The 57,671-nt window shown below is 35.7% G+C and carries 53 protein-coding genes and 2 pseudogenes (2 of these 55 cut by a window edge); 39 read left to right on the forward strand and 16 right to left on the reverse strand.

Features of this window, described 5'->3' with window-relative positions; translation table 11 throughout:
- From G6O73_RS12000 to G6O73_RS12015, 4 genes are all read left to right on the forward strand, one after another.
- On the forward strand, positions 1–980 hold the 3' portion of the coding sequence (locus tag G6O73_RS12000) for a TrkH family potassium uptake protein (RefSeq protein ID WP_083478464.1). 403 nt of this gene lie to the left of the window's left edge; the window shows 980 of its 1,383 coding nt (coding positions 404–1,383); its start codon lies beyond the left edge, outside the window; its stop codon occupies positions 978–980.
- Between the two features lie 268 nt (positions 981–1,248).
- A complete protein-coding gene (locus tag G6O73_RS12005) occupies positions 1,249–2,019 on the forward strand; it encodes an AzlC family ABC transporter permease (RefSeq protein ID WP_057885320.1) in 771 nt (256 codons plus the stop codon).
- Positions 2,020–2,021: 2 nt separating this feature from the next.
- On the forward strand, positions 2,022–2,366 hold the full coding sequence (locus G6O73_RS12010) for an AzlD domain-containing protein (RefSeq protein ID WP_057885321.1): 345 nt from the start codon (positions 2,022–2,024) through the stop codon (positions 2,364–2,366).
- 139 nt (positions 2,367–2,505) lie between these two features.
- The gene (locus G6O73_RS12015; RefSeq protein ID WP_057885322.1) at positions 2,506–3,690 is read left to right on the forward strand and encodes an SAM-dependent methyltransferase; all 1,185 of its coding nucleotides are present in this window, start codon (positions 2,506–2,508) and stop codon (positions 3,688–3,690) included.
- Between the two features lie 77 nt (positions 3,691–3,767).
- Here the strand turns inward: G6O73_RS12015 and G6O73_RS12020 are convergent, their stop codons facing one another.
- On the reverse strand, positions 3,768–4,376 hold the full coding sequence (locus tag G6O73_RS12020) for a DedA family protein (RefSeq protein ID WP_057885323.1): 609 nt from the start codon (positions 4,374–4,376) through the stop codon (positions 3,768–3,770).
- 307 nt (positions 4,377–4,683) lie between these two features.
- Between G6O73_RS12020 and G6O73_RS12025 the strand changes: the two genes are divergently transcribed.
- A complete protein-coding gene (locus G6O73_RS12025) occupies positions 4,684–5,505 on the forward strand; it encodes a hypothetical protein (RefSeq protein WP_057885324.1) in 822 nt (273 codons plus the stop codon).
- Positions 5,506–5,576: 71 nt separating this feature from the next.
- Here the strand turns inward: G6O73_RS12025 and G6O73_RS12030 are convergent, their stop codons facing one another.
- The 4 genes from G6O73_RS12030 to G6O73_RS12045 all read right to left on the reverse strand — a co-directional run bounded on the left by G6O73_RS12030 (position 5,577) and on the right by G6O73_RS12045 (position 8,678).
- A complete protein-coding gene (locus G6O73_RS12030) occupies positions 5,577–6,188 on the reverse strand; it encodes a histidine phosphatase family protein (protein ID WP_057885325.1) in 612 nt (203 codons plus the stop codon).
- A 76-nt stretch (positions 6,189–6,264) separates the two neighbouring features.
- Positions 6,265–6,936, reverse strand: coding sequence for a GntR family transcriptional regulator (locus tag G6O73_RS12035; protein ID WP_057885381.1), 672 nt, complete (start codon positions 6,934–6,936; stop codon positions 6,265–6,267).
- A 128-nt stretch (positions 6,937–7,064) separates the two neighbouring features.
- Positions 7,065–8,012 (reverse strand): sugar kinase, encoded by a 948-nt coding sequence (locus tag G6O73_RS12040; protein ID WP_057885326.1) that lies wholly within the window; start codon positions 8,010–8,012, stop codon positions 7,065–7,067.
- Positions 8,013–8,030: 18 nt separating this feature from the next.
- The gene (locus G6O73_RS12045) at positions 8,031–8,678 is read right to left on the reverse strand and encodes a bifunctional 4-hydroxy-2-oxoglutarate aldolase/2-dehydro-3-deoxy-phosphogluconate aldolase (protein WP_057885327.1); all 648 of its coding nucleotides are present in this window, start codon (positions 8,676–8,678) and stop codon (positions 8,031–8,033) included.
- Positions 8,679–8,861: 183 nt separating this feature from the next.
- On the opposite strand from G6O73_RS12045, the gene G6O73_RS12050 reads away from it, so the two are divergent.
- From G6O73_RS12050 to G6O73_RS12135, 18 genes are all read left to right on the forward strand, one after another.
- Positions 8,862–10,502 carry a mannitol dehydrogenase family protein gene (locus G6O73_RS12050; RefSeq protein WP_057885328.1) on the forward strand — a complete coding sequence of 547 codons (1,641 nt, stop codon included), beginning with the start codon at positions 8,862–8,864 and terminating at the stop codon, positions 10,500–10,502.
- A gap of 22 nt (positions 10,503–10,524) precedes the next feature.
- Complete coding sequence (gene uxuA / locus G6O73_RS12055) at positions 10,525–11,601, forward strand: mannonate dehydratase (RefSeq protein ID WP_057885329.1); 1,077 nt, start codon at positions 10,525–10,527, stop codon at positions 11,599–11,601.
- Positions 11,602–11,619: 18 nt separating this feature from the next.
- The gene (gene uxaC / locus G6O73_RS12060; protein WP_057885330.1) at positions 11,620–13,035 is read left to right on the forward strand and encodes a glucuronate isomerase; all 1,416 of its coding nucleotides are present in this window, start codon (positions 11,620–11,622) and stop codon (positions 13,033–13,035) included.
- A gap of 26 nt (positions 13,036–13,061) precedes the next feature.
- On the forward strand, positions 13,062–14,582 hold the full coding sequence (locus G6O73_RS12065) for an MFS transporter (protein WP_057885331.1): 1,521 nt from the start codon (positions 13,062–13,064) through the stop codon (positions 14,580–14,582).
- A gap of 10 nt (positions 14,583–14,592) precedes the next feature.
- Positions 14,593–15,477: an aldose 1-epimerase family protein gene (locus tag G6O73_RS12070; RefSeq protein ID WP_057885332.1), complete on the forward strand. Its 885-nt coding sequence runs from the start codon at positions 14,593–14,595 to the stop codon at positions 15,475–15,477.
- A gap of 21 nt (positions 15,478–15,498) precedes the next feature.
- Positions 15,499–16,467: a sugar kinase gene (locus G6O73_RS12075; RefSeq protein ID WP_057885333.1), complete on the forward strand. Its 969-nt coding sequence runs from the start codon at positions 15,499–15,501 to the stop codon at positions 16,465–16,467.
- Between the two features lie 377 nt (positions 16,468–16,844).
- On the forward strand, positions 16,845–17,795 hold the full coding sequence (locus tag G6O73_RS12080; RefSeq protein ID WP_057885334.1) for a sugar kinase: 951 nt from the start codon (positions 16,845–16,847) through the stop codon (positions 17,793–17,795).
- A 17-nt stretch (positions 17,796–17,812) separates the two neighbouring features.
- Complete coding sequence (locus G6O73_RS12085; protein ID WP_057885382.1) at positions 17,813–18,460, forward strand: bifunctional 4-hydroxy-2-oxoglutarate aldolase/2-dehydro-3-deoxy-phosphogluconate aldolase; 648 nt, start codon at positions 17,813–17,815, stop codon at positions 18,458–18,460.
- A gap of 105 nt (positions 18,461–18,565) precedes the next feature.
- Positions 18,566–19,600, forward strand: a complete 1,035-nt coding sequence (locus tag G6O73_RS12090) for a LacI family DNA-binding transcriptional regulator (RefSeq protein WP_057885335.1) — start codon at positions 18,566–18,568, stop codon at positions 19,598–19,600.
- Between the two features lie 72 nt (positions 19,601–19,672).
- On the forward strand, positions 19,673–21,082 hold the full coding sequence (locus G6O73_RS12095) for a tagaturonate reductase (RefSeq protein ID WP_057885336.1): 1,410 nt from the start codon (positions 19,673–19,675) through the stop codon (positions 21,080–21,082).
- Positions 21,083–21,094: 12 nt separating this feature from the next.
- Positions 21,095–22,600 carry a UxaA family hydrolase gene (locus G6O73_RS12100; protein ID WP_057885337.1) on the forward strand — a complete coding sequence of 502 codons (1,506 nt, stop codon included), beginning with the start codon at positions 21,095–21,097 and terminating at the stop codon, positions 22,598–22,600.
- A 22-nt stretch (positions 22,601–22,622) separates the two neighbouring features.
- On the forward strand, positions 22,623–24,041 hold the full coding sequence (uxaC, locus tag G6O73_RS12105; protein ID WP_057885338.1) for a glucuronate isomerase: 1,419 nt from the start codon (positions 22,623–22,625) through the stop codon (positions 24,039–24,041).
- A gap of 72 nt (positions 24,042–24,113) precedes the next feature.
- Positions 24,114–25,373, forward strand: a complete 1,260-nt coding sequence (locus G6O73_RS12110; RefSeq protein WP_162254590.1) for a hypothetical protein — start codon at positions 24,114–24,116, stop codon at positions 25,371–25,373.
- A complete protein-coding gene (locus G6O73_RS12115) occupies positions 25,360–26,238 on the forward strand; it encodes an aldose 1-epimerase family protein (protein WP_057885340.1) in 879 nt (292 codons plus the stop codon). Before G6O73_RS12110 ends, G6O73_RS12115 begins: the two co-directional genes overlap by 14 nt.
- A 16-nt stretch (positions 26,239–26,254) precedes the next feature.
- Positions 26,255–27,217 (forward strand): sugar kinase, encoded by a 963-nt coding sequence (locus tag G6O73_RS12120; protein WP_057885341.1) that lies wholly within the window; start codon positions 26,255–26,257, stop codon positions 27,215–27,217.
- Between the two features lie 763 nt (positions 27,218–27,980).
- Positions 27,981–28,244, forward strand: a complete 264-nt coding sequence (locus G6O73_RS12125) for a type II toxin-antitoxin system PrlF family antitoxin (RefSeq protein ID WP_057885342.1) — start codon at positions 27,981–27,983, stop codon at positions 28,242–28,244.
- Positions 28,244–28,591: a type II toxin-antitoxin system PemK/MazF family toxin gene (locus G6O73_RS12130; RefSeq protein ID WP_057885343.1), complete on the forward strand. Its 348-nt coding sequence runs from the start codon at positions 28,244–28,246 to the stop codon at positions 28,589–28,591. The genes G6O73_RS12125 and G6O73_RS12130 overlap by 1 nt, the downstream gene beginning before the upstream one ends.
- Before the next feature lie 236 nt (positions 28,592–28,827).
- Positions 28,828–29,991: an IS256 family transposase gene (locus tag G6O73_RS12135; protein ID WP_057885344.1), complete on the forward strand. Its 1,164-nt coding sequence runs from the start codon at positions 28,828–28,830 to the stop codon at positions 29,989–29,991.
- A gap of 109 nt (positions 29,992–30,100) precedes the next feature.
- Here the strand turns inward: G6O73_RS12135 and G6O73_RS12140 are convergent, their stop codons facing one another.
- A complete protein-coding gene (locus tag G6O73_RS12140) occupies positions 30,101–31,579 on the reverse strand; it encodes a glycoside-pentoside-hexuronide (GPH):cation symporter (protein ID WP_083478466.1) in 1,479 nt (492 codons plus the stop codon).
- A gap of 548 nt (positions 31,580–32,127) precedes the next feature.
- Here G6O73_RS12140 and G6O73_RS13100 point away from each other — a divergent pair.
- Together G6O73_RS13100 and metK are read left to right on the forward strand one after the other, a co-directional pair.
- Complete coding sequence (locus G6O73_RS13100) at positions 32,128–32,265, forward strand: helix-turn-helix domain-containing protein (RefSeq protein WP_083478476.1); 138 nt, start codon at positions 32,128–32,130, stop codon at positions 32,263–32,265.
- A complete protein-coding gene (gene metK / locus G6O73_RS12150) occupies positions 32,262–33,416 on the forward strand; it encodes a methionine adenosyltransferase (protein WP_057885345.1) in 1,155 nt (384 codons plus the stop codon). The genes G6O73_RS13100 and metK overlap by 4 nt, the downstream gene beginning before the upstream one ends.
- Positions 33,417–33,536: 120 nt before the next feature.
- Here metK and G6O73_RS13105 read toward each other — a convergent pair whose 3' ends face one another.
- The 7 genes and pseudogenes from G6O73_RS13105 to G6O73_RS12185 all read right to left on the reverse strand — a co-directional run bounded on the left by G6O73_RS13105 (position 33,537) and on the right by G6O73_RS12185 (position 40,212).
- Positions 33,537–33,617 carry a hypothetical protein gene (locus G6O73_RS13105; RefSeq protein WP_157056660.1) on the reverse strand — a complete coding sequence of 27 codons (81 nt, stop codon included), beginning with the start codon at positions 33,615–33,617 and terminating at the stop codon, positions 33,537–33,539.
- A gap of 4 nt (positions 33,618–33,621) precedes the next feature.
- Positions 33,622–33,969, reverse strand: a pseudogene (locus G6O73_RS12975) (transposase); the annotation flags it as partial.
- Positions 33,942–34,148, reverse strand: a pseudogene (locus G6O73_RS13110) (transposase); the annotation flags it as partial. The pseudogenes G6O73_RS13110 and G6O73_RS12975, both read right to left, overlap by 28 nt.
- Positions 34,149–34,475: 327 nt before the next feature.
- Positions 34,476–34,799, reverse strand: a complete 324-nt coding sequence (locus G6O73_RS12170) for a hypothetical protein (protein WP_083478467.1) — start codon at positions 34,797–34,799, stop codon at positions 34,476–34,478.
- A 321-nt stretch (positions 34,800–35,120) separates the two neighbouring features.
- Positions 35,121–36,512, reverse strand: a complete 1,392-nt coding sequence (locus G6O73_RS12175) for an amino acid permease (RefSeq protein ID WP_057885346.1) — start codon at positions 36,510–36,512, stop codon at positions 35,121–35,123.
- Positions 36,513–36,956: 444 nt separating this feature from the next.
- Positions 36,957–39,326 (reverse strand): phosphoketolase family protein, encoded by a 2,370-nt coding sequence (locus G6O73_RS12180; RefSeq protein ID WP_057885347.1) that lies wholly within the window; start codon positions 39,324–39,326, stop codon positions 36,957–36,959.
- 160 nt (positions 39,327–39,486) lie between these two features.
- Positions 39,487–40,212 carry a GntR family transcriptional regulator gene (locus G6O73_RS12185; RefSeq protein ID WP_057885348.1) on the reverse strand — a complete coding sequence of 242 codons (726 nt, stop codon included), beginning with the start codon at positions 40,210–40,212 and terminating at the stop codon, positions 39,487–39,489.
- A gap of 162 nt (positions 40,213–40,374) precedes the next feature.
- On the opposite strand from G6O73_RS12185, the gene G6O73_RS12190 reads away from it, so the two are divergent.
- Positions 40,375–41,391: a LacI family DNA-binding transcriptional regulator gene (locus G6O73_RS12190; RefSeq protein ID WP_057885349.1), complete on the forward strand. Its 1,017-nt coding sequence runs from the start codon at positions 40,375–40,377 to the stop codon at positions 41,389–41,391.
- Positions 41,392–41,655: 264 nt separating this feature from the next.
- Here G6O73_RS12190 and G6O73_RS12195 read toward each other — a convergent pair whose 3' ends face one another.
- Positions 41,656–43,689, reverse strand: a complete 2,034-nt coding sequence (locus tag G6O73_RS12195) for a beta-galactosidase (RefSeq protein WP_057885350.1) — start codon at positions 43,687–43,689, stop codon at positions 41,656–41,658.
- Positions 43,690–43,711: 22 nt separating this feature from the next.
- Positions 43,712–45,625, reverse strand: coding sequence for a sugar MFS transporter (locus G6O73_RS12200; protein ID WP_083478468.1), 1,914 nt, complete (start codon positions 45,623–45,625; stop codon positions 43,712–43,714).
- 290 nt (positions 45,626–45,915) lie between these two features.
- Between G6O73_RS12200 and G6O73_RS12205 the strand changes: the two genes are divergently transcribed.
- The 5 genes from G6O73_RS12205 to G6O73_RS12225 all read left to right on the forward strand — a co-directional run bounded on the left by G6O73_RS12205 (position 45,916) and on the right by G6O73_RS12225 (position 52,111).
- Positions 45,916–47,082, forward strand: coding sequence for a galactokinase (locus tag G6O73_RS12205; RefSeq protein ID WP_057885352.1), 1,167 nt, complete (start codon positions 45,916–45,918; stop codon positions 47,080–47,082).
- 13 nt (positions 47,083–47,095) lie between these two features.
- Positions 47,096–48,568, forward strand: a complete 1,473-nt coding sequence (gene galT, locus G6O73_RS12210; protein ID WP_057885353.1) for a UDP-glucose--hexose-1-phosphate uridylyltransferase — start codon at positions 47,096–47,098, stop codon at positions 48,566–48,568.
- Between the two features lie 16 nt (positions 48,569–48,584).
- A complete protein-coding gene (locus G6O73_RS12215; RefSeq protein ID WP_057885354.1) occupies positions 48,585–49,571 on the forward strand; it encodes an aldose epimerase family protein in 987 nt (328 codons plus the stop codon).
- A gap of 194 nt (positions 49,572–49,765) precedes the next feature.
- On the forward strand, positions 49,766–50,761 hold the full coding sequence (gene galE, locus G6O73_RS12220; RefSeq protein WP_057885355.1) for a UDP-glucose 4-epimerase GalE: 996 nt from the start codon (positions 49,766–49,768) through the stop codon (positions 50,759–50,761).
- A 279-nt stretch (positions 50,762–51,040) separates the two neighbouring features.
- A complete protein-coding gene (locus tag G6O73_RS12225; protein WP_057885356.1) occupies positions 51,041–52,111 on the forward strand; it encodes a 2,3-butanediol dehydrogenase in 1,071 nt (356 codons plus the stop codon).
- Positions 52,112–52,184: 73 nt separating this feature from the next.
- On the opposite strand, the gene G6O73_RS12230 is transcribed toward G6O73_RS12225, so the two are convergent.
- Positions 52,185–52,367 carry a hypothetical protein gene (locus G6O73_RS12230; RefSeq protein WP_057885357.1) on the reverse strand — a complete coding sequence of 61 codons (183 nt, stop codon included), beginning with the start codon at positions 52,365–52,367 and terminating at the stop codon, positions 52,185–52,187.
- A gap of 236 nt (positions 52,368–52,603) precedes the next feature.
- On the opposite strand from G6O73_RS12230, the gene G6O73_RS12235 reads away from it, so the two are divergent.
- From G6O73_RS12235 to lacD, 8 genes are all read left to right on the forward strand, one after another.
- Positions 52,604–53,074, forward strand: a complete 471-nt coding sequence (locus G6O73_RS12235; RefSeq protein ID WP_057885384.1) for a PTS sugar transporter subunit IIA — start codon at positions 52,604–52,606, stop codon at positions 53,072–53,074.
- 20 nt (positions 53,075–53,094) lie between these two features.
- The gene (locus tag G6O73_RS12240) at positions 53,095–53,400 is read left to right on the forward strand and encodes a PTS sugar transporter subunit IIB (protein ID WP_057885358.1); all 306 of its coding nucleotides are present in this window, start codon (positions 53,095–53,097) and stop codon (positions 53,398–53,400) included.
- A 30-nt stretch (positions 53,401–53,430) separates the two neighbouring features.
- Positions 53,431–54,840, forward strand: a complete 1,410-nt coding sequence (locus G6O73_RS12245) for a PTS transporter subunit IIC (RefSeq protein WP_057885359.1) — start codon at positions 53,431–53,433, stop codon at positions 54,838–54,840.
- 17 nt (positions 54,841–54,857) lie between these two features.
- Positions 54,858–55,022, forward strand: coding sequence for a hypothetical protein (locus G6O73_RS12250; RefSeq protein ID WP_157056657.1), 165 nt, complete (start codon positions 54,858–54,860; stop codon positions 55,020–55,022).
- A 145-nt stretch (positions 55,023–55,167) separates the two neighbouring features.
- On the forward strand, positions 55,168–55,929 hold the full coding sequence (locus tag G6O73_RS12255) for a DeoR/GlpR family DNA-binding transcription regulator (protein WP_057885360.1): 762 nt from the start codon (positions 55,168–55,170) through the stop codon (positions 55,927–55,929).
- A 26-nt stretch (positions 55,930–55,955) separates the two neighbouring features.
- The gene (gene lacA, locus G6O73_RS12260) at positions 55,956–56,384 is read left to right on the forward strand and encodes a galactose-6-phosphate isomerase subunit LacA (protein WP_057885361.1); all 429 of its coding nucleotides are present in this window, start codon (positions 55,956–55,958) and stop codon (positions 56,382–56,384) included.
- A gap of 31 nt (positions 56,385–56,415) precedes the next feature.
- A complete protein-coding gene (gene lacB, locus G6O73_RS12265; protein WP_057885362.1) occupies positions 56,416–56,934 on the forward strand; it encodes a galactose-6-phosphate isomerase subunit LacB in 519 nt (172 codons plus the stop codon).
- 13 nt (positions 56,935–56,947) lie between these two features.
- Positions 56,948–57,671 carry the 5' portion of a tagatose-bisphosphate aldolase gene (lacD, locus tag G6O73_RS12270; protein WP_219935186.1) on the forward strand. Its footprint extends 278 nt past the window's final position, so 724 of the gene's 1,002 nt are visible here — the first part of the coding sequence; its start codon is at positions 56,948–56,950; the stop codon falls past the right edge of the window.

Genomic DNA, 57,671 nt, shown 5'->3' on the forward strand with positions numbered 1-57,671 from the left:
CAGTATTCATTTTAATGCTAGTGTTGCAATTATTTTTTGGCATGCTATTTTCACTTTATTTTACTTGGCAAAACGGCTTAGCTCATTTAAAATCGGCGATCTTTAATGGTTTTTATATTTCGGTTTCAGCAGTAACCAATGCAGGATTTGCTATTACCGGAAGCTCATTAGCACCATTTCGACATAATTATTTATTTTTATTAACGATTATGTTCTTGATTATGCTTGGTGGGATTGGCTTTCCCGTGTTAGTCGAATTTCAACAATGGCTGTCTTTTAAGTATCATCACCCACAACAATATCACTTTAGATTTTCTTTATTTTCCAAATTAGCCCTGTTTTTTGCAGTCATATTTTTTATCGCTGGAACGGTTTTAATTTTTCTGACAGAATTCAAAGGGCAGTTAGCCGACGAGTCTTGGCCGGGGAAATTAATGACAGCGATGTTTTATAGCGCTTCAACCCGAAATGCTGGTCTACAATTAGAATCTTTGAAAACTTTTCAAACTAGTACTTTATTGATTTTTTCGTTGTTAATGTTTATTGGTGCTAGTCCGAGTTCTGTTGGTGGTGGTGTTCGAACAACAACGGTTGGAATTTTGTTGCTTTATCTGGCAGCTTTCATTCGTGGACGCCGGAATGTTAATATTTTTGGCCGTCGAATCAGTCAAAGTGATATTCAAAAAGCGATCGTTGTGACGAATTTATCAATGTTGTTGTGCTTAGGAGCAGTTTTAATTTTATCAATTACGGAGAACTATTCTTTGACATCGTTGATATTTGAAGTTGCAGCAGCTTTTGGTACTACAGGGTTATCGTTAGGTATAACAGCTGGATTAAGTATTATTGGCAAGTGGGTAATCATTATTTTGATGTTTGTTGGTCGAGTAGGGATGCTATACATGTTATTATTATTTGTTTCAAAAAAGGAACAAGATTTCAATTATAAATATCCAACTGAACAAGTAATAATTGGTTAAATTTTAAAGAGATAAGCCGAATATTATTATCGATAATTTTTATCTTTTAACAGCCATTCGAGTGAAAAGCTTTTCATTTTTTTTGAAAGTTCGTAATTTAATCATAAAAGGATAGTTTAGTTGGCTTTTTAGAATTTTTTCTTTAATAATAAAGAGCAAAATAGGAGTTCAAAAGCAAATTAAGAACTTAAAAATTTCTTTGAACAGCACTCGGGTATGTTATAATCGACTTTGCGAGAACTTTTAAATACTTTTTGGAGGCTTTTTCGTGAAAAAAGATGAACCACGTTGGTTAGAGGTTTTAAAAATTGCGTTACCATTATGTTTAAGTTATGTACCAATTGGTTTAGCCTGTGGAATTTTACTAAATGTCGCTGGATTTAATACAATTTTGACAGGTTTAGCTTCAGTTTTGGTATTTTCTGGTGGTGCACAGTTTTTAATTGCTTCAATGTTGACCGTTAATGCACCGTTGCACACGATTTTGATTATGTTGTTTTTCCTTGAATTACGTTATGCTTTGTTAGGATCGAGTATCTCGCAGTACCTACACCATACTAGTAAAAAATTCTTATATTTTTTTGCTGTTTCATTAAATGATGAAAATTATGCTGTTAATTATTTAAAATTTGCAACAGATAAGGCTTGGACTCCGCAAGACGCTTTAATGGTTGAACATTATTCACTACTTTTTTGGACCATGGCAAATATTGTGGGAAGTTTAATTGGTAATATGTTGACTGTTGATTTAAAAATTGTTGATTTTGCTTTAACGTCACTTTTTATATATATGATTGTAATGCAAGTGGCAAATCGTTTAACTATTCTGGTCAGTTTTGTTGCGGGAATTTTAGCAATTATTTTCATGGGATTATTGAAGAGTACTATGGGATTAGTAGTATCAACAATTATTGCGTCTTTGTTTGGTTTTGCCATAGAAGATTATTTGGTGAAACATGGGTATCAAAAAGGGTTTTTGTTACATAAAATTAAACCGAAAGCCAGTCGAAAAGTCATTAGCAAGTCAGGAGATAATTAGTTATGGCAGCAAAAACTACGGAACATTTAGTTTTGATTCTTTTATCGATGCTAGTGGCTTTTGGACCACGATTTATTCCACTTAGAATTTTTTCAACTCGTAAAATACCATTATGGTTTAATGAGTGGATGAAGTATGTACCGGTTTCGCTATTTACTGCCTTGGTGGTTAAAGATATTTTTATTGATGCAAATCACGGTTATGTCTTTACTGGAACTGAGAACTTGGCTAAAATCTTGGCAGCAATAATAGTCATTGCAGTAGCTTACCGGACCCGTTCAATGGGATTAGCAGTGGTTTTGGGGTTAGCGGCAGTGGCACTATTAACATTTGCTCTTGCACTTTGAGAATTACTAAAGTAGAACACCATTGTTAAGGCTGACGATGGTGTTTTTTTATAGAATATTAGCTAGAACTTCAGACAGGATAACATAAAAGTGCTAGAATACTTTTATATCCAAAATGAAAGTAAAGGACGGATGAATAATGATCGATAAGTTATTTTATAAGACACTTTTGAGCAAATCGTTTAATATTCCCGTAAAAGTAATTTATTGGGATGGGAAAACCGAACAGTATGGTGACGGAAAACCTGAAGTTACAATTACTTTCAAGGAAGCTGTGCCAGTTAAAGAAATTACTCGAAATGCCTCGATTGCTTTGGGTGAGGCTTATATGGATGGACGGATTGAGATTGATGGTTCAATCCAAAAATTAATCAATGCGGCCTATGCGTCAGCTGACAGTTTCTTTCATGACAGCAAATTAAAACGTTTCTTACCGAAACAGTCACATTCTGAAAAGCATAGTAAGTATGATGTTCAAAAACACTATGATTTGGGCAATGACTTTTATAAATTATGGTTAGATTCGACGATGACGTATTCGTGTGCCTATTTTGAACATCCAGATGATACTTTAGAACAAGCCCAGCTGAATAAGGTGCATCATATTATTAAGAAATTAGATCCACAACCAGGAAAACGATTCTTAGATATTGGGTGTGGCTGGGGAACTTTGATGCTGACAGCTGCGAAAGAATACAACTTAGATGTGAGTGGTATAACCTTAAGTGAAGAACAGTATAAATTTGTTCAGCAGAGAATTAAAGATGAAGGCTTGGAAGATCATGCACGGGTTTATCTGGAAGATTATCGTGAGTTAAAAACAGGGCCATATGATTACATTACTAGTGTTGGAATGTTTGAACATGTTGGCTCGGAGAATTTGGCAGCCTATTTTGACACGATTGCTAAATATTTAAGCAATGATGGCGTAGCTTTGATTCACGGAATTACTCGTCAACAAGGTGGTGCCTATAACGGTTGGATTAATCAATATATTTTCCCAGGTGGCTATATTCCTGGATTAACAGAAAATTTGCAGCATATTATCGAATCTGGAATGCAGGTTTTTGATTTAGAAACGTTGCGGCGTCACTACCAGCACACACTGGAACACTGGGATCAGAACTTTAATCAACATCGGACAGAAATTCAGGAACAGATGGGTGAAAGATTTACTCGAATGTGGGATTTATATTTGCAAGCTTGTGCAGCATCATTTGAATCTGGCAATATTGATTGCATTCAGTTCTTAATTTCTAAGGGACCGAGTGGCAAGAACTTACCAATGACGCGAGACTATATTTATTCCAATGATGCAAAATAATTTAAAATTAATAAACTAACTTAAGAACTTCCCTCAGTTAATATCCACTGAGGGAAGTTCTTTAAGATATAACAAGCTTATTTTTTCTGCGAGCGTCTAAATAGCCAGTAAAGTAATAGGATCGCGGCGACTAGCAAAAGCGCGAATTTACCATAAGTTTCAAACAAACTCACAAAATGTGGCCAAGCGTGACCAGCGAGCCGGCCTAACCAAATTAAAACGGTGTTCCAAATTAAGGTACCAATAGTTGTAAAAATAATAAAGCGACTAAAAGAATATTCGGCCATACCTGCCGGCAAGGAAATTAAGCTACGAACAACTGGGACGAAACGACCGAAGAAAACAGCTTGACCACCATGACGATTAAAAAAGGCAGCGGCTTTTTCTAGATCAGCTGGCTTTAAATGTAATAATTTTCCCCAGCGCCCGGTGAGAAATTTTTCTAGTCGCTGAACTGATAATAAGCGACCAAGAGCATAAAGGACAAGTGCCCCGATTACAGCGCCCAGGGTGGCGGCTAAGATGCTTGGGAGAATTTTTAAAGAAGTTGTGATAGTTGCAAAACCAGTGAAGGCTAAAACTACTTCAGAAGGAATTGGTGGGAAAATGTTTTCAATAGCGATTAAAAAGATTATTCCTAGATAGCCGAATTGGTTGATGATATCGGTTAAAGTTGCGGTATTCATTGGTTGGCTCCTTATGTTATAGGTTATATATAATGAATCTATTTATTTTTTGAATATCACATGTTGGTTTCTAAGTGTCGCGGGTCAACTAATAGAGTTTTTTTGTTCCGCTAGTACAATGCCTCGTAAGGAATATCCTCCAGATGATCACTTGAAGCTCACATCACATGCTGTGTTGAATAAAATCGTATTTCTTAGTTTAACTTTTTTTAGTAAGATAGGTCAACTGATAATGGTTTGTCAGATGAAATTTTTATTGTAAAAAATGCTATAATACTAACTGAAAGCCAGCACGGAGGGATGAATTATGAGAAAACGTACTTGGTTTATGATTACATTAATCATTGCCGTAATTTTCATCGGTTATGGGTACACGAAGCATGTTGAAAATAATCAATATTATCAAGAATTACTTAGCCAAGCGGAATCGGCAATTAATGATCAAGCTTATCAAACGGCGCAGGTCGATTTGGAAAATGCATTAAAGAAAAAGAAAGACGGAGAAACTGCTCAAATTTATTTAAAGCAAGTTAAATTTTATCGCCAAGGATTGCATGCCATCCAGAAAAAAAATTATCAAAGGGCACAAGTGAAATTTCAAAAAGCAGCTCAACAGCAAGATGGAATGCAGGTTTTAGTTAGTCGAGCTACTGCTAAACAAACTGAACTGCAAGAAGTTTTAAGAGAATTGCCAATTTTTGAACGAGCTTATCGACGAGCCAAAATTTTATCAACTAATTATGAATATACAGCTTCTAATACTAAATTAGCCGTAATTTTGGGCTATGGTAATATTAAACAGGCTTATTATAGTGAGATTTATCAAAAGGCTCAAAAATTACAAACATATAACAATCGAATTTTAACCAAACTAGGCTATCATGTTGATAGTGGTGTTTCGGCAACAGATTCATCAGCTACTGATTTTTTGCCGGGAAGCAGCAGTAGCAAAACTGATGCGGCAAGTCTGAAAAAGATAACCGCCAAACAAGTTAAACAAGCTCGACGTGATTTAACAAAAGAAGGTGTCGATGCTGACTTATTTAGTGATACGCAAGTTAAACAAGTAATACAAGAGGCCAATAACCAAGGGGTTTCAGTCCGCCAGATAGCTCGAGAATTTAAGTGAATTAAAAAAGTTGCGACAAAAGTAGTTATTTTGCCGCAGCTTTTTTTAGACTAAGGTTGGACTCAAAATGGTTAGTTAGCTGTTGTTAAATCACGATTAAAATAATATACGGTTTGGGTTTGTGAAGTTAACTCAATTTTAGTTAACCCAGCATTTGTTGGTTCATTTAAACTTGACAGCCGATTGATTCCCAAAACGGCGTTCAGCATTAATTTGATGGTAAAACCATGGCTAGCAATCAAAATTTTCTTAGTTGGATAATGTTCGACTAATTCAGCAAACAATTGCTGCAATCTAAAGGTGACTTGCGCAAAATTTTCACCATGATTAATTTCGGCAGTTCCAGGTAACAAGTTGTGGCGTAAGTCAAAACAATCAGGAAATTTTTGCCAAATTATTTTTTTAAGTTCACCATCCCAAGAACCATAGTCAAATTCTTTTAGACGATTATCAAAGACAGTGGTCAATTTTGGAGCAATGATTGCCGCTGTTTGAGCAGCTCGTAATAGTGGACTAGCATATACAAGATCAAAATTAATTTTCTGTTGCTTCAACTGGACACCAACTGTTTCAGCTTGTTTTTTTCCTTTGCTCGTCAGTGGTGTATCAATTTGACTTCCTTGCAAGATCCCCTTAGCATTAGCCTGACTTTGCCCGTGACGAATTATATATAAGATAGTAATGATATTTTCCCCCAGTATTTTAAAAGTAATAGTAACTTCAGAATACGCAATTGACCAAAGAAAAGCAATCTGTTAATTACTTTTTAGAGGGAACGTTGGTGAAATATTCAGGAAAAGTCCGTAATAATGCATCTTTTTCGTCGAGCATCAAATGAAGATGGTTAGCTATCAAACGTTCCGCTTCATCGGGATCATGAGTTTCAACTGCTTTTAAAATTTTGGCATGTTCACTAATCAAATTTTCCCAAGCCAATTCTTTTACCTTTAATCGCAGCATTCGAAAACGATTTAACTGCATATTAGTGGTTTGCAGCCATTCCCAAACTTGTTGGTGATTAGTCATTAAATAAAATTCGCGATGAAAAGCTTCATCTTCACCAAAAAATTTTTCAAATTCTTTTTGGTGAGAGAAAAACTTCTGATTAGCAATAATCGTATTGAGATTTTTGATGTAAGCTGGATCATTTAGCGCAGCAGCTTCTTTAACAATTCGTGTTTCAATACTTTCACGAATAAACCGGGCACTGATTGCGACTTGCAAGTCAATCTTGGTGATATAGGTGCCTGATTGAGGAATAACATTGATTAATCCCTCTTGCCGCAGTTGGAGTACTGCTTCACGAATCGGGGTTCGACCGATATTTAAATCTTGACTTAATTCTTTTTCAGAAATTCGTTGTCCAGGTTGATATTCAGTGTTGACAATTCTTTTTAGAATTTCTGCGTAAGCTTGTAATTTTAGGTTCATTGCTGGATTCAACAAAAAAATCACTCTCTTCTTAAAATAATGTAACTTGTAAAGTACATTAAGTTTATTACTTGATTACAAGTATATACATTATTTATGGGGCATGCAATTTGATTCAAGGTTTACTTTTATAGATGCTCATCAAGAAAATATTTTAATTCGAGTTGATCAGGATAATTATCATTGTCACCAGCTGTTTGAACTGCTAAAGCACCAATTGCATTTCCTCGTTGAATAGTTTCTTTTAAAGTTAACTGATCAAGTAGCCCCGAAATTATGCCTGCTGCAAAGCCATCTCCAGCACCAACGGTATCGATTACTTGATTAACTTTGAAGCTCGGTACAAATCTAGTTTTTCCTTGATAACTTTTAAAATAACTTCCTTTGGAGCCAATTTTAATAACGACGATTTTACTTCCATGCTGTAGATAAAAATCGGCTACTTCTTCTGGTTTTTCTAATCCACTTAAAGTTTTACCTTCTTTTATTCCCGGTAAAACAATATCAGCTTGAAATGCCAATTCATTGAGAGTGGTTATCATTTTTTGACTGGAACTCCAAAGAGCTGGTCTTAAATTGGGATCAAAAACAACCAACACCTTGTTTTGGTGTGCTTTTTTAATTAATTTCTCCGCTATTAAGAGGGTTTTATCTGAGAGCGCGGCAAAAATACCCGTTAAATGCAGTATTCTAATGTTTTCAAAATTAATTTGTTCGACAATTTTGGGACTTAGCTCTGTTATAGCTGAGTTTCTGCGAAAATAAAAAGTGTGCGGATCGCCTTGAGTTACTTTTTCTTTTAATTCAAAGCCTGTCCAGACATGTTGACTGGTAGATAGATAGCTAGTGCCAATTTTAGCTTGAACCAATTGTTTTTTAATAAAACTACCAAATGGATCGTTGCCGACGCATGAAATATATTCTGTTGAAAATCCGAGCTTTGAAACACCAATAGCAACATTCAATTCTGCACCAGCTAAATGTTTCTGAAAATTTGTTGCATCAATTAAGTTTTGATTATCTTCAGTGGCTGCGAAAACGACTAAGGGTTCACCAACTGTTAGTAAATCAAGCATATTTTTCCTCCACCTAGGTTAGTTTTGGCGAATTTCTTTTAATTTTTCAGCGTACTTTTGGGCATTTACAGTAACTCCAGCTAAATCACCATTTTCTGCTGGTTTTAATAAATTGCTGCCAGCGCCTACGGCGATTACACCTGCTTTAAACCACTCAGCCATATTGTCTAAACTAACTCCACCAGTTGGCATAATGTTGAGTTGTGGTAATGGAGCAAGAGCAGCTTTAACCATTTGGGGACCAGCAACTGAACCGGGAAAGAGTTTAATGATATCAACACCTGCAGTCAAAGCAGTTTGCATTTCGGTAAGAGTTTGACATCCGGGAGTATAGGGAATTTGATAGAGGTTGCAGATTTTTGCAACTTCAATATTAAAACTTGGACTAACAATAAACTGAGCACCAGCTAAAATTGCCAATCGAGCAGAGATCGGATCAAGAACAGTTCCAGCACCGATAACTACATCAGTGTTTTGATATTTGTTAGTCAAATTTTCGATTACTTGGTCGACTTGTGGGACAGTAAAGGTTAGTTCGATACCTTTCAGACCACCTGCAATAACGGCTTCTGAAATTTCAAGTGCTTGTTTTGGAGTTTGTGCGCGAATTACGGCGATTACTCCAGCATCAACAACTTTATTTGTATAAGTGTTTTTTTGTAACATTTGAATTCCTCCTAAACATTTGTGAAAATAAAATCAAACTTGGACTTGACATTCAAATCGAAAGCGTATACATTAAAAGTGTCAATTGATATATTAGTACACTAGTATAGTAAAACAGTCTGTTTGATTTTACAAGAGGTTTGAAAAATTTGAAATATTTCAAGATATTTGGAGGCTGAGATTATGGTTAAACTAACGGATAATTACGTTACAAAGCAAGCTGAGTTTAAAGCAGCTGGAATTGAAGTACCTAATTATTTACAAGAAGAAGTCATCAAAGAAACCGAAAAAAATCCAATTTGGGTTCATTTTGGTGGGGGTAATTTATTTCGTTGTTTTCATTCGGTGATTGCTCAACAATTATTAAATCAAGGTAAATTAAAGAGTGGCATCATCGTAGCTGAAACCTATGATCAGCAAGTTATTGATGATATTTATCATGCTTACAATAATCGGATTTTGAGTGTCACGATGGGGAGTGACGGTAGTTTAAAGAAAGAATTAATTGCTAGTGTGGGCCGCAGTACTTACTATAATGCTGATTACCCAACTGGTTGGGAGTATTTAACTGAAGTTTTTGAAAATCCAACACTTCAATTTGCAACTTTCTCAATTACAGAGAAAGGCTATGCTTTACGAGACATTAATGGCAAGTTAACTGCGTCAGCTCAAGCAGACATTACTGATGGAACTAAACATCCGAAAACTAACATGGGAGCAGTTGCCCACTTACTATATGCTCGTTATTTGAGAAATCAAGCACCAATTGCCATGGTTAGCACGGATAATTTTTCAGAAAATGGCGCGCGTTTAGAGGCAGCGATTTTAACCATTGCCAAAGGTTGGTTAGAAAAAGGATTTGTGGAAAAAGGCTTTATTGATTATTTAACCAATCCAAAGAAGGTCACTTTCCCTTGGAGTATGATTGATCGCATTACGCCTAATCCAGCTGAAAGTGTTGCGACTAGATTAAAAGCGGATGGTTTTGAAGATTATCAAATTGTTCATACTGAAAAACATACTAATATTGCTCCATTCGGTAATACTGAAGAGACTCATTACTTGGTTATTGAAGATAATTTTCCTAATGGAAGACCACCATTAGAAGAGGCAGGGGTTTTATTGGCTGATCGTGAAACAGTTAATGATGCTGATCAAATGAAAGTTACGGCCTGCTTAAATCCATTACACACAGCACTAGCTATTTTTGGTAATTTGCTCGGTTATACTTCAATCTGGAAAGAAGTGGAGAATCCGGATTTATTAGCTCTGATTAAAAATTTAGGCTATCGTGAAGATTTGCCAGTTGTTAAAGATCCAAAGATTTTGAATCCACGTAAATTTATTGATCAATTAGTTAATAAACGGTTACCAAACAAAAATATTCCAGATACTCCGCAAAGAATTGCCAGCGATACTTCACAAAAAATTCCAGTACGCTATGGTGTAACAATCCAGCACTATTTAGATGATGATAGTCGCAATGTTCATGACTTGGAATTTATTCCTCTAATTTTGGCTGGTTGGTGCCGTTATTTAATGGGGATTGATGATGACGGTAATGACTTTGAGTTAAGCCGTGATCCGATGTTGTCAGAGCTGCAGCCATATGTAAAAGAGATTGAATTAGGAACTGAAGTTGATGTTCATCAACATTTACAACCGATTTTGAGCAATCAGGAAATTTTTGGCAATGATTTATATGAAATTGGTTTGGCTGGTAAAGTTGAGAATTACTTTGCACAGATGATTACTGGACCAGAAGCAGTTATTAAAACAATTCGGCAAGCAGTTGCTGAAAAGGGATTTGAATTTTCCGAATAAAAAGAGGCAGGAGAGATTATTTATGAAAAACATGGGTTTTAGATGGTATGGATCAAATGATGATGCAATTAAATTAAAGGATATTCGTCAGATTCCCGGCACAACACAAGTTGTCGGTGCTTTATTCGATGTTCCAGTGGGTGAAGTATGGCCAAAGGAAAAAATTGCCGTTTTAAAGCATGAAGTTGAAGCAGCCAAATTGAAGTTAGAAGTTATTGAATCTGTTAACATTCATGATGATATTAAAATTGGCTTACCAAGCCGGGATCAATATATTGAAAACTACAAAGAAACAATTCGTAATTTAGCTGAATACGGAATTAAAGTAATTTGTTATAATTTTATGCCAATTTTCGACTGGGTCAGGACCGAATTACATTACAAATTAGCTGATGGCTCAACTGATATGGCATTTCAGCATGAAAAAGTTGAAGGCGATCCAGAAGATATTTTGAAATCAATTCAAGATAATTCTAATGGGTATGTATTACCTGGCTGGGAACCGGAACGTTTAGCTGAAGTTAAACGCTTGTTTGCAGCCTACAGCGAAGTTGATACCAAAAAATTAACAGAAAATTTGAAGTATTTCTTGGACGAAATTATTCCTGTTTGTGAAGAATGTGACGTTCGGATGGCAATGCATCCAGATGATCCGCCACGCCCATTGTTTGGATTACCAAGAATTTATAAAAACCGCGAGGATATGTTAGCAATTGAACAACTGCATGAATCTAAATATAACGGATTTACAATTTGTACCGGCAGTCTAGGTGAGAATCCAGCCAATGATGTGCCAGCCATTATTCGTGAATTTGTAGCAAAAGATCGAGCACCGTTTATTCATGCGCGGAACATCAAATTTATGGGGAATGAAGGTGACTTCCATGAATCAGCGCATCTTTCATCAGAAGGATCGCTGGATATGTACGAAATAATGAAAGCCCTTTATGATACTGGCTTTGATGGTTATATTCGACCAGATCATGGTCGTGATATTTGGGGTGAAGAAGGCCGACCAGGCTATGGCTTATATGATCGAGCATTAGGTATTACGTATTTGAACGGATTGTGGGAAGCAATTGAAAAAGAAAATAGATAAAATCGAGGAGGAATAAAAATGTCTTTTCTAGATAAGGATTTTTTATTAACAAGTGAACCGGCTAAAAAATTGTTTCATGAGCACGCTGAAAAAATGCCAATTATTGATTATCATTGTCATCTAGATCCTAAAGATATTTATGAGAACAAGAACTATCCTAATTTAACCCGAATTTGGCTGAATGATGGGATTTTCGGTGATCATTATAAATGGCGGTTGGAGCGAGCCAATGGTGTAACAGAAGATTTAATTACTGGTGGTGGTGATGAATATCAGAAGCTTGTCGAATGGGCTAAAACGATTGAAAAAGCAATCGGTAATCCATTATATGAGTGGACAAATCTAGAATTAAAACGCTTCTTCAAGATTGACAAACCTTTTACAGTAGCTAATGTTCCTGAAATTTGGGAAAAAGCTAATGAGTTATTGCAAACTGAAAATTTTAAACCACGTAATTTAATTAAAAATGCCAATGTAAAAGTTGTTTGTACGACGGACGACCCAGCTTCAGATTTACATTACCATAAATTATTAGCTGCAGAAGAAAAACAAAATGGTTTCAAAGTTTTACCTGCAATGCGTCCAGATAATGCTATTAGAATTAATCAAGGAAATTTCGGTGAGTATCTTAAGCAATTAGCGGAAGTTTCGGGGGTTGAAATTCATGATTTTGCTTCACTAGTGTCAGCATTGGATCAACGATTTGAGTATTTTGCATCAATGGGTGGGCATTTATCTGATCATGGCTTGAACACTTATCATTTTGAAAAACTTTCAATTGCAGAAGTTGATGAAATCATTACTAAAGCACAAACAGATAATCAACATCTATCTGATAAAGAAATTAATGGTTATCAAACAATGTTGCTGGAAGCATTGATGAAATTAAACAAAAAATATAACTGGACAATGCAATACCATATTAATGTTTTACGGAATGCAAATCCAAGAATGTCAACCAAGTTAGGACCAGATACTGGTTTTGATTCAATGGGTTCTCAAAGTGGAATTGCCGGAGAAATGATGAAGTTATTAGCAGATGCAGAGGAAAATTTGCCAAAAACAATGTTATATTCAACTAACCCTAACGACTGGATGGAATTAGCGACCGGAATGCAGAGTTTTCAGGGAGAAGGAGTTCAAAAATTACAGTTAGGTTGTGCTTGGTGGTTTAATGATACTCGTGAAGGAATGCACGATCAATTAACTGTGATGGCACAGCAAAGCTTACTCGCTAACTTCGTAGGAATGTTAACAGATTCACGTAGTTTTCTATCTTATCCACGTCATGAATATTTCAGACGAGTTTTATGTGACTTAATTGGAGAATGGGTTGAACGCGGACAAGTTGTTGAAGACTACGACTATCTGGGCAAAATTGTAGAAGATATTTCTTATAACAATGCTTATCATTATTTCGGATTCTTTGATTAGTTAAAGAAAGTAAGGGTGTTTAAATTATGGAAAAGAAAACTAACTGGGTTTACACTCCCAAAGAGATTACAGTAAAACGTGGTATAGGTTTCGGATTAACTGATTTAATGGGCGGCGGTTGGAATAATATAGTTTCTGGTGTTATTTTCGTGTTTGTTATGAGTCAAGGAATCAGTCCTGCTTTAGCGGGGGCAATTACAGGAATTGGTAGGATATTCGATGCATTATTCTCTTTGTTTTTTGGCGCTATTACAGATGGCTTTTATCGAACTAAATTAGGCAGAAAATTTGGTAGAAGGCATTTCTTCATTTTATTAGGTGGAATATTATTTATGGTCGTGTTTCCACTATTTTGGGTAAAAGCAACTAATTGGATTTATTATTTGATTGTTTATATTGCGATTGAATTGATTATCGCGATGATTTTAATTCCATGGGAAACACTTCCAACAGAAATGACTACTGATTATCGTTTGAGAACAGTTCTTTCGGGATCAAGGATGTTTATTTCGGCTACTGGGACAGCAATTGTTTTTCTTGTGTTGGCAGCTTTGAAACACACCAATAACCCGAATGCTTATCTGATTACAGGGATCATTTGGACGATTATCTTTGTTTTAGCAATTTTTATTTCATATCGAAGTACTTGGGAACGTCCTTTGACGCCTGAATTTATTAAAGAGTTGGAAAGTCGGCCTAAGTTGAGTATTACCGAGTTTATGAGTAAAACTGTTAAAGATTATTTTTCAACTTTTAAGAATAAATCATTTAGAAAACATTTAGCAATCTATTTACTTTCATTTACTGGTAAAGATTTCTATTCAACATTATTACCAACTTTTATTGTATGTGCATTTCAAGGTGTTAGTGCAGATTTGCCATGGACCTTACAAGCATTATCAATTTTTGGAATATTATCAACTTTAGCAGCAGCCAAATTAATGATTACTCACGGACCGAGATTCTTATATTCATTAAGCTATATCACAATTTTGATTACTATGATTGGATATACCCTAACATGGTTTTTACACATTAAAAATCCTATTGTAATTTTAATTGTTATTTCAGTGTTTTATCAATTGGCACGTGGAATTTTGGAATTTACCCCATGGAATGTTTTCCCATTCATTCCTGACGTTGATCGGATTATGACACGTGGTGATCGAGCTGGAATTTATGCTGCAGTTATGACTTTCTTTAGAAAATCTACTGGTGCGGTTGCTTCTTGGATTGCCGGAATCTTATTAGCAGAGATTGGTTTTAATTCAAAAACAATGTTGGCATTTGGATCAACGCCTCACGGGATTCAAGCTGGAATTACAGTTATTTTCTTTATCGGACCAGTTGCTTTGATTGTATGGGCATTAATCTTGGCTGGTAAATTTAAATTAAATAAACAAACACATGCTGTATTGAAAGCTGAAATTGAGCGCCTTGAAAATGGTGGCAGTAAAAAGGATGTAACTCCTGAGACAAAAGCTGTAGTTGAAGAGTTGACAGGTCACCCTTACGAAAAGTTATGGCCAGATGAACCGGAAATATAGAGGTGCAGCGATGATAACAATTGAAAATAATTATTACCGAATAAACATTGATGAAAAAGGCAGCCAATTAACAAATATTTTAAACAAAAAAACAAATTCTGAATATCTTTGGAATGGTCAGGAATGGCCAAAACATGCTCCATTACTCTTCCCAGCGATTGGGCGTTCAAATAAGGATAGTTATTTAATTGATGATCAACCGTTTGATATGCCGCAACATGGATTTGCTGCGGATGAGGAGTTTGAAGTTATTCAAAAAAGTGATACTGCAGTAACTTTTGAATTGAAAAGTAACGCAACAACAAAACTCATGTATCCTTTTGATTTTTCGCTAAAGATTAAATACCAATTGTTGAGTACAGGACTTTCGATCAGTTTTAAGGTAACTAATCTTAGTTCAAAAACAATGCCATTTGCATTAGGCTCACATCCAGCATTTAATGTGCCTTTGGTTGGGGGAAAAGATAGTTTTGATGATTATTATCTAGAATTTACTGGAAATCAGGATAAATTACAAGTATATGAGATAGTGATGAAACCATTTCCGTATCGTACTGGGAAATTAGAACTTTTACCAACAGAGCACAAACATCAGGTTAAACTATCACGAGGGTTGTTTAGTAAAGGATTAAGAATAATTGCTAACCAAGATGTAAGAGAAGTTAAACTTGCTTCAAACAAATCAAATCAGAGTATCTCATTAAAATTGAAAGATTTTCGAAATGTTTGTCTTTGGACCAAGGAGGACCAGCCATTACCGTTTTTATGCATTGAGCCTTTTAATGGTTTGCCAGATATCACTGGTGAACCAATCGATTGGATGAAAAAAGATGGAAACTTGTTTTTGAAACCTGCTCAAAGTAAGTTGATGCAGTATGAAATACTTTTTGATTAATAAAACGAGGAGAGATGAATAATGGCAGAATTGATTACTGCTGGTGAACCTATGGGATTATTTATTGCCCAAGATAAAGGGTCACTGAAACAAGTTAAGCATTTTACAAGTCGAATTGCCGGTGCAGATTTGAATGTAGCGATTGGGGTAGCCCGATTGGAACATTCGGTTAAGTTTATTTCTCAAGTTGGCAGCGACACGTTTGGCGAACAGATTAAAGATTTGTTGAGATCAGAAAAAATAGATCTAAAGGATCTGCAAACTAGTTCAACTTGGAAAACTGGTTTTATGCTAAAAGGCCTGGCGGATGATGGTCGACCTGAAACGGACTATTATCGTAAAGGGAGTGCTGCAGCTCATATTAATTTGAAAAAACTAGAGTTTTTAGATTTTAGTGAGACTAAGATTCTACACCTAGGCGGAATCTTGGCTGGCTTAAGTGATGAAGGTTATCAAGCTACTTTGAAGTTAATCGAATTGGCACGGAAGCAGGACATTCAAATTACTTTCGATCCAAACTTGCGACCGACAATTTGGGATTCGGAAGGTCTGATGATTAAACGGACTAATGAAATCGCTAACTTATGTGATGTAGTAATGCCGAATATTAAAGAAGGGCGGATTTTGACTGGTAAGACAGCAGTTGAAGACATTGCGGATTATTATTTAAAGAATTCAAATAGTAATGTACAGCAGGTCATTATCAACTTAGTGGATGATGGTTCGTATAGTAAACATCGTCAAGCAAATGGCAGTTATCAGATTGAAAGAGTTGCGGCAATTAAGATTCCAGAAATCATTGATCGTGTCGGAGCTGGAGATGGATTTGTAGCGGGAGTAGTTTCAGCGAAATTAGAAGACTTAAGTGATCGAGAATGTTTGCAGCGTGGAAGCGCAATTGGAGCGATTCAAATGCAAAATCTTGGTGATAATGAAGGATTGCCAGATAAAGAGCAGCTGGCGGAATTTATGATGACTAATTTGTTATAGAATATATTAATCAAGCAGAACAATTAAGGGAATTTGTTTGTAATGCAGATTGTAGCGATTTTCAAAAAGTTGAATTCTTAGTTTGATTTTTGGAGAAGTGGTACAAATACTACATATAATGAGTTCCTTTTTTTTTGCAAAGATTGTTCTTTTAATCACATATGTTTTTGATATGTGAATTTGCTTTGTCAAAGTAAGCGCCATGTAAAAATTCTATAAATTCTAATGTATCCAAAAATTTTTTAAATTCTGATGGTTAACGTTGTCATTAATTTTTATTTTTTCAAAAAAAGTGCTACACAAAACAGTATTATAGTGTTATCATTTAGACGTTGAGTTGATTATGTTCACGTGAACAGAAGGAGGGTTAAAATGTAATGCCTGAGTTTTTGTCAATTGGGGAACCATTAGTCGTATTTGCTGCTGAAAATGAGGATCAACCACTTGCTAAAGCTGAGACTTTTAAGAAATATGTGGCAGGAGCAGAATTAAATGTTTGTTTGGGCTTGAGCAAGTTGCAACATGTTGTGCATTATGTATCAAGACTAGGAAGAGATCCATTTGGTGATTTTATTGTTACTAGTATTCAAAAAAATCATATAAAAACTGATTATGTTTCATCGACAGATAAGTATAAGACTGGTTTTTATTTCAAAAACAAAGTTTCTACTGGGGATCCGGATACTTTCTATTTTCGAAAAGATTCAGCAGCTTCACATTTTGACGCTGCAAAAATTAGCAAAATTGATTTCAGCAATTTAAAAGTAATTCATTTGACTGGAATATTTGCCGCTTTGTCTCCAGAAAGCATGAAAGCGCTCTTAGAAATCGAGAACTTTGCTAACAATCGACAGATTATGATTACCTTTGATCCTAACTTGCGCCCAGCTCTATGGAAGAATCAATCGACAATGATTCGAACAACGAACCGTTTGGCTGCTAATGCAACGATTGTGATGCCTGGCGTCAATGAAGCTGAAATATTGATGGGAAGTCGGGATCCTAAAACAATTGCAGATTTTTACTTAAAAGGTAAAAAAACACAAGCAGTTGTTATCAAAATGGGTGCCAAGGGTGCCTATTTTCAAGATGTAAAAGGTAACTCTGGTTTTGTTCCAGGCTTTAAGGTGACTGAAGTTATCGACACAGTTGGAGCAGGTGATGGTTTTGCGGTTGGATTCATCCACGGGATTTTAAATGATTACTCTTTGAAAAAGTCAATTGATATTGCTAATGCAATTGGTGCGATGGCAGTGACTTCTGAAGGTGATAATGACGGTTATCCTGATTCAAAACAATTAAATGAGTTTTTAAAAGCTAATCAGTAGAGGAGATGGGTTTTTTGATAAAAAAAGTAACTATTCTAAATAAAATAGTCGATTCTGGAATTGTCGCGGTTATTCGCGGAGAAAGTCCTGAAAAAGCTACTAAAACTGCAGAAGCAGTCATTAAAGGTGGGGTTAAGGGAATTGAATTAACATTTACCGTTCCCAAAATTGATCGGGTAATCGCAGAACTCAGCCAAAAGTATCGGGATAGCAATGTTGCAATCGGAGCTGGAACAGTGTTAGATGCCACATCAGCCAGAATTGCAATTTTGGCAGGTGCAGAGTTTATTGTCAGTCCTAGTTTCAATGTTGAAGTGGCAAAGATTTGTAATTTGTACCAAATTCCATATGTACCTGGTTGCATGACAGTAACTGAAGTCCAAACAGCTTTATCATACGGTGTTGATATTATTAAGATGTTCCCTGGTAGCGTAACAGGACCGAAAATGATTAATGCAATTCATGGCCCATTGCCATATGTTAGCATTATGCCAACGGGTGGCGTGTCACTTGATAATATGGCTGATTGGTTTAAAGCAGGAGCAGTTGTTGTTGGGACAGGAAGCAACTTGACCGGAGCCGCAGATCATGATGACTTCGAAACAGTTACTGCAATGGCTGAAAAATATATTTCTAAATTAGCACAATTACGTAAAAATTATTAAATATAATTAGAGGAATTGCTTCTTTTCTGCCAAATTGTGGTAAATTAATATTATTGAAATCATTTATCATTTAACATAGTTTGAAACTATGAGGGGAAGAGAAGCATGGAAAAAGAATCTTTTAATCGAACAACCATTAAAACAATTGCAAAAGCAGCAGGTGTTTCGCATACGACAGTCTCTCGCGCTTTAAATGATAGTTCTTTAGTCAAACCACAAACAAAGCTAAAAATAAAAAGGCTGGCTGATGAGATGGGATATATACCGGATATCAATGCAAAAGGTCTTGTATCGAATAAAGCTTACGTAGTCGGAATTTACTTTTCACGTTTACAGTCGGGAACTTCTTCAAATTTTTTGGCAGAGTCCATTAGACAGGTAAAAAAGTCTTTAGCTGATTACACTTTAGCAATTAATGGTATTGATTTAATGCATGGTGAAAGTGATATGTTGAGAAATGGTAAGCCTGATGGGGCACTTTTTATAAGCCAATCTCAAGATGATGATTCTTATATTCAATATATGCATGATAATGGGGTACCGGTTGTGGTAATTAATCGAAAAACGGAAATTACTGGTGTGACAAATGTTGTCCCTGATGAATATCATGGAGTTTTTCAAGCAATTGAGTATGCAATTCGTTTAGGCCATAAAAAGTTTGGTTTAATTAAGGGAACACCGAGGTTTACTTCAACTTATTATCGTGAAAAAGGTTTTCGTGATGCGATTGCTAAACATTCGGATGCAGCTGTTATTGAAAAAGCTGTTGTAGATGGCAACTATTCCCGTGAAAGTGGCTTTCATGCGATGAATAAAATTTTGATGAGTGATGAGCTGCCGAGTTTAGTATTTTGTTCAAATGATGAAACAGCAGCTGGCGCAATCAAGTCGTGTCAGAAATTCGGATTGCGAGTGCCAGATGATATTTCGTTGATGGGCTTTGATAATGCTGATTATGCTCGTTTTATGGTTCCTGGGCTTACGACAATCTACAAACCAGTTGAAGAAATTACTCGCATCGGAGTTGAACAATTAAAGTCTTTAATGGAAAGTGGTTCTAAGGTTAAAGTTGAACAAACTCTAAAAGAAATTGTAACAACTGAATTAATAATTCGTGATTCAGTAGCTGATTTACGTTAATTGAAAATTTAATTTCAATTTTCTTTTTCAAATAATGTTAACGATAACATAATATAATGGAGGAATTTATTTATGAAACGTTTGGATGACAGTTTTAGAAAGCTAGAAAAATTTCCAACGAAAGTAATTCAATTTGGTGAAGGCAACTTCTTACGGGCTTTTATTGATTGGCAAATTCATCAGATGAACAAGCAAGGACTTTTTAAAGGTGGAGTAAAGATTGTTCAACCTTTAGCAAAAGGGATGACAAAGAATCTTGATCAACAGGATGATTTATACACCGTACTGCTCGAAGGGGTATTGAATGGTAAAAAATATCAAAGCCATGAAGTTATTGAAAGCGTTAACGGTACCGTTCGACCTTATGAAAACTATGCTGAATATTTGAAATTAGCTGAAGATGACAATATCGAGGTTATTTTCTCAAACACAACAGAAGCTGGAATTGCTTTTGATGAAAATGATAAATTGAGTGACCAGCCGCAAAATTCTTATCCTGGTAAGTTAACCGCCTTGTTGTATCATCGTTTTGAATTGGGCAAGAAGGGTTTTCATATCATTCCTTGTGAATTAATTAACCACAATGGTGATCAATTAAAGAAAATTGTTTTGCAGTATGCTGAGCTTTGGAAGCTGGGGGAAAAATTTGTTGACTGGATCAATAATGACAATAAATTCTATTCAACTTTAGTTGATCGAATTGTTCCCGGCTACCCACGTGATCGTGCCGCTGATTTAGAAAAAGAATGGGGCTACCTTGATCAAATGATGGTTAAAACGGAACCATTCTTGATCTTTGTTTTGGAAGGCAGTCAAGCGATTAATGATGTTCTACCATTGAAAGAGGCCGGAATTAATTTTGTTGTGACTGATGATATGCAGCCATACCGTAATCGAAAAGTTTCAATTTTAAACGGACCACATACCACAATGTCACCAATTGCTCGCTTAGCTGGAATTGAAACTGTTGGTGAAGTTATGAAAGACAAAGACTTTTACAAATTTGTTAACGATGAAATGTACCAAGAAATTATTCCAACGGTAGCATTGCCGGAAAAAGAGTTAGCTGACTATGCAGAAGGTATTAAAGAACGCTTTGAAAATCCATATGTTAAGCATCAGTTGAGTTCAATAGCTTTAAACAGTATTTCGAAATTCACTGCGCGCCTGTTACCGACTTTAAAACGTTATGTTGCTAAAAATCAAGAATTACCAAAGCGAATTGTTTTAGCTTTAGCAGCCTATTTGAAAATTTATCGTGGACAAGCTGATTTTGAACCGAGTGACACAGCTGAAGTTTTAGCTGCTTTCAAGGAAATTGCTGGTGATGAAAATTATGTCCATGAAGCTTTAAGTAACTCAGATTTTTGGGGTGAAGATTTAACACAAATTTCTGGTTTAGAAGCTCTAGTTAATAAGTATTTAACAGAAATTGATCAAAAAGGCACACGGGCAATTGTTGAAAGAATCAATGCTGAATAAGGAGGGGCAAGTATGAATCAATTTGTTATTCTAAATGATAACGATATGGTGGCAGTTGCTTTACAGGATATTCCAGCGGGAACGGTTTTAGAAACTCCTAAAGGCAAGCTTAAAACGACTGAAGATATTACCCGTGGACATAAAATTGCTTTACAAGATATTGCTGAAGGTGAAAGTGTTATTAAATATGGTTTTCCAATTGGTCACGCAACCCAAGCTATTAAGCAGGGAGAACATGTTCACGTTCATAATTTAGCAACTAACTTATCTGGTGAGCTTAGTTATACGTATGAACCTAAAAAATACGCTAATCCATATGAAAAACTACCCAAGGATCAACGGACATTTATGGGTTACAAACGAGCAAATGGCAAAGTTGGAATTCGCAATGATTTGTATATTATTCCAACAGTTGGTTGTATTAATCCATTATTAGATGCGATTGTTCAGCAATTCAAAGCTTATTATCCAGATAACGGTGCCTTTGATAATTTAGTTGTTTTAAAGCATCCCTATGGTTGTTCTCAGCTTGGTGATGATTTTGAACAAACACGTAAGATTCTGGTGGATGCAGCCATGCACCCGAATGCCGGTGGAGTTTTAATTTTCGGACTTGGGTGTGAAAATAATCAAATGACCGGAATGATTGAAGAATTAAAGCAACGGGGCGGTTACGATCCTGAGCGAATTAAGTTCTTGGTGGCTCAGGAAGTCGATGATGAAATCGGAACAGCAGTTGAGATGCTGAATGAGTTGAATGAAGTGGCTAAGCAGGATCAGCGAGTTGAATTGCCATTAAGTGAATTGAAGATAGGATTGAAATGTGGCGGTTCTGATGGCTTGTCAGGTGTTACTGGGAACCCGCTCTTAGGTCGGTTATCAGATTTTGTCAACCATCAAGGCGGTTCAACAGTTCTAACTGAAGTTCCAGAAATGTTTGGGGCAGAAAAAATCTTGATGTCACGAGCAAAGGATGAAGTTACCTTTGAGAAAATCGTTGATTTAATTAACAACTTTAAAGCTTACTTTGAAAGCTTTAATCAGCCGATTTATGAGAATCCGTCTCCGGGTAACAAAGCTGGAGGAATCTCAACTTTAGAGGATAAGTCATTAGGCTGTACGCAAAAGTCGGGAACGGCGCAAGTTAATGATGTTTTAAAATACGGGCAAAAGATTAAAAGTCATGGCCTATCATTATTACAGGCACCCGGTAATGATTTAGTTTCTTCTTCAGCATTGGCCTCAGCTGACTGTCAGATGGTTCTATTTACTACCGGACGTGGAACCCCATTTGCAACCTATGTTCCAACTGTTAAGGTTGCATCTAATTCCTATATTGCAGGCAAAAAGCCACGGTGGATTGATTTTAATGCCGGTAAATTAATGGATGAATCAATGGATCAGTTAGCCGATGAATTTATCCAGTATATTATTGATGTTGCTAGCGGCCGGAAAACAAATAATGAAAAATATGATATTCACGGCTTAGCGATTTTTAAAATTGGTGTAACAGAATAAAAATTAAAAGGAGTGTTGTTTTATGTTTCTAAATGATGATTTTTTATTAACCACAGATACAGCTAAGAAGCTCTTTCACAACTATGCAGAAAAAATGCCGATTATTGATTACCACTGCCATTTAAATCCAGTTGAAATTTATGAGAATAAGAATTTTGCTAATTTAACAGAGGCTTGGTTAGTTTCCGGTACTTATGGTGATCACTACAAGTGGCGCTTGGAAAGAGCAAATGGAATCCCAGAGCATTACATCACTGGTGATGCGGATCCATATGAGAAATTCATGGCTTGGGCGAAAACAATTGAACGATCAGTTGGCAATCCACTTTACGAGTGGACACATATTGAATTACGTCGTTTCTTTGGGATTACAAAATTGCTTAATATGAAAACAGCTCCAGAGATTTGGCGTAAATGTAATGAAATGCTAGCTCAGCCGGAATTTAAACGGCGTGAATTAATCAAACGCTTCAATGTTCGTGTGGTTTGCACAACGGATGATCCGATTGATGACCTCCGTTATCAGATTGCTTTGCAAAAAGAAGAAAAAGCTTTTAAAGTTTTACCAGCGTTTCGACCAGATAAAATTTTGAATATCCAAAAAAAGACCTATAGTGACTATGTAGCCAAATTAGCGGAAGTTGCTGAAACTCCAATTAAAACTTTTGCTGATGTCATGACTGCTTTGCAGAAACGAATTGATTTCTTTGATGAACATGGAAGCAAGTTAGCTGACCATGCCTTAGATACAGTTAGCTACGAAGATGCAACAGCCACTGAATTGGACAAAATTGTAGCTAAAGCAGTAGCTAATGAAGTATTATCTGATCATGAAATTGCCCAATATCAAACAGCGTTAATTAAAGGTTTGATGCGGATTTATCATGAGAAAGATTGGACGATGCAATTTCATATTCATGCTTTCCGTGATTTGAATGCGGGAATGTTTGAAAAAATCGGTCCAGATACTGGTTATGATGGAATGAATGATCGACCGATTATGGATAGCTTGGCAAGTTTGTTTGAATCAATGGAAAAAGAAGATGCAGTTCCACGAACAATTCTATATTCCCTGAATTCGAAAGATTGGTTGCCATTAATTACAATGATGAATTGTTACCAGAAAGATGTTCGTCAGAAGTTACAGTTAGGTGCCGGTTGGTGGTTCAATGATACTCGTACAAAGATGCGTGAACAACTTGATACCTTTGCGGATGAAAGCTGCTTGCCTAACTTTGTTGGTATGCTGACTGATTCACGAAGCTTCTTATCATATCCACGTCACGAATATTTCCGCCGGGTGCTTTGCGAATGGCTGGGTGAGATGGTTCAGCGGGGTCAGGTTCCAGATGATGAAGAAATGTTAGGCAAGATTGTCGAAGATATTTCATATAATAACGCCCATGATTGGTTCCATTTCTTTGATGGTGATTTCAAATAAATCAAATTTGACTAAAGAGGGTTGTTAAGTCGACCCTCTTTAATTTTAAGTAATTGAAAGAAGTGTAAAATGATGCTGAAAAAAATTGCTGGAGAGCCATTAAATATTTTGCACACAATTGGAATGGAACAGCTCTATCCAATTATTCGAATGGAACTGAGATTTTCTCAGACAATAAATTTGCCTAAATTAAAGCAAGCTATTAAATTAGTAACCCAAGTAATTCCGCAATTAAAATCAACTTACAATTTGAATGATAATTCATGGGAAGTTGATGATCAGTTAGCTGAACAGATTTTGGTTGAAATTGACCAAGGTATTAATCCAGATGCCATAAAATGGAATTTGTTTAAAGAACCCCAATTGAAAGTATATTATTGCCATTTAACTGATGGCGATTGTTTATATCTATACTTGAGCCATATTTTGTCTGACGGTGCTGGTTTCAAACAGTTAGTTTATTTGCTAGCAGATTGTTATAATCGCTCGGATGCAGCAATTAAAGATGTTCGCAATAATCAAAATGTTAATGAGATTATGAAGGCTATTGGAACTACTGCGAAAAAATCACCTGTGAGAACGGATCATCCTGATGAACATTATTATTTTCCTCAAATGACAGAAGATGGGCAACATATTGTAACTCAAGTTCATAATTTACGGATACCAGCTGACTTTTTTGAAACAATGCACCAAAAAACGAAACACGTTGGTGCAACAGTTAATGATTTGTTCTTAGCGGCTTTTTTGCGAACTTTAAGTAATTATCGCAAACAGGCACAATTGTCATTGGCTTGTCCAACCGATTTACGACAATTTTTAAGTAGTCAAGATAAGAAAACTTTGCGAGTGGCTAATTTTACTGCGCGCTATAATTTAATGGTCGAAATTGAGAAAAATGAACCTTTTGAAGTTAGTTTGAAAAAAATTCATCGGGAAATGCAGCAATTAAAGGATAGTAAGCAATTTCTAAATTCAATTAAGGAATTATTAGTTAAATATCAACAAGAATCGCCAGCCGATCTTAGAAAAGTTGCCGAAGCCAACTACCATATCCGCCCGATTTCTTACACCAATTTAGGGATTGTTGATCAAACAAAATTGAATTTTAATGGGAGCAAACTGGAAGAGTGCATTTTTTCAGGAGCTTTCAGACGATATCCGAACTATCAAGTTGCTTTTAGTTCATTCGGTGGTGCTGCACAATTAGTCTTTAATATGATCGGGTCACCGCAACAACAAATGGTAGGTCAACAATTGATGGCCAGCATGGCTGCTGATATGTTTAATTTTGCATATGGTTTGGAGGAAATTAAAAATGATAACAATTGAAAATGAAAAGTTTAAAGCAGAAATTGATTTGCAGGGAGCGCAACTGACACACTTGATTAACAAAGAGGCAGATTTTGATTATCTTTGGAATGGCTCTGAGTGGCCAAAGCATGCACCGATACTATTTCCGGCCATTGGACGTTCAAATAATGATGAATATAAATTAGGAAATCAAAAGTACTCGATGCCGCAACACGGTTTTGTAGGCGATCAGGAATTTAAGGTTGTAGAACAAAATGAAACTGAAGTTACTTTAGGATTGACAGCTAATGCCGTAACAAAGGTTCTATATCCGTTCAACTTTGAATTACAAGTAACGTTTGCATTGCAGAATAAGGGACTTGCTCTTTCTTTTTTGGTGATTAATCACTCAACAGAAACTTTACCATTTTCTTTGGGCTCACATCCAGCCTTTAATGTACCAGTAGCTGGCACTGGTGAGTTCAATGATTACCAACTAACAATTGATGGAGATTTTGATTTGCCGCTGCAAGCTGCTGAAATTATCAAAACACCAGCTCCTTATCGGACTGGCAAAGTCGAATTACTTTCAGCTACTAAAACGATTGATTTAAAGCATGATTTATTTAAGAATGGTTTACGAATTATTATGAATGAAGGCGTTAAGACGATTAGCTTGACTTCAGCGATATCTAAGCACGCAGTTACTGTTAAATTGGGTGATTTTAAGCGTGTTTGCTTATGGACAAAAGAAGATCAAACTTTGCCATTTTTATGTATTGAGCCCTTTAACGGCCTGCCTGACGTCTTAGGAGAACCAGTTGATTGGTCAGAAAAAGAGGCAGGTTGGAATTTAGCGGCTGGAAAGAGCCAAGTAATGAACTATAAAATTGAATTAGCTTAATTTGGGAGGAAAGATGATGACAGAATTATTGACAGTTGGAGAACCAATGGGATTATTTATTGCTCAAGAAAACGGGGCGTTGGAAGATGTTGAACACTATAGCAGCCGAATTGCTGGTGCAGATTTAAATGTTGCGATTGGAGTAGCCCGTTTTGGACATCAAGTTGCTTTTATTTCTCAAGTTGGAGATGACACTTTTGGTCGACAAATAAAACGTCGTCTCGAACAAGAGAAGATTGATTCCCAGTATTTGACTGTTTCCAAAGAATGGAAGACAGGCTTTATGCTAAAGGGGTTAGCAGCTAATGGACGACCAGCAACTGACTATTATCGCAAAGGCAGTGCCGCTGCACATATTTCTTTGGAGAAGCTAGACCAAGTCGATTTTAATGGTGTTAAAATTTTGCATTTAGGTGGTATCTTAGCCGGATTAAGTGAAGCTGGTTATCAAGCAACCTTACATTTAATAAAACGTGCACGTGAACATCAGGTGCAAATTACTTTTGATCCCAATTTGCGGCCAACAATTTGGGAATCAGAAGAGTTAATGATTGAAAGAACTAACGAAATTGCCAAGTTATGTGATGTTGTGATGCCGAATATCAAAGAAGGCGGAATCTTAACTGGAGAAAAAGATGTTCAGGCAATGGCTGATTTTTATTTGAAGCAAGGGGTTAAACAAGTTATTATCAATATGGTAGAAAATGGTTCTTACAGCAAACGAATGGATGAACAGCATCAAGTTCACGAAGAACGGATGCCAGAACTAAAACCAGATCAAATTGTTGATCGTGTTGGTGCCGGAGATGGTTTTGTAGCAGGAGTTGTTTCAGGAAAACTTGAAAGCTTAAATGATCTTGATTGCTTACGTCGTGGTAGTGCAGTCGGAGCAATTCAAATGGAAAACTTGGGTGACAATGAAGGCTTACCAACTAAAGCGGAAGTTACTAACTTTTTAAGCAGCAAAGGAGTTATTTAAAGACTTGAAGATGAGAAAAGTTGGGCACAAAACATGGTTAATTGATTTAGATTAACAAGGTGAGATGACTTGATTCAGTCAAGAAAATAGCTAAAAGATTAAGAAAACCTGTATATTTTGGGGTTTCTGTCAAATTAGATTGTTAGAACTATGAAGTCCTCTTGATAAGGGGGGCTTCTTTATTTTATAATTAAAAGAATTTTGACATAAAAATGATTCATATCTTTGAATCTGTAGCAGATACGTTTAAGTGCTTTGATCTTACGATGGATTCCTTGATAACTTATCTGAATTATATCTGTTGATTCATTTTGTATCTTCTTTTTAGCAAATTCTTGAAAAATGGATCATTTCCTGGGTTTTTGAATAATAAATATTCGAGTTTGTATTCTTTTAAAATGTCTTTTAATATTTGATTTACAGTAGTAGTATTTCTATCATTTTTTATTTTTTATAAAAACTTTTTATTGTTATTTGTTGTTCTAAAAAATACAACTGTATCTGGCTCTTCCCATATTAATTATCACCATTTCAATGTACGTCACTTGTGTTTTTTTATATATTTGATAGCTTTTTTATTTGCTTTAATATCTAGAATTTGTTGATATATGAGTATTATCAGAGTGTTGGCACTGCCGACCAGCAAATTTTTTGCACATCATTTTTCAATATTAATTAAAAAAATGTGTTTTTCTTCTTTTCTTGAGATATTAAAGCAGTTATGTTATTATTCTTTGTAAGGAAAAAGTAAGGGGATGGTGTTATGAGTGCGGGTAATGTAACTAAGGTTAGCTCGAAAATCACAAGTAAAAATCAGATTACAATTCCTAAAACAGTACGTGAGTTTTTAAAAGTTCAAGCTGCTGATACGATTGAGTGGCAAATTGAGCCAAATGGTAAAGTAATGATTGTACGCAGTAACCCGGATCTATGGCAACTTGTTGATGAACAAGAAAAAAAATTCGGAAATCTCAGCACAATAGAAGTTGATTGGGGTAAGGATGTAGAAAGTGAAGACTTTGATTAATGAAATTAAAACAAGGCGCTATTTTGTGGATTAATTTAGATCCAGCTAAAGGCACTGAAACTAAGAAGAAGCGACCATGTTTAATTGTGAGCAACGATCACTATAATCGCTATTTTAATACGATACTGGTTGTACCCATCAGTACGTCTGATAAATACCGCATCCTAGAAAAGTATGTTAAGTCACCCTTGTTTATTGGGATAGACAAGGGTGAAGTACATGGAACAGCGTTATTACAACATGTCCGCGCCGTCGATCCAACAAAACGATCAGATAGCGAAGTTGTGGTCACTTTATCTCAACAAGAAATTAGTTCAATTAGTACAAAAGTCCAACAATTCTTCTGAAAAACAGATGTTATTTATTGATAAGAGCAGTAAATAGGCCCTAATATCTATATTTATAGATATTAGGGCCTATTTTAACAATGTTTTTGAGGGATTATTTGACACCTCCATATGGAGAAGGTCATCATCCGAGAGTATAAAATAGTTTGTGTAAATGAATAAAAATCCTATTGAAAAGGGAATCCCTTCCCCATATGATTAAATCGTCAAACCAAACCAAAACGGAGGGATTCCCCATGGACCAGTTTACCAAAGATTTAACCAAAACTCTATTATCAAATGGCGATGTTAAAGAACTTTTTCGTCAACAACTCGAAACAGCTATTAATCGAATCTTGCAAGCTGAACTAACCGTTTTGCTTGGTTATGATCCTTATGACCGCTGCGGCTTTAATTCGGGCAATTCTTGCAATGGCCAGTATTATCGCTTAATTGACTCTGAATATGGTAAGTTGAAGATTGCTGTGCTGCGTGACCGTAAGGGCCATTTTCATAACCACCTGCTTCCAGCCTATTCTCGTCGTCAGGACGCTTTAGAAACAACAATCATTCAGCTTTATTCCAAGGGCGTTACGACCCGTGAAATTGCAGATTTGATTGAAAAAATGTATGGCTCTTATTATTCACCTACTACTGTTTCTAATATCACTGCTCAGGTAACAAAACAGATTGAAGCTTTTCATCAACGAGCTATTAAGGCAAACTATGTTTGTCTTTTCTTAGATGCAACTTACCTACCTCTACGTCGTGATTCAGTTCAAAGAGAGGCAGTCTATATTGCTTTAGGTATTACACCTGTCGGCATCAAAGAAGTTCTTGATTATCGAATCGCTCCAAGTGAAAACGCAGGAGTTTGGTCAGAAATGGCAGAAGATCTTAAACAACGAGGATTAAAGCAAGTCCAGTTGATCATCGCAGATGGAATGGTTAGTCTGCAGCCGCCATTATTGCACGCTTTCCCGAAAGCCAAATTCCAAAGATGCCTAGTACATGTTATGCGTAATATTGGTTCGCATGTGCATTTAAAAGATCGTGAAGCAATCTTAAATGATTTTAAAGAACTGCATTCAGCGACCGATGTAACTGCAGCACACAAGATTTTAAATGATTTTTATGGTGCTTGGGAGAAACTGTATTCTAATCTGATCCAGCAACTTAAATCCATTGAAAATGAACTCTTAGCTTTCTTGAGCTTTCCTCCTGCTATTCGACCAACAATTTATTCAACCAATATCTTAGAATCACTGAACAAAAGAATTAAACGCAAGACCAAACCCAAAGAACAGTTTCCAAACGAAAAATCTTTAGACAATTTTATTGGAGTTCAAGTCATAAGCTACAACGAAAAATACTTCAATCGTAGCCATCGTGGTTTTGGTCAAGTCAAAGACACGTTATAGAGAAATAATATAAGTAGGTTTAATTATAGAAAAGAAAAAATAAACTCAAAGAGAAAATCTCTGAGTTTATTTTGAAAAATTAGATGTAAACTATCTATGGTACTTAGATTTAATGGTTATCTTTGTCTCCGATTTTTCCTTTTTCCCATCTGCCTTCTTGCAGATCAGAAGCAATTATATCATAGTTGTTATCACTTAATTTATAAAGCTTAACAATGATGAAAGCAGCTACTATTAAGCAAATCCCAGGATAAAGGGTCATTGCTCCTTTGATTCCCTTTAAGGTTTCAGATGACTGATGAGCATTAGCAATATATCCGGTTAAAGCTAAAACAGAAGCAGTTACTAAAGCGGCAAGAGATTGGGCAATTTTACGTGAAAAGTTAAATGCAGCATAAGTGATCGCTTCTTTACGCATTCCAGTATGCCATTCGCCGTAATCAATACAATTTGAAACTAGAGCCCAAGTAATTCCATTTGGGATAGCTAAAGCAGTGTAGCCAATAGTTACAAGAATGATAAAGGTGACAACATTAGTTGGAATGAAGAAATTTAAAATGTTGGCAGTCGCTCCAACAATGAAACTAACCATCATCACCGGTTTTTGACCAAATCGCTTTGTTAGAGAAGGAATCATGAAAACACCAACAATTGATGTTCCCATCATAATAGCGTTAATAATAGGCTGTAATCCAATGTTATTTAAATTGTATTTAGCATAATAAATCATCATCTGATTATTAGTATTCATTGCAGAGATTGTAAATAACTGCATTAAAATTACGGCACCTAAAGGTCCATTAGTAAAGACAACTTTTAAATAGTCTTTAAAGCCTTCACGCTTAGCATTTGCATCTCGGTGCACGTTAACATTTTCTTTTGTTCCTAAATAACAAACAGCGAACATTAAAACTCCAGCAATTGCAAAAACTACACTAGCTAGCATGTAACCGTGAGTATCTGTTCGATCATTACCAAACATCAACATAAGCGGAATAAATCCAACACCAGCAATAAATTGAGCACCAACAGAGCCAACTTGACGAGTCATTGCCATAAAATTTCGATCATCATTATTACGTGACATGACAGAGGCCAGCGATCCATAAGGGTCATTGGTAAATGAGTAAATGAGTCCCCAGATCATATAGGCCGCATAAGCGTAAATAATTTTTTGAGTCATGGATAAGCCACTAGGCATCGTAAATGTAACGACTGTCATGATTCCTAAAAGAATGGCAGAAATCATCATGACAGGTCGAAACTTACCACGAGGACCAATCTTCTTTCGACCGTCAATAACAGAACCAGCAATTGGATCCATAAAGGCATCAAAGATTTTGGTGAATCCGAAAATTCCTCCCACAACTGCCGCTGGTAATCCAGCAGCATCAGTCCAGAAGTTTGTTAAATATGACTGACCTAAGTCAAACATGAAGCCGTTTCCAAAATCTCCGAAACCATAAGAGATTTTCTGCGACAAAGGAATGTGTTTATTTAATTCTGGATCGAGAATTTGTTTTCCAATAGATTCTTTTGTTGTAACTTTTTCTGGCGTATTGTTAATATGCCCTGAAACGTTGTTCATAATAATTCCTCCCAAATAAGCAAAAATGAATGCGTTAACAAAAAAACAAATATGAAAAAAACTTAAAAGCATAGATTAGTTGAGTTGATTATTCATAAATATGTTCCGTTTTATGAACACGTTAAAATACATCTTTAACGCTTACATTATAAAGCGGTTCCACCATCTTAGTCAATACTTTTTTGATAATTTGTGAATTAAATAACTTTATAAACTGCGAAAATTTATTTTTATTGTGTTATTATTGGTAGCTTTTCAAAGCGCTTTAAACGTTAAATAGGGGTTTTTTGATTGATTGTTGATAATAAATACTATATTAGAAAGTATATAATTTCTTCCTCGACTTTTAAGTTCAGTTATTAACACAGAACTGCAAACTGAAAATAAAATAATTTTTTTGGTTTATATATAGTTTTCTGTTAACGTGAACAGAAAATGACTTTTAATTTTTAAAAATTGAGTTTGCGTTTTTAAAATTTAATAAATACATTTAAGTAAAGAAAGTTGAGGAGGCAAAGAAAAGATTTTATTTCGATGGTGAGAAAGTAATTGATGTTTCTTTTAAGCTTTCTTTTAGTGAACCAAGTTATTTTTCAAAAATATTTAAAAAAATACAAGGTGAAACACCCGTCCAGTATAAAAAAAGTATTGTATTGGATAAAGAGAAGGCAGGTAGTAAAAAATGAAAAAGATTGCAGCTGAATCTGTTACAGAAGGTCATCCCGACAAGGTATGTGATCAATTGTCGGATTCTTTGCTGGATGCTTACTTAGAAAAGGACCCTAATGCGAAAGTGGCATTAGAGTGTATGATTTCTAAAAATCTTTTGTTAGTTTCTGGCGAAGTTAGCAGTAAGAAAACAATAAATTATGAGGAAGTAATTAGAGAAAAATTACTTAAAATTGGCTATGATGATGTGAATAAAGGGTTTGACGCGAAAAAGTGTATGATTGAAGTTAATGTTCGAACTCAATCACCAGATATAAGTATTGGCATAAAAAAAGATAATGGTCAGATCGGAGCAGGAGATCAAGGTACGGTTTATGGTTATGCTACATCTGAGACGCCAGATCTTGTTCCAATGCCAATTTATTTGGCCAATAAGCTGGCTAAGGTAATTGACAACTATCGACACGAAAATAAATTGCCATATTTAAGGCCTGATGAAAAAACACAGGTTGTAATATTATATGATAAAAATGACACTCCTATTGGGATTGATAGTATTACATTATCCGTTCAGCATGATCCTCTAGTTTCTGAAGCCCAACTGCGTGACGATCTATTTAAAATGGTCATCCAACGAAATATTAACCAATTATTGTTAAAGAACACTAAAATTTTAATAAATCCGACTGGTCGATTTATAATTGGTGGACCTGAAGCTGATACGGGGGTCACTGGTAGAAAACTTTTGGTTGATACCTATGGTTGCGGCTTTCCTCATGGTTGCGGTGCATTCTCAGGTAAAGATCCAACAAAAGTTGATCGTTCAGCTGCATACATGGCAAGATTTGTTGCTAAAAACATTGTGGCTTCAAAATTAGCAGCAAAATGTTTGATATCTTTAACATACGTAATCGGTCTTGAAAAACCTGTTAACATTAGTTTGAATACTTTTGGAACTGAAAAAATATCTTTAGGATTATTGAGAGAATTTATTTGTAGAATATTTGATTTTTCACCGAGAGAAATAATCTCGGTTCTTCATTTAAAGCAGCCAATTTACAGTTCCACGGCTGTGTATGGACATTTTAAAGATGGTTATAATTATCCTTGGGAGTCGACAAAAATAGCAGAGCTTTTAAAAATTCTAATCAAGGTTGATAGGATTTAGAGAAGTTTGAAAGCGAAAAATGAAATTTCATTCTTTAAAATTGAATAGATGCTTGCATCTAAAGCCTAATTTAAGAATCGTATTGGTGAAGCCATGAAGTCCTCTGAATAGGGAGCTTCTTTATTTTACAATTAAAAGAATTCTGGCATAAAAATGATCCATGTTTTTGAATCCGTAACAGATTCGTTTAATAACTTTGATTTCATTATTGGTAACCTTCTACTGGACCATTTGAAAACGTGGTTTTGAAACCGTTAATGGTTTCAGCTTGATGTTTACGTAGCGTTCGGCTAGCTTTCTTTATTTGTTCAGGCATCTCAGAAGCTGAATCTAATAAACTATTTAAAGCTTCAGTATCTTGATGATGAATGACGTATAACAGTTGTTGGTAATAAGTGTGGGCGTTTTTCAATTCATCAGACATAGCTAACAGGCGATCGACAACATCTGCATCACATAGTTGTCGTTTTTGAAAATTGATCCGTTTGGAGTAATGTTGGTAGTCTATTTCAGCTGAATCCTTTACTAATAATTTCCAATATCGTTTAAGCGCACGCCAATCATGAGAACCACCACGGCTTGCTTCATGACTTGAAGTCGAACTGAATTTAAAGCTTGAAAAGTCTGCGCGAAAACATGAAAATGATCAGCGATAATAATTGCATTGGTGGAGAGTTCATTAATTAAAGGGCGATACGGAGAGTAAGAATCAACAGTTACTGTTTTAACCGCTTTTCGAGCCTTAAAAGTATATTTTTAAGAAATAATTTCTAATAAAGTTACTGGTTCTCGATCTGATAATATCAATTGCCCGGTGATGGACACTATCCATCACTAGAAGACTCATACCACTTTTAGCGAATCTTCCTTGACTTGAAATCATCGAAAGCAATGTCAGCAGGCAACCAGTGATAATTAGGCTGGATGTAACTTTTTAGTAAAGCGCATGACAGTCATGGAAAAGATAGCATATTTATCAGCAATATCTGTTTGAGAAATGTTTTTGCCTAACGCAACGATGGTCCGGTATTTAATTGCATCTGAAATATATTCTTTAGGCTAAATACCAGTAACTTTAGCAATTTTAGTGATAACTTTGGGACACTCTTTTGATTTAGGGCAGATAAACTTTTGTTTGCGAATATAAAGAATATTAGTATCACCGGCCGAGGGCAGGCCAACAGTTTTGGTTAGTTTAAAACCGTTTCGCAACATTTTTTGATGGCAAACGGGACAAAAACAAGAATAGGTTTGAAGCAGATGAACAAGGTGACCTTTTTGATGGTGATAAAATCCTTCAGAAATATAATGTTCAGCAAATTTAGGGTCAAAAATAAGGTTTGGATCTTTAATTCCAAGTAAAAGTCGGGTACAATAATCCATAAATTAAACATTTTTTCTATACCCGTGTAGTGACGAGTATATTTTGAAGATGAAGTTAGCGCTTCGTCTTTTTTTATAGCATAAAGCAAAAATTGGTACTAGGATAGAAAATATTTCTATCAGTACCAAATATTAATAGAACCAAATAAAAGAAGTCCCCCTATTCAGAGGACTGTACGTCTCCACCAATATGATTTAGTGGAGATCCGTTTTCTCAACCACGTTCCAGTCTTTTGAAGTAAAACGTTAAAGTTATTAAGTTGTCGTAGAAACTGCGATGGCCTGAAAGCCTGGTATCGTGGGTCCCAGCTACTTAAAATACTATTTATTTTTTGTCAATATTTTGTCTGGACGTTTGATCAAAAAGATTAAGGTCATAATTCCTAAGAAAATGAAGCCAATAATAACAGAAATGCGAGTTTCCGGATTAAAAAACATAAAAATTAAAGTTAAGAATAAGCCAAGTAGAGCAAAGTAATTGCTAAGTGGAGACATCGCTAGTTTAAAGGGATGCCCAGTTAATTCAGCATGCTTTATTTTTCGGAATCTCAGATGACTCAACAGAATTACAAACCACGGGACCATTCCTGGCAAGACACTGGAACTATACACCATTACAAAAATATTGGAACTTCCCTTGATTAAATGAGGTAAAACTGCATTTAAAATCATACCAATAAAAATACCACAAGAGATGGTTAAAACAGCTAAAACAGGTACACCACGATTAGAAAGCTTAGTAAATTTATCGCTGACCTCACGTTTTAAACCAAGGCTATATAACATTCGGCTGGAACTGAAAATTCCGGAATTACAACCAGACATAGCAGCGGTAACTAAAACGAAGTTTATAATGCCGGCAGCTGCAGTGATTCCAACTCGAGCAAATGTTTCAACGAACGGTGAACCGACTTGATCTAACTTGTCCCAAGGATAGATAGTTACAATTACGAATATTGATCCAATATAAAACAATAAGATACGACCGACAATTGATTTGATTGATTTTACAATAGTTGGTTGTGGATCTTTAGCTTCACCAGCAGTAATTCCAATGACTTCAATTCCCTGGTAGGAAGCAATTACGATTGATAAAGCAAAGATGAATCCTTTGAATCCTCCAGTAAAGAAACCACCATGTGACCAGAGATTAGAGAATCCCATTGGCTGCCAATGGTTGCCTAATCCTAACAGAATAACCATCGCCCCCAAAATTAGCATAAAGATAATTGTTATAACTTTAATTAGTGCAAACCAAAATTCTAATTCTCCATATGCTTTAACAGAAACTAAGTTGGCAATACAAAGGGTAATTACAATAACAGCCCCGGAAATCCAATCAGGCAAGTTGGGCCACCAATAATTTAAATACTGCCCGACAGCAATTACTTCACTAATTCCGACAACCAGATATTGGAAAACATTGCTCCAAGCAGTCAGGTAACCGACAACTGGATGTAAATATTCACTGCCAAATTTGGCAAAGGAACCGGTGGAAGGGTCTAAGTACAACATTTCCCCCAAAGCACGCATCACAATGTAAAGAATTAGACCAGCTAAAGCATAATCCAGTAAAACAGAAGGACCAGTCCATTTAATTGTTGAAGCCGAACCCATAAAAAGGCCGACACCGATTGTTCCACCAAGAGCAATCATCTGCATTTGGCGTGATGAAAGATCTCGGTTCAGATTTTGATTTTCTTCTTTCTTCATAAGCAACTCCCTGAATAATTTTTAATAACAAAAAAGCGCTCCTGGAAAAATCCAGGGGCGCTTAATCTAAGCGTGGTACCACCCATTTTCGAACAATAATTTTATTGCTCACACTCAATTTCTGATAACGGCTGCAGCCGGCATTTATTTCAGTAATATTCCTAATCAAAATGCATTTTGAAAGGAGTATCTTGAAATGATTTTTAATCAGCTTACACCAAATCTGATCTCGCTAGAAAAATACTTTTTCAAAACATGTCTTTCAATAAAGCTTATTCTCTAATTGTAATCAAACAACTATTAAAAAACAAGTAGGATTATAAAAAAATCATAATTTAATTTGTTAAATGATGATAAAAGTTTAATAAACATAGTGATTGAACTAAAGAAAAATACGAACAACTAAATTGTTCGTATTTTTAAGTTGCTGCAGTTTATCGCAATTTATTTAATAGCTTCCCAGTGCCAATTCTCAATTTCTGGTAAATCAGTACCCTCATCACGGATATATTGATGATGTTCAGCAATTTTAGCATTCATCTTTGTAACTAACTGACCATAAGCTGCGGCGTTAGGCAGCATTGTAATGGCAGCTTTAACTAAATCAAAACGATCTAATTGATTTAGTACCCGCATATCAAATGGTGTGGTAATATCACCATTTTCACGATAACCATGAATTGATAAGTTATGATTGTGTCGGTCAAAGAATAAATCCCGAATCAAACCTTCATAGCCATGGAAGGCAAAGACAATTGGTTTGTTAGTGGTAAAGTAACTATCAAATTCAGCATCACTCAAGCCACGTGGATCAAGTCGTTGACTGCGTAATTTCAGCAAATCAACTACATTAATAAAGCGGATTTTTAACTCAGGAGCTGCTTGATGCAGGATCGAAATAGCAGCTAAGCTTTCAAGGTTAGGCTCTGTTCCAGCAGCAGCGATTACCAGATCTGGCTCGGTATGATCATCGTTTGAAGCCCAGTCAATGATTTTTAGTCCATTAGCAACTAATTCTTGTGCCTCAGCAGCTGAATAAAATTGTGGTCGTGGGTGTTTGGAAGCAACAATCAAATTAATTTTTTCGCGATCATTCAATGTTTTAGCCATAACTGCTAATAAACTGTTAGCATCAGCTGGGAGATACTCACGAATGAACTCAGGTTTTTTATCCGCTAAATGACCTAAGATACCGGGATCTTGGTGAGTATAGCCATTATGATCTTGCTGGAAAACGGTTGAAGCCGAAATAATATTTAATGATGGAATATCAGAACGCCATGGCTGTTCCTTGGCTTTGCGCAACCATTTGAAATGTTGCGTCAACATGGAGTCAACAACGCGCAAGAAAGCCTCATAACTGGCAAAAATACCATGACGACCGGTCAAAACATAGCCTTCAAGCCAACCCTCAGCTTGATGTTCTGATAACTGAGAATCAATTACGCGACCAGCCGGAGCCAAAAATTCATCATTAGGTTCTTTGATTTGTTCCATCCATTGCCGATTGGTTGATTCAAAAATCGGAGCTAAACGGTTTGACATCGTTTCATCAGGCCCAAATAGACGGAAGTTTTTATTGTTGTCATTTAGTTTGAAGATGTCACGCAGGTAAGCCCCTAAGACGGTCATGTCTTGTGCTTCAACTTTTCCCGGCGTAGTTGTATCAACAGCATATTTGCGGTAATCAGGCAAAATCAGATCTTTAATTAATTTACCTGGATTAGTGTGCGGATTAGCTGCCATTCGTTGATCACCTTGAGGTGCAATCGCTGCAATTTCAGATTTCAAAGTTCCATTATCATCGAAAAGTTCTTCTGGATGGTAACTCTTCAGCCAAGAAGTTAATGCATCGGCATGTTGCATGTCATTAGCATCAACTGGGATTGGAATCTGGTGAGCCCGGAAAGATTTTTCAATTGGTTGGCCGTCCCATTCTTTAGGACCAGTCCAACCTTTAGGTGCCCGCAAAACAATCATCGGCCAGACTGGCAGTGAACTATCTTGGTTGTCGCGAGCATTTTTTTGAATTTTTTGAATTTTTTCAATGGCTTGATCAACCGCCTTGGCCATTGCTGGGTGCATTTTGGCTGGGTCATCACCTTCAACAAATAACGGTTCCCAACCCAAGCCTTCAAAATATTTTTGTAGCTGTTCATCAGTTTCACGCGATAAAATGGTTGGATTTGAAATTTTGAATCCATTCAAATTCAAAATTGGTAAAACAGCACCATCATTGATTGGATTAATAAATTTATTTGATTGCCAAGAAGTAGCCAGTGGACCAGTTTCAGCTTCACCATCTCCCACAACAGCTGCTGCAATTAGGTCTGGATTATCAAAAATTGCTCCTGTTGCATGCGAGATCGAATAGCCAAGTTCACCACCTTCATGGATTGAACCTGGAGTCTCTGGAGCAGCATGAGAGGCAACTCCACCAGGGAATGAAAATTGTTTGAACAGTTTTTGCATGCCAACTTCATCTTGCGTAATTTCAGGATAAATTTCGGTATAACTGCCATCCAGATAAGAGTTTGAAACCATCACTTGGCCACCATGACCAGGGCCCTCAACGTAAAACATATTCAAGTTGTATTTATTGATTGCACGATTCAAGTGGGCATAGATAAAGTTTTGTCCAGCAATTGTGCCCCAGTGACCAATCGGTTTGACTTTGACATCATCAGCCTTGAGTGGTCGTTTGAGCAACGGATTATTCTTTAAATAGAGCTGGCCAACAGAAACATAGTTGGCAGCTCGCCAAAAAGCATCGACTTTTTTCAAATAATCTGGGGATGAATAATCTTGGGTCATAATTGATTGCCTCCTTAGCAATGCTTACAAGTTAATTTTTCTTCAATTCCATCATACCTAATCAGTAGTAAAAGTCAACTTATTTTTATTTTGGGACGTACCAATTTAAAAGAAATAAAAAAACTCTTTTTCAAAAATAAAAAAGAGTCTAAAAAACAGTTTAATTAACGGTTACAAAAGAGTTGAATTTCAAATATTTATAATGAAACCGCATAGTAGAAAATTCAAAAGGGGTTCCATTATCTAGGAAGAAAATTCCTTCCATGATTCCAGCCGGTTCAGTTGGTTTTAATTGCAATAATTTCTGATCTTGGGCGGTTGAAGGTTCCGCGAAAACTGATAAGAAAGATTTAGTGACAGCCAAGTTATGTTCAGCCTGTAAATAATTGAAAATAGAACCCGAAATAATTTTTTTTGACAATTCTGGAACAATTTTAATTGGAATATAACCAGTTTCAATCATAAAAGGTTGTTGTCCAAATGAACGTAAGCGCACAATTTGGTAGACAAAATCTTCTTTTGTTAAAAACAGATCACGTTGCAATTCAGGGGTAGCTTTGATTACTTGAAAATCCAAGACTTTAATTTTAGGATGCTTACCATTCATTTTAAAATTATCGGTGACACCTAGATTAGAACTTTCTTCGTAATTAAAAACTGATTCATTTTTCAAATAGAGTGGATTAATAAAAGTACCGGAACCACGTTTTTTAAAGATGATTCCATCATTAGCCATTCTACTCAGAGCACGCTTAACTGAGCTACGGCTAACCTGATAGGTCTCACTGAGACTGCGTTCGTCAGGTAAGCGCAGGCCTGGAAATTCACCTGAAAAAATTCGTTGTTTTAAATCAGTAATAATACGTTTATATACCAATTGCGCCATAGAAATACCCCTTAATTTTAAGCTAATCTAAGTACTAGTTAACCACAATGCTTAGAAAACAACAAGCAGTTAGAAGATTTAGTAAATAAATTGGCCAAATTTACCAAGTTTTAGTTTATTTAGTGTTAAAATAATATTGCATATACAGGAAGGGGACCTTAGATGGCGACGATTAAGGATATTGCAGAACAAGCTCAAGTTTCATCTGCTACTGTTTCACGGGTACTCAATCAGGATAGTACTTTAGCAGTTAGTGAAAATACTCGAAAAAAAATCTTTGAAATTGCTAAAAAATTAAATTATCAAAAAAGCAAAAGAAATGTTCAAGAAAAAAAGAAAAAAATTGCCTTAATAGAATGGTACTCACAAAAAGAAGAACTTGATGATCTTTACTACTACTCTATCAGATTGGGGATTGAAAAAGCGGCGCATAGTTTAGGTTATCGAATCATTCGTTATTTTCAAAGTGAAGTTAGCGATAATTTGCGGGATGTAGCAGGTGTTTTGGCAATTGGCAAATACAGCAAAAATCAGCAGGACAAAATGCATTCATATAACCAAAATATTGTTTTTATTGATTGTGATACCTTAGTGAACGGCTATAATTGTGTAGTAACAGATTTTTACAACTCAGTTATAGCTGTTCTAAAAAGTTTCATGTCGTTTAATCAAAATGATATTGGAATGTTGGCCGGAGAAGAACACACGATGGATTTAGCAGAAAATCTGATTGATCCACGATTAATAACTTTTAAAAATTATCTGATTAACTACAATTTATACAAATCAAAGTATGTTTATGTCGGTAAATTTTCGGTTGAATCGGGTTACCAGATGATGAAACAAGCAATTAAAGATCTGCAAGAAAAATTACCTCATGCTTTTTTTGCCGCTAATGATTCAATTGCAGTCGGTGCATTACGGGCATTAAACGAAGCTGGAATTTCTGTACCCGATCGTGTCAGCATGGTTGCCTTTAATGATACATCAATTGCTAAGTATGTATCACCTTCATTAAGCTGTGTTCGGGTTGATACAGAAGAAATGGGGCGTACTGGTTTGATGATGTTAGAAGAACTTTATCAAACTAAGAATAAGGTCAAAAGAAGTCCCAGAAAAGTTACAATTGGGACAAGTTTGGTATTTAGAGAAAGTAGTTTTCAAAAAAAGACTGATTGAAAAGATTGGTACAAAGGCAATTAACTAGCGAGCATTAACATCATAAACCGAATAATCCGCGATTGGGATTATGTTTGGTTTTGGGGGTTAATGCTCGCTAGTTGGTTTTTGGTACGCATTTGCGATTAAGAAAATATAAAGAGTCCAGGGCTTTTTGATATGCTTTCCCTATATAAGTCACTTTATATTTCAGTGTCCTATATAGGGAGCATATCATTTGTCCCGGGCTCTTATAATTTTTATTAAATGTTATAGTTGTTCAGTCTAATTTTTACTAATCAAAATCTTTACTCCAAAAGCTTCAACTGAATTTGAGTTATTAGGATTAGAACTAAAGTATGGTTGATAGTTTTGCAAGTTTAAGTCAGCAGGGATTTTTTCAGCTGAATCACTTAAGTTTAAAATAAACATATATTCTGTATTGTTCCAATTTCGGCTATATATTTCTAAAGGCGAAGGTTGGTAATTGGTTACAGATAAAGAACAATTTGCAGCTTGGAAGATGCTCTTAAACAAGTGTTTCAAGCCATCATTAGTTAAATTGCTACCGACATAATAGGCAATACCTTTACCAAAAACATTTTTAGTTATAGCTGGAGTTCCTTGATAGAACTCGCTGGTGTATTGGGCAAGTGGGCTGGCACCTTCTAAATGGATTAAATCGCATAATAAATTACCAGCACTTGCTTGACCGTCAGTGAATTGAATTTTGACTGACTTGTCAGGCAAAATGGCATCGGATTCTTCTACCCAAATTCCAGTTGCTTTTTTTAAAGGTCCCGGGTATCCACCAAGATAAACATTATCAGTTTCATTTACCAATCCAGAAAAGAAACTGGTAACTAATTTCCCGCCATTTTCAACGAAAGTATTGATTTTTTCGCCTAAATCAGCTTTCACCATATATAACATTGGCGCGATTACAAATTGGTATTGACTAAAATCATCGTCTGTTCCGATTACGTCGACTGCTACATGTAGGTCATAAAGAGCATGGTAATAGCTAAGAACCGTTGCTAAATAATCAAGATCTTTGGAGATCCCAGCTACATAATTTACAGCCCAAAGATTAGACCAATCAAAAACGATCGCAATTTTATTTTGCTTTTTTGCTTGTAGTAGCTCAGGAGACAATTGCTCTAAAGTTTCACCTAAGCGTTTGACTTCTTGAATTACTCGAGTGTCTGTTTTTTCAGAGTGGGCAATAACAGCACCGTGGAACTTTTCTTGAGCACCGATGGATTGTTTTAATTGGAAAAATTGAACGGTGTTTGCCCCATGAGCTATCGCTTGAAGTTCTTGGACTTGTAACTGTCCTGGTCGTTTTAATGGGCTATAATTTTGCCAATTTACCTGTGAAGGAGTAGATTCCATCAGCATGAACGGCTTTCCATGACCAAGACCACGCATTAAATCATAGAGAAAGGCCGTCTTATAAGCTGGTGTATCATAGGTTGGGTAGCTATCATAAGCGATAATATCTTGGGATTTAGCCCACTTAAAATAATCTAAGTCAGGATTAGGTGTTCCATGAAAATTAGTCGTGATTAATACATGATTATCATAAGATTCAATTATTTTCTTTTCATTTCGGAAGAGTTGCAACAGACTATCAGATTGGAAACGGCGATAATCAATTGATAAACCACTGACTGCTGTGTCGGTATTTTCAGGTCCAAAAGCGTCGCCTAGTTCATTGGGAACAACAACTTCTTCCCAATCATAAATTATATGTCCCCAAAACGTTAAGTTCCAAGCACGATTAAGTTCGGCAACAGAATGATATTTTTTTTGTAACCATTTGCGGAATTCTTTTTGACAAAGATCACAGTAGCAATAGCCGCCGTATTCATTGTTGATATGCCAAACGCTGATTGCTTGATTGGTAGCATATCTTTGAGCCAAGTGATCAACTAATTGATTAGCTAATCGTTGATAATTGGGGCTGGAAGGGCAAAAGTTATGTCGCTGTCCAAAAGTGTGACGTCTTCCTTGATAGTCAACTCGACCAACATCGGGATATTTTTTAAACATCCAAGCTGGCATTGCTGCAGTTGCGGTAGCAAGGACGATTTTAAAACCAGTTTTTGAGAATTTTTCAATAATTTTGTCTAATTTTGAAAAATCATATTTTTCCTCGCAAGGTTGTAGTAGGGACCAGGAGAAGACATTAATCGTAATAGAATTAATTTTGGTATCTTTAAAGATTTTGATGTCATCATCCCAGCTTTCTTCAGGCCATTGTTCTGGATTGTAATCTCCGCCGTAAAGAATTCGTGTTAATTGATTTTTTTCCATAATAGCGACTCCTTCCAAAAAATTATTTCAAAGTTATTTTTCCAAGATTATCCTGATGTTTTACTTTGGTGTCAGCTCTAAATTCAGGAAGCTGATTGAGTAGTTTAGGTTGGGTGAAGAAAATAATTACGGTATCATCATAACCGCTGTTTATAATTAAGTCACGATCGAAATCAAGCAACAAGTCACCAGCTTTAACTTTTTGACCATCTAGATAATGAGTAACAAAACCTTCACCATGCATATTGACGGTATCAATTCCGACGTGGATGATGGCACCAATGCCATTTTCAGATTCAATTCCAATCACATGTTTGGTTGTAAAGGTAAATTTGATAGTTCCATCAAATGGTGCATAGATTTTGCCACTGGCAGGGCGAATTGCAAAACCAGTTCCTGGAAATTCGGTTGGCAATTCATTTAGAGTAATTAACTCGCCATCTGCCGGGGAAGATAGTTCAATTGTTTCAGAAGAAATGGCACTTGTTGTTTTTTTATCTAATGATATTTGGCCGCTAATTAATTTGTTATTTAATTCTTCAACAATGTCAGCGTGTTTCTTTTCAGTTAATTTAACTTTTGCTAAGAAGGCAATTAATGAAAGAATTGCCAACACCAACGGAATATAAAATGCCAAGCTTTCAAAAGTATGGATATCTTTAGCTGTCATATCAGCTGCAGTAGCTTTGCCGGTCATACCAGCAGCGATGGCAATAAAACCAACTAAACCATTAGAAAAAGCACCAGTTAATTTATCAATCATTGGTCGAACAGCTAAAATAACAGCTTCATTACGTTCCCCATTCTTTAATTGACCATATTCAATTGCATCAGTTAAAGTTAAAACGGTAACTAATTGAGCAAAGTTAATGTCAAACAAAGCCAATCCAATTGTCAGCATTACCATATTATCTCTACCAACAATAAAAATTAAATAGGCGAGAATCATAAAGAATTGTCCAATAGCGAATAACCATTTGCGTGGGATGAATTTGTTTAAAATTGGGTAGAGCGGTGAAGTACAGAAACCGATAATAGTAGCGATCACACCAACGATCCAATATTCATTTGGTTTACCAACAACAAATTTGAAGAGGTAGAATAAAACACCATTAGTTACAACATAGGCAAATGAGTAAAGAAAATAAGCTAAGCTGGCCCAAAGTATTTGATCATTATGGGCTAAAGCTTTGAAGACATCTTTAATTGTAGTTTTTTGCTTAGCAGATTTTCTGATTAGATTATCTTTTTCGTTAGTTCCAAGAGCAACAGCAAAAGCACAAACTATCGCGATTATTGAAATGATTACGGCAAAAGCCAACCAGCCGGGGGCTCCTTGATAATGCTTGCCGGTAGCTAAGAAGGTAAAGTAAGTTACAATCGGAACGATAATAATAGTTAATCCATTCCAGCCAATAGTTCCGGTAAATGAACCAAGCGAAGTGTAAATACCGCGTTCCCGACTATCTTCACTTAGAGCTGGGACCATCCCCCAGTATGCAACATCGGAAAAAGAATAGAAAATATCTAAAGTTACGAATAAAATCACAAATACAACAGCAAACAGGATCCAGTTAACTTTGGCTAATCCAAAAATTCCTGTAAAAATAATAATTAATAAAATAGCACTAACAACATTTCCGATAATGATCCAAGGTTTAAATTTACCCCACCTCGTATGAGTGTTATCAACAACATTTCCAATCAATGGATCAATAACAATTTCTGCAATCCGAATAAAAACAATCAAACTAGTAATCAAACCAATTAATTTATCAGCGATGCTTTTATCTAGTCCAGAAAACATGCTGCTAGTCACAAAAACGATAAAGTAAGTACTTAATGCACCGTAAAAAGCAGAATGTCCAAGATTACCTAACGCAAAAGACGTCCGTGATATTAGCGTCTTCCCAGTTAGTTTTTGTTTATTTTCCATATTCATTGCCCTCCATTTTTGAAGCGAAGATTATAAAGATAGATCAACGAGCTTCTTTAGTAACCGGTTACAATGACAATATACTATTATTTAGTTAATAAGTAAATAGTATTACTAAACATTTTTGTAGAAAATAAATAAAAATATTCTGTGTGATAGGAAGAACATCAATCCTTCATTTGAATAATCAGCTTTAAAACAGTACTTTTACGATAAATTAAGTAAATAGTGTTGATTTTTAGTAAATATATAGTAAAATGAAATTGAAAAAATAAAGTAGGTGGGAAATTATGGAAAATAAAAACTTAATTGTTGCATTCAAAACTATTTTTAAAAACGAACCAAAGGTAACTTTCTTTTCACCAGGAAGAATTAATTTAATTGGTGAACACACAGATTATAATGGTGGCCACGTCTTTCCGTGTGCTATCAGTTTAGGAACTTATGGAGCAGCTAGAATTAGAGATGACCAGCAAATTAGGCTGTATTCTGAAAATTTCAGTAAACTTGGAGTGATTGAAACAGATTTAGAACATTTAGAGTTTGCTAAGCAGGATAAATGGACAAATTATCCCAAAGGTGTAATTACACAATTGATCAAAGCTGGATATGCAATAAATAAGGGAATGGACTTGTATTTTAATGGTGATTTACCAGATGGAGCTGGTCTTTCATCATCAGCATCAATTGAGCTGCTGACTGGAGCTATGGTTGCAGCATTGTTTAATTTAAAAATTCCAATGTTGGATTTAGTAAAATTTGGACAGAAAACTGAAAATGACTATATTGGAGTTAACTCTGGAATTATGGATCAATTTGCAGTTGGAATGGGGAAAAAAGATCAAGCAATATTATTAGATACTAATACGTTAGAATATTCATATGCTAGATTAAATTTGGATCAAAATGTAATCGTTATTATGAATACGAATAAGAAGCGAGAATTAGCTGATTCGAAGTATAATGAACGTCGTCAAGAATGCGATAATGCTCTGGCAGACTTACAGCAAAAATTATCAATCAGTTCTTTAGGCGATTTAACAATTTCAGAATTCGATCAGGCTGCTTATTTGATTAAAAATAAAGTTGAACGGCAACGAGCACGACATGCAGTTTTTGAGAATCAACGGACACTTGAAGCAAAACAAGCACTTGATAATGGTGATTTAATGCAATTTGGTCATCTGATGAACGCGTCTCATATATCCTTAGAAGATGATTATCAAGTGACAGGGAAAGAATTAGACACATTGGTACACACTGCTTGGCAGCAAAAAGGAGTTCTCGGAGCTAGAATGACTGGAGCGGGTTTTGGTGGTTGCGCAATTGCTTTAGTAGCTGAGGATTCAGTAACTGATTTTAAAAAGAATGTTGCCCGTGTCTATCAAGAAAAGGTTGGTTATGTTCCTTCATTTTACGTAGCAAAAATAGCTGATGGAACTAGTGAGTTTAAGTAAGTAGGTGAAATAAATGGAGAGAAAGACATTAATTTCGGCTTTTGTTGAGCAAATTATTGCTAAAACAGATTTTAGTCAGTTGGATCAGATTTATTTGTATAATCGGATTTTGAATTTAGTTGATGGTGTTGATAAAACAGGCGATTATACTGATAAATCATTAATTGAATTGGCGGATTTATTAGTTAACCTTGGTGACACTGAACGAACTGCTGGACAAAAAGAGCTGCTAAAAACTGAACTGCTGAACTTTTTAGTACCAGCACCAAGTAAAGTTAATCAAATTTTTTGGAATGAATATCAGCAACAAGGAGTTAATTCAGCTCTAAAGTATCTATATCAGTTGAATCAAGCAAGTAATTATATTAAGACAGCTGAGATTAGCAAAAATAAATACTTTCGTTATCAATCAAAATATGGTGAATTGGAGATTACAATTAACCTTTCAAAACCTGAAAAGGATCCGCGTGATATTGCTCGGTTACAAAAGCTTGCTCCGACTAGTTATCCACAATGTCAATTATGTTTTACTAATGAGGGCTATCAAGGAAGAATTGGATACCCTGCGCGCAGCAATCATCGAATAATTCGCTTTGATTTGCTTAATGAGACATGGGGCTTACAATATTCACCATATGCCTATTTTAACGAGCATTGTATTTTTGTTGATCAAAAGCATCAATTAATGAAGATCGATCGATTGACCTTTAGGCGCTTATTAACTATCTTAGATATTTTTCCTGCCTATTTTGTTGGTAGTAATGCAGATTTACCGATAGTCGGTGGTTCAATTTTGAGTCATGAACATTTTCAAGGCGGTCGTCATGAATTTGCAATGGATCAAGCTAAGATTAGACAAACGATAACATTTACAGATTTTGCTCATGTTAAAGCCGGAATCGTTGATTGGCCGATGTCGGTTATTCGTTTGTCTGGAAAAAATGAGGAAGAATTAGTTGAGCTAGCTACTAAAATTCTGAACAGTTGGAAAAATTATAGTGATGAAAAAGTTGCAGTAATTGCAGCTTCAGATCACCAGCCACATCACACTATTACCCCAATTGCTCGTAAACGAGGGGCAGAATATGAACTAGATTTAGTTTTGCGTGACAATCACTGCACCAAAGAATTTCCGGCGGGTGTTTTTCATCCTCATCCAGATGTTCAGAATATTAAACAAGAAAATATTGGATTAATTGAGGTTATGGGATTGGCAATTTTGCCGCCACGTTTACAAAGAGAACTAGCTGAAGTTGAAAGGTATTTGTTACATCAGCCGAATCAAATAGCGGAAAAGCACTTGCATTGGACTGAAAAAATTTTACAACAATACGATGGTAAAATAATTGCAGAAAATGTTACGTCAATTGTCAAACAAGCTCTGGGAGCAACTTTTGTTCGGGTGCTGGAAGATGCAGGTGTCTTTAAAAATGATTCTGTAGGACAAAAGGCATTTAATCGTTTTGTAGATTATGTGAATGAATAAAAAGGAGGTAAAGCGGATGCAAGTTGAGAAAACTTTAATTGGTAATTATCAGGGACAAGATGTTTACAGTTACAAGATTGTCAATGATCAGCAAAATTATATTGAGATTTTCTCTTATGCTGTTACTTGGCATAGCTTCGTAATGAATGGCAAAAATTTGTTGGTTCATTTTGATCAGTTGGCAGATTACTTTGGTACTCCGACATATTTATGTCAAGCAGTTGGACGAGTAGCTGGTAGAATTACAGGTGGCAAGGTAACGTTAAACAACCAAAACTTTCAGTTACCGCAAAACGAAGGAGAAAATACACTGCATGGCGGTCCAAGTGGCTTTTCTTCATATAATTGGCCAGCTAAGATTATTCAAGGTAAAGATAAAGTAGAAATTTGCTTTTCTAAAAAGATTACGTCGGCTGACGATGGGTTTCCTAATGGGTTAGACGTTGAGATAATAATTAGTTTTGACAATTTGAATCAAGTGAGAATGATCTTTAAAGGAAAAGCCAATGGAACGACTATTTTTAATCCAACTAATCATGCGTATTTTAATTTGAATGTCGAGCAAGCTAATTTGAATAACCACAAATTACAAATTGCAAGTAGCCAGCGATTGGAACTGAATCATGCAAAACTGCCAACAGGTAAATTACTCGATAATTCTGATAGTGGTTATGATTTTTCAACTAGCAAAAACTTACTGAAGTCTTTAACTGAAATTAAGCAAAATGAGCTTGATGATGCTTTTATTATTTCGACAAATAAAGAACAACCGGTGGCAACCCTATCTAATCAAGCAACAAATGAAAAAATTCAAATTTTTTCTAATCGGCAAGGATTGGTTGTTTATACGGCAGATTTTAATAATGATGGAGTTTTTGATGCGCTTGCTTTGGAAGCTCAGTCGCTGCCAGATGCAGTTAATCATCCTGAATGGGGAGAAAACACTGTCTTAACAGATGGTCAAAGCAGTATCGCTGAAATAGTTTATAAATATAGTGATTAAAAATAGTTTAGCATAAGTTGTTTAAGTCAATTTCTAACCTAACTACCTTTTATTGGCAGAAACTGGTAAAATAGCCAAAGGTGGAAACTAAATTTCACTGGTTAGAATTAAATAAACTGAAAACTTTCTTGATTAAGGAAGCTGCAACTTAGCTTTTACTTTAATGAAGCTAATTGTTTAGGGAGGAATTAATTATGGCAATTTTAGTTCTCGGAGGAGCAGGGTACATTGGCTCACATACAGTAGATCGACTGGTAGATCGCGGCGTTGATGTCGTTGTTGTTGATAGTTTGGTTACTGGTCATCGGGCAGCTGTTAACTCCAAAGCTAAATTTTATCAAGGAGATATTGCAGATCAGCCATTTATGCGAGATGTTTTTAAAGAAAATCCAGCAATTGATGCAGTGATTCATTTTGCAGCTTTCTCTTTAGTGGCTGAATCAATGAAAAAACCATTGAAGTATTTTGACAATAATACTAGTGGAATGATCAAACTGCTTGAAGTGATGAATGAAGTCGGAGTTAAGAAGATTGTCTTTTCATCAACTGCAGCAACTTACGGAATTCCAGAACAAGTTCCGATTAAAGAAACCGATCCACAACAACCGATTAATCCATACGGCGAAAGCAAACTGATGATGGAAAAAATCATGCGTTGGTCGGATCAGGCATATGGCATTAAATTCATTGCTTTACGTTATTTCAATGTTGCCGGAGCAAAACCGGATGGCAGTATTGGCGAAGATCATAATCCAGAAACTCATTTGCTGCCAATTGTTTTACAAGTAGCCGCTGGTACGCGTGAAAAGCTGCAGATCTTTGGTGATGATTACGACACACCGGATGGGACAAATGTTCGCGACTATGTTCATCCATTTGATTTAGCAGATGCACATATTTTAGCTGTTGATTATTTACGCCAAGGTCATGATAGCACGGCCTTTAACTTAGGTTCATCAACTGGTTTCTCCAATATGGAAATTTTAAAGGCTGCTCGAGAAGTAACTGGCAAACCAATTCCAGCTGAATTAGCTCCACGTCGACCAGGTGACCCTGATACCTTGATTGCTGCTTCGGACAAAGCACGGAAAGTTTTAGGATGGAAACCACAGTTCGATGATATTCATAAAATCATTGAAACTGCTTGGAAGTGGCATGCTACTCATCCAAATGGATACCAAGATCGTTAATTAGAACTTGCACAATTCTTAATCGATATTAAACGCTGTTTTAAAGCTATTTGCAATCTTGTTTTTGATTGTAAATAGCTTTTTTGTGTAATTCCGTACTAAATGCATAAAAAAACATTCTTTGACTAAATGCATTTCCTTTGTAACAGTAATTTCTTTTTGTGAAACTAATAATTATAAATAAAATGATGAATAATTATTGAAAAAAGATAATCCGAGGACTACAATTAATTTACGAACAAAAGTAAACGCTTACATAGATGCAGGAGGATGATAGTTATGAAAGCAGCAAGAATTTATGGTCAAAAAGATATTCGAATTGAAGATATTGAAATTGCTGATCCTAAGCAGGACCAAGTTCAAATAAAAGTTAAATATTGCGGGATTTGTGGTAGTGACTTGCATGCTTACCTAGAGGGATGGGGGTTGCCAACACAACCACATCCATTGACGAAACGGACTGTTCCGGTAACATTAGGCCACGAGTTTTCTGGTGAAGTTGTTAAGGTCGGCAGTAAAGTTACAACACTTAAAGTTGGTGATCATGTTGCAGTTGAGCCATTAATTGCTTGTGGCAAGTGCGAAAACTGTCGTAAAGGTGATTATAATTTTTGTAATCGGGTTCAAGCAGAAGACGGAGCAGGAAATTTTCTTGGCTTTTCCGATGATGGTGGATTTGCGGAATATGCTAATATTAAAGAAATTTTTGCACAAAAAATGCCTGAAGGTCTGAGCTATGAATTAGGAGCTTTAGCTGAACCGACAGCAGTTGTTTTTGAAGCGATAAAAAAATGTGGTTTACGTGCTGGACAGGATGTAGCGATCGAAGGTGCTGGTCCAATTGGACTTTTAACAGCTCTCTTGGCTAAAAGCGCGGGGGCAAATCATGTGTTTATTATTGATTTGGCCCAAGTGCGGCTAGACAAAGCTAAAGAACTGGGCTTCAAACATGTATTAAGCCCAGCAGATGGGGATGTTGTTGCGGCGGTTAAAAAGATTTGTCCGAATGGTGTCGATGTTGCTTTTGAAGCAGCTGGAGTTCAACCGACTTTTGATACCGCACTCAAGTTAGTCAAAAGGACAGGAATTTTGCAGATTGTCGCTTTATTTGGCAAACCAATTACAGTTGATTTGACTAATGATGTAATTATGCAAGGAATTGATATCTACACAACACTTTGCTACAACAATTCTTTCCGACAAGTATTGGGAATTTTGAATAATAATCGTGAATTATTTAGTCAAGTTGTTACTAAGAAAATTAGTTTGGATAATTTGTTGGAAAAAGGTATCAAAGCCTTATCAACTGATAAAGAGCAAGTGAAGATCATGGTCTCTCCTGAAATGTAATTTGAATTTGAACGATAGATAGTTTCATTTGTAAGACTAGCATTCTTTTTAAATATGAATGTTAGTCTTTTTATTATTTCCAAAAAATAAATTGAGCAATAAAAATTGAGAATACAAAAACAATTAATCCCCAAATGAAAGTTCCTGTAAAGGCCCAAATATTTATTCCTAAGAAGATACCAATCATGATGATTGCTTCTGATTTCTGTTCTCGTTTCACCAATGATGTTGAACTTTGCTTAATTTGTTTTTTCATAATGTTAAGTCCTCCTAAAGACAAAATTTTGCTAATTAATTAAATAAGTTTGAATGAGTTAAGTAGATTTAATTACTTGTAATTTATTTTAATTATCTACAATTTCAAACAAAAAATGTTCTTTAATTGTATTGACAATTACATTGTAACCGATTACTATAGGTTTGTGAACAAAATTAAACAAAAACAATCATAATAAAACAGGAGGTGAAAAAGTGGAGACAAAGAAAAATCAGATGTTGTTCGCAAAAAAAGATGTTTTTATTTCAGATCAATCGGGGCAAAAGGGGGTATTTGAAGAAATTTCAAAAACGTTATTGAATGAAGGATTAGTGAAAAATGAATTTTTAGAAAATTTAGTAATGCGAGAAAAAAATTTTCCAACTGGAATAGATTTGTCTGTAGTTGACGTGGAATTTCCTAATGTAGCAATTCCACATACTGAAGGAGAATTTGTCAATGTACGACGTGTGATTCCAATAAAGTTATTAAAACCAATAAGATTTTTTAATATGATTCAACCAGAACAGGAACTTAAAGTAAGTTTCATGTTTATGATTCTAAACAATGATCCTGAAGGACAAGCGAATGTTTTGGCACAGATTATGCAATTCTTAACTACTACATCTAAGGAAAAACTGAAAGAATTTTTTGAAATGAAAGAAACAGATGAAATATATAACTTTTTGAATAATAATTTTGAGTAATAATTTAGGAGGAATGACTTATGATTAAAGTTTTAGCTGCATGTGGGGCTGGAGTAAACTCGAGCCATCAAATTAAAGATGCTCTAGAAACTGAATTTAAAAATAGAGGATATGATCTGAAAGCAGATGCTGTCATGGTTAAAGACATCACAGCTGATATGATTGATAATTACGATATCTTTACGCCGATTGCTAAAACTGATTTAGGGTTTGAACCGAAAATCCCAGTTATTGATGCTGGTCCGATTTTATATCGTATTCCAACAATGGCTAAGCCGGTCTATGACAAGATTGAGGCGGTTATCAAAGAAAAAGGTTTGAAGTAATTTAATTTCACTTTTTAGGAGCGTGAGAAAATGTTACAGACAATAATTCAAGTTTCAAATACGGTTTTTAAACCGATTATCAACTTGGGTGCGGCGCCGATTATGTTAATTGTTTTAACTCTGATTGCTTTGTTGTTTGGGGTTAAGTGGACGAGGGCTTTGGAAGGCGGCATTAAGTTAGCAATCGCTCTTACTGCGATTAGCGACATTATTAACATATTAACGACTGCTTATCAAGTCCCGTTAGATGCTTTTGTAAAATCGACGGGCATTTCATTAAAGATTATCGATGTTGGCTGGGCCCCGTTGGCAACAATTACTTGGGGCTCACCTTATACGCTATTCTTTTTGCTGATTATGATTATTGTAAATATTATTATGTTGGCTTTGAATAAAACAAACACACTTGACGTAGATATTTTTGATATTTGGCATCTTTCATTTACCGCTTTAATGGCGATGTATTTTGGCGCTAATTTATTAGTAGCAACTATTTTAATTATCTATATTGGTGTTTTAAAAATTATCAACTCAGATTTGATGAAACCGACATTCAACGATTTACTGGATGCGCCAGATGATAATCCGATGACTACAACACATTTAAACTATATGATGAATCCTGTTATTATGGTTTTTGATAAAATTTTCGATAATATTTTCCCATGGTTAGATAAATACGATTTTGATTCTGCTGAACTGAATAAAAAGATTGGTTTTTGGGGAAGTCATTTTGCAATTGGATGCTATTTAGGTGTTTTTGTTGGTTTAATTGGTCGTCAAGATCCAAAAGAAATTTTCACTTTAGCCTTTACTGGTGGCGTCTGCTTGGAATTGTTTAGTCAAATTGGTTCTTGGTTCATCGCTGCTGTTGAACCGTTGTCACAAGGAATTTCAGATTTTGCAACAAAACGTTTGAAAGGCCGTCGTTTTAATATTGGACTTGATTGGCCATTCGTTGCTGGACGTGCTGAAATTTGGGCAGCTGCTAACTTTTTGGCTCCAGTCATGCTGATTGAAGCATTGGTTTTGCCGGGCAATCATATCATGCCTTTAGGTTCAATTATCGCAATGGGTGTTACACCAGCTTTATTGATTGTCACTCGTGGGAAAATTATTAGAATGATTATTATTGGTGCGATTGAGATGCCAATTTTCCTGTGGGCTGGAACACTATCCTCGCCTTTCATTACTCATGTTGCAAAACAAGTTGGAGCATTTCCTTCTGGAGCAGCAGGACATCAAATTGCTGAAGCTACTAAAGAAGGTCCAATCGAACAATATTTAGCTTATTTAGTTGGTAAGGCTTCAACTGGCGAAATTTCATTTTTGATGTATGCGGCTCTTGGCTTGATTGCTTATGGTTTGATCTTCTGGTGGTATGCAAAACAAATGAAGAAGCGCAATACAGCTTATGCAGCAGCAAAAGAAGCTAAATAGTTAAGGATGTGTGATCAATGAATCGTACAAAGGAATTAAGTCGAGTGATCAATTGGGCATTAGTAGTAATTGTGATTAATGTAATAGCCATGGCTTTTCCAAACGTTATTATCAAATCGATTGTTACAATTGCAACACTTTATTGTAGTTATAAAGCGATTAATATCAAATATAAATTTTAACTTTGCTTAAAATATGTAATTAATAAAACAAAAATAAACAATTTTATTGACGCGTTTTAAACAAAGTGCTAGCATTTGGCTTATTCAAACAAACAAAAGCAAACAAATAAAAGTAAACTTAAGTCAAATGAGAGGATGAAGAAATTTGTTAAAACGCGAACGCTTAATGACTATTTTAGAAGTTGTAAATGAAAAAGGAATTGTTACTGTAAATGATTTGATTGATCAGGTGAATGTTTCAGATATGACAATTCGTCGTGACTTGGATGAACTTGCTCAAAGTGGAAAGTTAATTCGCATTCACGGCGGTGCTCAAAGTATTGAAAGCGAGGCATCAGCTGAACTTTCACATATTGAGAAAAAGGAAATTCATATTACTGAAAAAATTGCGATTGCACAAAAAGCGGCTACCTTATTAAGAAATAACGATACAGTTTTTATCGGACCAGGAACAACCCTGGAATTAATGTGCAAATATATTGAAGATGTTCAAGATTTGAGAGTTGTAACGAATAGTTTGCCAATTTTTGAAACATTAAAAGATAATCATTCAATTGAATTAACATTGATTGGTGGTACTTATCGCGAACGCTCTGGAGCATTTATTGGCGGTTTGACTAGCTCAACACTTGCACAATTTAAATTTAATCGAGCTTTCATTGGAGTGAATGGAATTCACAATGATAGCATCATGACGGCCAGTATGGAAGAAGGCAGTTCTCAGACAATAGCTTTGAATAATGCTACTCAGAAAATTGTTGTAGCTGATTATCACAAACTTAATAAGGATGATTTTTATAAATTCTATGATTTGTACGATATTGATTGCTTGATAACTAATAAAGAAGCCGGTGAGGAAAAGCTTAAACATTATCAGCAGTATACAGAAGTAATTGTTAGTGATTAAAAAATTTTAGAGATGGAGGATTAGCAATGAAAATCGCATTAGCAGCAGATAAAGCAGGATTTGAACTGAAAGAACACATTAAAAAGTTTTTGACAGATAAGGGATATGATGTCCTTGATTTAACGGCAGCACCAGCAGTGGATTTTGTTGATTCATCTGTTAAACTTGCTCAGACCGTTTTGGCTAAAAAAGCTGATCGTGGAGTGATGTTTGATGAATATGGTGTCGGCTCAGCGATGGCTAGCAATAAAGTTCATGGGATGGTTACAGCAAATGTCACTGAAGAAAATACGGCCCATATGACTACGCAACATAATGGTGCAAAAGCAATTGCTATTGGAGCTGGAATTGTTGGTCCTAAATTAGCTGAGAATATTGTAAAAGCATATTTGAGCGTTAACTATGCAGGTGGACGTCATCAAATTAGATTGGATATGCTGGAGAAAATGTACTAATTAAAAATAATTTTGACGGAGGGAATAGATAATGATTATTGCACTAGGAAACGATCATATTGTTACAAGTGTTAAAATGCAGATTTCAGATTTTTTAAAAGCTAATGGACATCAAGTAATTGATGTTGGTACCTATGACAATACTCGCACGCATTATCCAATTTACGGTTTGAAAGTTGCTGATTTGGTACGTGATGGGAAAGCTGACTTAGGGGTTGTTCTTTGTGGAACAGGTGTTGGTATTTCGACAGCAGCAGATAAGAATATTGGGATTCGCGCTGCTTTGGTTGGTGATGTTGCCTCAGCAAAATACGCTAAAGAAGAATTGAATGCTAATGTGATTTCATTTGGTGGAGCAGTTGTCGGTGAACACTTGGCAGAAGATCTTGTTGCTGCATTTTTAGATGCTGAATATCATGAAACGCCAGAAAATAAGAAATTAATTGAAAAAATTAATCAAGTTGAAGAAGATAATTCTCAACAACATGATAATCCACATTTCTTTGATCATGAGTTGAAATTGTGGTCAGAAGGATACTATCACGATTAAGGAGGGGTAATTAGTGGATGCTTTATTAATTGTTAATGAAGAAAAAAAGAAGTATTTAAAAAATCTTTCAAATGAAAGCGGTGTTATAGCTGCTTTGGCAATTGATCAACGTGGCTCTTTGAAAAAAATGCTGGCACAAGCAGCTGGAAAGCCTAGTAATGAAACTGATATCGTTGAATTCAAGAAATTGATTTCAAGTGAATTAACTCCGTATGCTTCAGCAATTTTACTTGATCCAGAATATGGATTGCCAGCTGCTGACAAAAGAGCTGCCAATGCTGGGTTATTGATTGCTTATGAGAAAACCGGTTATGACACAACTGAACCGGGGAGAATGCCAGACTTATTAGCGGATTGGTCAGCTTTAAAACTTAAAGAGGCAGGAGCAGATGCAATTAAGTTTATGCTGTATTATGACGTTGATGAACCAGAAGAAATCAATCGGAAAAAGCAGGCATTTGTTGAACGAGTTGGGGCTGAAAGTGCAGCAGCTGGATTACCATTTTTCTTAGAGCTGATGTCATATGATGCTAAGATTGCTGATACTAAGAGTAAAGAATATGCAGCAGTTAAACCGCATAAAGTTAACGCTATGATTAAGGAATTTGCCAAGGATCGTTATTTGGTAGATGTTTTGAAAGTAGAAGTTCCGGTAAATATGGCTTATGTAGCTGGTTACAGTGGAGAAAACGAAGCGGTTTATTCAAAAGAAGAAGCGGCAGAATATTTTAAAGAAC

Source organism: Liquorilactobacillus nagelii DSM 13675 (genome assembly GCF_019444005.1).
GTDB lineage: Bacteria > Bacillota > Bacilli > Lactobacillales > Lactobacillaceae > Liquorilactobacillus > Liquorilactobacillus nagelii.

Bases quoted from the DNA above. Each gene is read 5' to 3' on its own strand.
- G6O73_RS12115 (WP_057885340.1), top strand. From the start codon at position 25,360: ATGATAACAATTGAAAATGAAAAGTTTAAAGCAGAAATTGATTTGCAG.
- G6O73_RS12240 (WP_057885358.1), top strand. From the start codon at position 53,095: ATGATTAAAGTTTTAGCTGCATGTGGGGCTGGAGTAAACTCGAGCCAT.
- G6O73_RS12120 (WP_057885341.1), top strand. From the start codon at position 26,255: ATGACAGAATTATTGACAGTTGGAGAACCAATGGGATTATTTATTGCT.
- uxaC (WP_057885338.1), top strand. From the start codon at position 22,623: ATGTTTCTAAATGATGATTTTTTATTAACCACAGATACAGCTAAGAAG.
- G6O73_RS12185 (WP_057885348.1), bottom strand. From the start codon at position 40,212: ATGGCGCAATTGGTATATAAACGTATTATTACTGATTTAAAACAACGA.
- G6O73_RS12035 (WP_057885381.1), bottom strand. From the start codon at position 6,936: ATGAACCTAAAATTACAAGCTTACGCAGAAATTCTAAAAAGAATTGTC.
- G6O73_RS12090 (WP_057885335.1), top strand. From the start codon at position 18,566: ATGGAAAAAGAATCTTTTAATCGAACAACCATTAAAACAATTGCAAAA.
- G6O73_RS12010 (WP_057885321.1), top strand. From the start codon at position 2,022: ATGGCAGCAAAAACTACGGAACATTTAGTTTTGATTCTTTTATCGATG.
- G6O73_RS12045 (WP_057885327.1), bottom strand. From the start codon at position 8,678: ATGTTACAAAAAAACACTTATACAAATAAAGTTGTTGATGCTGGAGTA.
- G6O73_RS12215 (WP_057885354.1), top strand. From the start codon at position 48,585: ATGCAAGTTGAGAAAACTTTAATTGGTAATTATCAGGGACAAGATGTT.
- G6O73_RS12230 (WP_057885357.1), bottom strand. From the start codon at position 52,367: ATGAAAAAACAAATTAAGCAAAGTTCAACATCATTGGTGAAACGAGAA.
- G6O73_RS12225 (WP_057885356.1), top strand. From the start codon at position 51,041: ATGAAAGCAGCAAGAATTTATGGTCAAAAAGATATTCGAATTGAAGAT.
- G6O73_RS12025 (WP_057885324.1), top strand. From the start codon at position 4,684: ATGAGAAAACGTACTTGGTTTATGATTACATTAATCATTGCCGTAATT.
- G6O73_RS12020 (WP_057885323.1), bottom strand. From the start codon at position 4,376: ATGAATACCGCAACTTTAACCGATATCATCAACCAATTCGGCTATCTA.
- G6O73_RS12080 (WP_057885334.1), top strand. From the start codon at position 16,845: ATGCCTGAGTTTTTGTCAATTGGGGAACCATTAGTCGTATTTGCTGCT.
- G6O73_RS12070 (WP_057885332.1), top strand. From the start codon at position 14,593: ATGATAACAATTGAAAATAATTATTACCGAATAAACATTGATGAAAAA.
- G6O73_RS12195 (WP_057885350.1), bottom strand. From the start codon at position 43,689: ATGGAAAAAAATCAATTAACACGAATTCTTTACGGCGGAGATTACAAT.
- G6O73_RS12250 (WP_157056657.1), top strand. From the start codon at position 54,858: ATGAATCGTACAAAGGAATTAAGTCGAGTGATCAATTGGGCATTAGTA.
- G6O73_RS12235 (WP_057885384.1), top strand. From the start codon at position 52,604: ATGTTGTTCGCAAAAAAAGATGTTTTTATTTCAGATCAATCGGGGCAA.
- G6O73_RS12245 (WP_057885359.1), top strand. From the start codon at position 53,431: ATGTTACAGACAATAATTCAAGTTTCAAATACGGTTTTTAAACCGATT.
- metK (WP_057885345.1), top strand. From the start codon at position 32,262: ATGAAAAAGATTGCAGCTGAATCTGTTACAGAAGGTCATCCCGACAAG.
- G6O73_RS12040 (WP_057885326.1), bottom strand. From the start codon at position 8,012: ATGCTTGATTTACTAACAGTTGGTGAACCCTTAGTCGTTTTCGCAGCC.
- galT (WP_057885353.1), top strand. From the start codon at position 47,096: ATGGAGAGAAAGACATTAATTTCGGCTTTTGTTGAGCAAATTATTGCT.
- G6O73_RS12130 (WP_057885343.1), top strand. From the start codon at position 28,244: ATGAAATTAAAACAAGGCGCTATTTTGTGGATTAATTTAGATCCAGCT.
- G6O73_RS12075 (WP_057885333.1), top strand. From the start codon at position 15,499: ATGGCAGAATTGATTACTGCTGGTGAACCTATGGGATTATTTATTGCC.
- G6O73_RS12140 (WP_083478466.1), bottom strand. From the start codon at position 31,579: ATGAACAACGTTTCAGGGCATATTAACAATACGCCAGAAAAAGTTACA.
- G6O73_RS12175 (WP_057885346.1), bottom strand. From the start codon at position 36,512: ATGAAGAAAGAAGAAAATCAAAATCTGAACCGAGATCTTTCATCACGC.
- G6O73_RS12050 (WP_057885328.1), top strand. From the start codon at position 8,862: ATGGTTAAACTAACGGATAATTACGTTACAAAGCAAGCTGAGTTTAAA.
- lacB (WP_057885362.1), top strand. From the start codon at position 56,416: ATGATTATTGCACTAGGAAACGATCATATTGTTACAAGTGTTAAAATG.
- lacA (WP_057885361.1), top strand. From the start codon at position 55,956: ATGAAAATCGCATTAGCAGCAGATAAAGCAGGATTTGAACTGAAAGAA.
- uxaC (WP_057885330.1), top strand. From the start codon at position 11,620: ATGTCTTTTCTAGATAAGGATTTTTTATTAACAAGTGAACCGGCTAAA.
- G6O73_RS12170 (WP_083478467.1), bottom strand. From the start codon at position 34,799: ATGGATTATTGTACCCGACTTTTACTTGGAATTAAAGATCCAAACCTT.
- G6O73_RS12095 (WP_057885336.1), top strand. From the start codon at position 19,673: ATGAAACGTTTGGATGACAGTTTTAGAAAGCTAGAAAAATTTCCAACG.
- G6O73_RS12200 (WP_083478468.1), bottom strand. From the start codon at position 45,625: ATGGAAAATAAACAAAAACTAACTGGGAAGACGCTAATATCACGGACG.
- G6O73_RS12015 (WP_057885322.1), top strand. From the start codon at position 2,506: ATGATCGATAAGTTATTTTATAAGACACTTTTGAGCAAATCGTTTAAT.
- G6O73_RS12205 (WP_057885352.1), top strand. From the start codon at position 45,916: ATGGAAAATAAAAACTTAATTGTTGCATTCAAAACTATTTTTAAAAAC.
- G6O73_RS12065 (WP_057885331.1), top strand. From the start codon at position 13,062: ATGGAAAAGAAAACTAACTGGGTTTACACTCCCAAAGAGATTACAGTA.
- G6O73_RS12110 (WP_162254590.1), top strand. From the start codon at position 24,114: ATGCTGAAAAAAATTGCTGGAGAGCCATTAAATATTTTGCACACAATT.
- G6O73_RS12100 (WP_057885337.1), top strand. From the start codon at position 21,095: ATGAATCAATTTGTTATTCTAAATGATAACGATATGGTGGCAGTTGCT.
- G6O73_RS12180 (WP_057885347.1), bottom strand. From the start codon at position 39,326: ATGACCCAAGATTATTCATCCCCAGATTATTTGAAAAAAGTCGATGCT.
- G6O73_RS12125 (WP_057885342.1), top strand. From the start codon at position 27,981: ATGAGTGCGGGTAATGTAACTAAGGTTAGCTCGAAAATCACAAGTAAA.
- uxuA (WP_057885329.1), top strand. From the start codon at position 10,525: ATGAAAAACATGGGTTTTAGATGGTATGGATCAAATGATGATGCAATT.
- G6O73_RS12190 (WP_057885349.1), top strand. From the start codon at position 40,375: ATGGCGACGATTAAGGATATTGCAGAACAAGCTCAAGTTTCATCTGCT.
- G6O73_RS12135 (WP_057885344.1), top strand. From the start codon at position 28,828: ATGGACCAGTTTACCAAAGATTTAACCAAAACTCTATTATCAAATGGC.
- galE (WP_057885355.1), top strand. From the start codon at position 49,766: ATGGCAATTTTAGTTCTCGGAGGAGCAGGGTACATTGGCTCACATACA.